43 protein-coding genes and 7 pseudogenes are annotated in these 57,671 nt (G+C 68.3%); 22 read left to right on the top strand and 28 right to left on the bottom strand.

Annotated elements, in window-relative coordinates; genetic code table 11:
• Positions 1 to 649: 649 nt before the first annotated feature.
• A complete protein-coding gene (locus tag AB0J10_RS22515; protein WP_363064249.1) occupies positions 650 to 1,537 on the top strand; it encodes a LysR family transcriptional regulator in 888 nt (295 codons plus the stop codon).
• A 90-nt stretch (positions 1,538 to 1,627) separates the two neighbouring features.
• Here the strand turns inward: AB0J10_RS22515 and AB0J10_RS22520 are convergent, their stop codons facing one another.
• From AB0J10_RS22520 to AB0J10_RS22530, 3 genes and pseudogenes are all read right to left on the bottom strand, one after another.
• Positions 1,628 to 2,056 carry a hypothetical protein gene (locus tag AB0J10_RS22520; RefSeq protein WP_363064251.1) on the bottom strand — a complete coding sequence of 143 codons (429 nt, stop codon included), beginning with the start codon at positions 2,054 to 2,056 and terminating at the stop codon, positions 1,628 to 1,630.
• Positions 2,057 to 2,441: 385 nt separating this feature from the next.
• Positions 2,442 to 4,793 (bottom strand): LuxR C-terminal-related transcriptional regulator, encoded by a 2,352-nt coding sequence (locus AB0J10_RS22525; protein ID WP_363064253.1) that lies wholly within the window; start codon positions 4,791 to 4,793, stop codon positions 2,442 to 2,444.
• 884 nt (positions 4,794 to 5,677) lie between these two features.
• Positions 5,678 to 5,934 (bottom strand): annotated as a pseudogene (locus AB0J10_RS22530) (IS5/IS1182 family transposase); the annotation flags it as partial.
• 575 nt (positions 5,935 to 6,509) lie between these two features.
• Between AB0J10_RS22530 and AB0J10_RS22535 the strand changes: the two are divergent.
• The 5 genes from AB0J10_RS22535 to AB0J10_RS22555 all read left to right on the top strand — a co-directional run bounded on the left by AB0J10_RS22535 (position 6,510) and on the right by AB0J10_RS22555 (position 17,345).
• On the top strand, positions 6,510 to 7,778 hold the full coding sequence (locus AB0J10_RS22535; RefSeq protein WP_363064255.1) for a ricin-type beta-trefoil lectin domain protein: 1,269 nt from the start codon (positions 6,510 to 6,512) through the stop codon (positions 7,776 to 7,778).
• Positions 7,779 to 8,362: 584 nt separating this feature from the next.
• A complete protein-coding gene (locus AB0J10_RS22540) occupies positions 8,363 to 10,672 on the top strand; it encodes a LuxR C-terminal-related transcriptional regulator (RefSeq protein WP_363064257.1) in 2,310 nt (769 codons plus the stop codon).
• Between the two features lie 1,077 nt (positions 10,673 to 11,749).
• On the top strand, positions 11,750 to 16,183 hold the full coding sequence (locus AB0J10_RS22545; RefSeq protein ID WP_363064259.1) for a hypothetical protein: 4,434 nt from the start codon (positions 11,750 to 11,752) through the stop codon (positions 16,181 to 16,183).
• Between the two features lie 497 nt (positions 16,184 to 16,680).
• Positions 16,681 to 16,959, top strand: a complete 279-nt coding sequence (locus AB0J10_RS22550; RefSeq protein WP_363064350.1) for a DUF1778 domain-containing protein — start codon at positions 16,681 to 16,683, stop codon at positions 16,957 to 16,959.
• Positions 16,956 to 17,345 (top strand): fic family toxin-antitoxin system, toxin component, encoded by a 390-nt coding sequence (locus AB0J10_RS22555; protein ID WP_363064261.1) that lies wholly within the window; start codon positions 16,956 to 16,958, stop codon positions 17,343 to 17,345. Before AB0J10_RS22550 ends, AB0J10_RS22555 begins: the two co-directional genes overlap by 4 nt.
• Before the next feature lie 191 nt (positions 17,346 to 17,536).
• On the opposite strand, the pseudogene AB0J10_RS22560 reads toward AB0J10_RS22555, so the two are convergent.
• A pseudogene (locus AB0J10_RS22560) lies at positions 17,537 to 17,808 on the bottom strand (transposase); the annotation flags it as partial.
• Between AB0J10_RS22560 and AB0J10_RS22565 the strand changes: the two are divergent.
• Positions 17,770 to 17,979, top strand: a pseudogene (locus AB0J10_RS22565) (hypothetical protein); the annotation flags it as partial. The pseudogenes AB0J10_RS22560 and AB0J10_RS22565 overlap by 39 nt on opposite strands.
• Here AB0J10_RS22565 and AB0J10_RS22570 read toward each other — a convergent pair.
• Positions 17,977 to 18,387, bottom strand: coding sequence for a DUF2267 domain-containing protein (locus tag AB0J10_RS22570; protein WP_363064263.1), 411 nt, complete (start codon positions 18,385 to 18,387; stop codon positions 17,977 to 17,979). The pseudogene AB0J10_RS22565 and the gene AB0J10_RS22570 sit on opposite strands and share 3 nt — an antisense overlap.
• 96 nt (positions 18,388 to 18,483) lie before the next feature.
• The gene (locus AB0J10_RS22575; RefSeq protein WP_363064265.1) at positions 18,484 to 18,915 is read right to left on the bottom strand and encodes an Hsp20/alpha crystallin family protein; all 432 of its coding nucleotides are present in this window, start codon (positions 18,913 to 18,915) and stop codon (positions 18,484 to 18,486) included.
• Between the two features lie 128 nt (positions 18,916 to 19,043).
• Between AB0J10_RS22575 and AB0J10_RS22580 the strand changes: the two genes are divergently transcribed.
• Positions 19,044 to 19,694: a type III effector protein gene (locus AB0J10_RS22580; RefSeq protein ID WP_363064267.1), complete on the top strand. Its 651-nt coding sequence runs from the start codon at positions 19,044 to 19,046 to the stop codon at positions 19,692 to 19,694.
• 128 nt (positions 19,695 to 19,822) lie between these two features.
• Positions 19,823 to 21,742, top strand: coding sequence for a molecular chaperone HtpG (gene htpG / locus AB0J10_RS22585; RefSeq protein WP_363064269.1), 1,920 nt, complete (start codon positions 19,823 to 19,825; stop codon positions 21,740 to 21,742).
• Between the two features lie 627 nt (positions 21,743 to 22,369).
• On the opposite strand, the gene AB0J10_RS22590 is transcribed toward htpG, so the two are convergent.
• Complete coding sequence (locus AB0J10_RS22590) at positions 22,370 to 22,903, bottom strand: ABATE domain-containing protein (RefSeq protein ID WP_363064271.1); 534 nt, start codon at positions 22,901 to 22,903, stop codon at positions 22,370 to 22,372.
• Positions 22,904 to 23,008: 105 nt separating this feature from the next.
• On the opposite strand from AB0J10_RS22590, the gene AB0J10_RS22595 reads away from it, so the two are divergent.
• Both AB0J10_RS22595 and AB0J10_RS22600 read left to right on the top strand, forming a co-directional pair.
• The gene (locus AB0J10_RS22595; protein WP_363064273.1) at positions 23,009 to 23,308 is read left to right on the top strand and encodes a hypothetical protein; all 300 of its coding nucleotides are present in this window, start codon (positions 23,009 to 23,011) and stop codon (positions 23,306 to 23,308) included.
• A 76-nt stretch (positions 23,309 to 23,384) separates the two neighbouring features.
• A complete protein-coding gene (locus AB0J10_RS22600; RefSeq protein ID WP_363064275.1) occupies positions 23,385 to 24,509 on the top strand; it encodes a DNA alkylation repair protein in 1,125 nt (374 codons plus the stop codon).
• Positions 24,510 to 25,084: 575 nt separating this feature from the next.
• Here the strand turns inward: AB0J10_RS22600 and AB0J10_RS22605 are convergent.
• The 3 genes from AB0J10_RS22605 to AB0J10_RS22615 all read right to left on the bottom strand — a co-directional run bounded on the left by AB0J10_RS22605 (position 25,085) and on the right by AB0J10_RS22615 (position 29,319).
• Positions 25,085 to 27,367, bottom strand: coding sequence for a hypothetical protein (locus AB0J10_RS22605; RefSeq protein WP_363064277.1), 2,283 nt, complete (start codon positions 27,365 to 27,367; stop codon positions 25,085 to 25,087).
• 2 nt (positions 27,368 to 27,369) lie between these two features.
• Complete coding sequence (locus AB0J10_RS22610; protein WP_363064279.1) at positions 27,370 to 28,494, bottom strand: hypothetical protein; 1,125 nt, start codon at positions 28,492 to 28,494, stop codon at positions 27,370 to 27,372.
• A 168-nt stretch (positions 28,495 to 28,662) separates the two neighbouring features.
• A complete protein-coding gene (locus tag AB0J10_RS22615) occupies positions 28,663 to 29,319 on the bottom strand; it encodes a Crp/Fnr family transcriptional regulator (RefSeq protein WP_363064281.1) in 657 nt (218 codons plus the stop codon).
• A 642-nt stretch (positions 29,320 to 29,961) separates the two neighbouring features.
• On the opposite strand from AB0J10_RS22615, the gene AB0J10_RS22620 reads away from it, so the two are divergent.
• The gene (locus AB0J10_RS22620) at positions 29,962 to 30,147 is read left to right on the top strand and encodes a hypothetical protein (protein WP_363064283.1); all 186 of its coding nucleotides are present in this window, start codon (positions 29,962 to 29,964) and stop codon (positions 30,145 to 30,147) included.
• Here the strand turns inward: AB0J10_RS22620 and AB0J10_RS22625 are convergent, their stop codons facing one another.
• A complete protein-coding gene (locus AB0J10_RS22625) occupies positions 30,148 to 31,128 on the bottom strand; it encodes a pyridoxal-phosphate dependent enzyme (RefSeq protein WP_363064285.1) in 981 nt (326 codons plus the stop codon).
• Between the two features lie 83 nt (positions 31,129 to 31,211).
• Here AB0J10_RS22625 and AB0J10_RS22630 point away from each other — a divergent pair, with 83 nt between their 5' ends.
• Positions 31,212 to 32,099: a LysR family transcriptional regulator gene (locus tag AB0J10_RS22630; RefSeq protein ID WP_363064351.1), complete on the top strand. Its 888-nt coding sequence runs from the start codon at positions 31,212 to 31,214 to the stop codon at positions 32,097 to 32,099.
• 120 nt (positions 32,100 to 32,219) lie between these two features.
• Here the strand turns inward: AB0J10_RS22630 and AB0J10_RS22635 are convergent, their stop codons facing one another.
• Complete coding sequence (locus AB0J10_RS22635; protein WP_363064287.1) at positions 32,220 to 33,224, bottom strand: NADP-dependent oxidoreductase; 1,005 nt, start codon at positions 33,222 to 33,224, stop codon at positions 32,220 to 32,222.
• Between the two features lie 100 nt (positions 33,225 to 33,324).
• Between AB0J10_RS22635 and AB0J10_RS22640 the strand changes: the two genes are divergently transcribed.
• On the top strand, positions 33,325 to 34,242 hold the full coding sequence (locus tag AB0J10_RS22640) for a LysR family transcriptional regulator (protein ID WP_363064289.1): 918 nt from the start codon (positions 33,325 to 33,327) through the stop codon (positions 34,240 to 34,242).
• A gap of 399 nt (positions 34,243 to 34,641) precedes the next feature.
• On the opposite strand, the gene AB0J10_RS22645 is transcribed toward AB0J10_RS22640, so the two are convergent.
• From AB0J10_RS22645 to AB0J10_RS22665, 5 genes are all read right to left on the bottom strand, one after another.
• The gene (locus AB0J10_RS22645) at positions 34,642 to 35,097 is read right to left on the bottom strand and encodes a TerB family tellurite resistance protein (protein WP_363064291.1); all 456 of its coding nucleotides are present in this window, start codon (positions 35,095 to 35,097) and stop codon (positions 34,642 to 34,644) included.
• A gap of 378 nt (positions 35,098 to 35,475) precedes the next feature.
• Positions 35,476 to 35,706: a hypothetical protein gene (locus AB0J10_RS22650; RefSeq protein WP_363064293.1), complete on the bottom strand. Its 231-nt coding sequence runs from the start codon at positions 35,704 to 35,706 to the stop codon at positions 35,476 to 35,478.
• A 183-nt stretch (positions 35,707 to 35,889) separates the two neighbouring features.
• On the bottom strand, positions 35,890 to 36,108 hold the full coding sequence (locus AB0J10_RS22655; protein ID WP_363064295.1) for a hypothetical protein: 219 nt from the start codon (positions 36,106 to 36,108) through the stop codon (positions 35,890 to 35,892).
• Positions 36,109 to 36,459: 351 nt separating this feature from the next.
• Positions 36,460 to 37,479 (bottom strand): NAD(P)-dependent alcohol dehydrogenase, encoded by a 1,020-nt coding sequence (locus AB0J10_RS22660; RefSeq protein ID WP_363064297.1) that lies wholly within the window; start codon positions 37,477 to 37,479, stop codon positions 36,460 to 36,462.
• Positions 37,480 to 37,515: 36 nt separating this feature from the next.
• Positions 37,516 to 39,756 (bottom strand): MMPL family transporter, encoded by a 2,241-nt coding sequence (locus AB0J10_RS22665; RefSeq protein WP_363064299.1) that lies wholly within the window; start codon positions 39,754 to 39,756, stop codon positions 37,516 to 37,518.
• Positions 39,757 to 39,991: 235 nt separating this feature from the next.
• Here AB0J10_RS22665 and AB0J10_RS22670 point away from each other — a divergent pair, with 235 nt between their 5' ends.
• The 3 genes from AB0J10_RS22670 (at position 39,992) to AB0J10_RS22680 (ending at position 42,458) form a co-directional block, all read left to right on the top strand.
• On the top strand, positions 39,992 to 41,182 hold the full coding sequence (locus AB0J10_RS22670) for a sensor histidine kinase (RefSeq protein WP_363064301.1): 1,191 nt from the start codon (positions 39,992 to 39,994) through the stop codon (positions 41,180 to 41,182).
• Positions 41,179 to 41,838 carry a response regulator transcription factor gene (locus AB0J10_RS22675; protein ID WP_363064303.1) on the top strand — a complete coding sequence of 220 codons (660 nt, stop codon included), beginning with the start codon at positions 41,179 to 41,181 and terminating at the stop codon, positions 41,836 to 41,838. The genes AB0J10_RS22670 and AB0J10_RS22675 overlap by 4 nt, the downstream gene beginning before the upstream one ends.
• 260 nt (positions 41,839 to 42,098) lie before the next feature.
• Positions 42,099 to 42,458, top strand: coding sequence for a VOC family protein (locus AB0J10_RS22680; RefSeq protein ID WP_363064305.1), 360 nt, complete (start codon positions 42,099 to 42,101; stop codon positions 42,456 to 42,458).
• A 1,265-nt stretch (positions 42,459 to 43,723) separates the two neighbouring features.
• Here the strand turns inward: AB0J10_RS22680 and AB0J10_RS22685 are convergent.
• Positions 43,724 to 44,541: pseudogene (locus tag AB0J10_RS22685) on the bottom strand (IS5 family transposase).
• Positions 44,542 to 44,606: 65 nt separating this feature from the next.
• Complete coding sequence (locus AB0J10_RS22690) at positions 44,607 to 45,218, bottom strand: SMI1/KNR4 family protein (protein ID WP_363064307.1); 612 nt, start codon at positions 45,216 to 45,218, stop codon at positions 44,607 to 44,609.
• Positions 45,219 to 45,315: 97 nt separating this feature from the next.
• Between AB0J10_RS22690 and AB0J10_RS22695 the strand changes: the two genes are divergently transcribed.
• From AB0J10_RS22695 to AB0J10_RS22705, 3 genes and pseudogenes are all read left to right on the top strand, one after another.
• Positions 45,316 to 46,109, top strand: a protein-coding gene (locus AB0J10_RS22695) for an IS5 family transposase (RefSeq protein WP_363064352.1) whose coding sequence is annotated in 2 segments (ribosomal slippage) — positions 45,316 to 45,646 and positions 45,646 to 46,109 — 795 coding nt in all. Because the reading frame shifts where the segments join, the coding sequence is not laid out codon by codon here.
• 49 nt (positions 46,110 to 46,158) lie between these two features.
• A pseudogene (locus tag AB0J10_RS22700) lies at positions 46,159 to 47,222 on the top strand (transposase).
• 280 nt (positions 47,223 to 47,502) lie between these two features.
• The gene (locus tag AB0J10_RS22705; RefSeq protein WP_363064308.1) at positions 47,503 to 47,631 is read left to right on the top strand and encodes a hypothetical protein; all 129 of its coding nucleotides are present in this window, start codon (positions 47,503 to 47,505) and stop codon (positions 47,629 to 47,631) included.
• 76 nt (positions 47,632 to 47,707) lie between these two features.
• Here the strand turns inward: AB0J10_RS22705 and AB0J10_RS22710 are convergent, their stop codons facing one another.
• Positions 47,708 to 48,136 carry a peptidase inhibitor family I36 protein gene (locus AB0J10_RS22710; RefSeq protein ID WP_363064310.1) on the bottom strand — a complete coding sequence of 143 codons (429 nt, stop codon included), beginning with the start codon at positions 48,134 to 48,136 and terminating at the stop codon, positions 47,708 to 47,710.
• A 32-nt stretch (positions 48,137 to 48,168) separates the two neighbouring features.
• Positions 48,169 to 48,366: pseudogene (locus AB0J10_RS22715) on the bottom strand (transposase); the annotation flags it as partial.
• Here AB0J10_RS22715 and AB0J10_RS22720 point away from each other — a divergent pair.
• Positions 48,347 to 49,033: a replication initiator gene (locus AB0J10_RS22720; RefSeq protein WP_363064311.1), complete on the top strand. Its 687-nt coding sequence runs from the start codon at positions 48,347 to 48,349 to the stop codon at positions 49,031 to 49,033. The pseudogene AB0J10_RS22715 and the gene AB0J10_RS22720 overlap by 20 nt on opposite strands.
• A 56-nt stretch (positions 49,034 to 49,089) precedes the next feature.
• Here the strand turns inward: AB0J10_RS22720 and AB0J10_RS22725 are convergent, their stop codons facing one another.
• The 3 genes from AB0J10_RS22725 to AB0J10_RS22735 form a co-directional block, all read right to left on the bottom strand.
• Positions 49,090 to 50,100, bottom strand: a complete 1,011-nt coding sequence (locus AB0J10_RS22725; protein ID WP_363064312.1) for a BtrH N-terminal domain-containing protein — start codon at positions 50,098 to 50,100, stop codon at positions 49,090 to 49,092.
• Positions 50,097 to 50,903: a MerR family transcriptional regulator gene (locus AB0J10_RS22730; RefSeq protein ID WP_363064313.1), complete on the bottom strand. Its 807-nt coding sequence runs from the start codon at positions 50,901 to 50,903 to the stop codon at positions 50,097 to 50,099. The genes AB0J10_RS22725 and AB0J10_RS22730 overlap by 4 nt, the downstream gene beginning before the upstream one ends.
• Before the next feature lie 1,117 nt (positions 50,904 to 52,020).
• Entirely contained in the window at positions 52,021 to 52,149 is a 129-nt protein-coding gene (locus AB0J10_RS22735; RefSeq protein WP_363064314.1) for a hypothetical protein, read from the bottom strand.
• Between the two features lie 1,131 nt (positions 52,150 to 53,280).
• Between AB0J10_RS22735 and cpt the strand changes: the two genes are divergently transcribed.
• Complete coding sequence (gene cpt / locus AB0J10_RS22740; protein ID WP_363064315.1) at positions 53,281 to 53,811, top strand: chloramphenicol phosphotransferase CPT; 531 nt, start codon at positions 53,281 to 53,283, stop codon at positions 53,809 to 53,811.
• Positions 53,812 to 53,852: 41 nt separating this feature from the next.
• Here cpt and AB0J10_RS22745 read toward each other — a convergent pair.
• The 4 genes and pseudogenes from AB0J10_RS22745 to AB0J10_RS22760 form a co-directional block, all read right to left on the bottom strand.
• A pseudogene (locus tag AB0J10_RS22745) lies at positions 53,853 to 54,057 on the bottom strand (IS630 family transposase); the annotation flags it as partial.
• Positions 54,058 to 54,402: 345 nt separating this feature from the next.
• Positions 54,403 to 55,086, bottom strand: coding sequence for a hypothetical protein (locus tag AB0J10_RS22750; protein ID WP_363064316.1), 684 nt, complete (start codon positions 55,084 to 55,086; stop codon positions 54,403 to 54,405).
• Entirely contained in the window at positions 55,083 to 55,529 is a 447-nt protein-coding gene (locus tag AB0J10_RS22755) for a MerR family transcriptional regulator (RefSeq protein WP_363064317.1), read from the bottom strand. The genes AB0J10_RS22750 and AB0J10_RS22755 overlap by 4 nt, the downstream gene beginning before the upstream one ends.
• A gap of 758 nt (positions 55,530 to 56,287) precedes the next feature.
• The gene (locus tag AB0J10_RS22760; RefSeq protein WP_363064318.1) at positions 56,288 to 57,487 is read right to left on the bottom strand and encodes an amidase; all 1,200 of its coding nucleotides are present in this window, start codon (positions 57,485 to 57,487) and stop codon (positions 56,288 to 56,290) included.
• Between the last annotated feature and the right edge of the window lie 184 nt (positions 57,488 to 57,671).

Raw genomic sequence — 57,671 nt, forward strand, 5'->3', positions numbered from 1 at the left:
CAGAGTCCTGAAATGGACGCGACGGTGTCAAGTATCGGTGTCATTGCTTTCGTCGCCGCCGGGAGGAAGCGCTTCGCCGGCGCCAGGTCACCGTTTACCCTCCGGCTTGGAAAATCCCCCGCCAAGCCGGCAACAGCCATGACGATTTGGCATGTCCCGCAGGATTCCTGCTCCCGCGGGCGTGGGCGGGATAATCTTGACCGCAGTCCGTCGGTACGCCCGTCTGGCCAACTCCCCAAGGGGCGTCGGACGGCTGAGCCGCCCGGCGCTCCTCCGGGCGGCTCTCCCTCCGTCGGTGCATGCCGTTCCGGGGATCGGATTTCCTTTTGCGCTTCGTGGGGGGATGCAGGTGTGAATGACGCCAGGTGCCTCCTGCACCGAATGGTGTTCATCCCGTTCCTGGAAGACCGAGAATCCGCAGCCACTGCCGCGCCTCCCTCAGTCGACACGGATGACGCGGATCGGCCCAATCACGGACGCCGACATGTAGGTAGTGCTTGTAGGTAACGGAACAGGTGGATTCGCCGTGTCGACGCGCCCGCGCCTCGTCCATCCTGAGGCGCACGGGCCGGGCCCCGACACGCCGGTCCCGCCCCGTCTCCCCCTTGAATGTTCGTCGCCCTGCCCAGGGCTGTTGCGGAGTGCCTGGATGACGCTGAACCTCAATCAGTTGGTGATCTTCACCCAGGTCATCGACTGCGGTGGCTTCTCGGCAGCCGCTCAACGGCTCTTCATGAGCCAATCGACGGTTTCCAAGCAGATTAAGAAGCTGGAGACCTCACTCCACACGACGCTCGTGGATCGGTCGGGCCCCACGGCCCGGGCGACGCCGGCGGGTGAGGTCCTGCTCGGGCAGGCGCGCGAGATCCTGGCGATGGCCGAACGGGCGGTTGGTGCCGTGCGGCAGGTATCCGGCTTGCAGCAGTCCCGGCTCGTCGTCGGGGGGACCCCCTCGTTCGGCACGTACATGCTGCCGCCTCTGGTGCAACAGTTTCAGCGACGCTTTCCCACACTGGGCTGCACACTCGTCGTGAGCAACTCCGGCGACCTGGCGGGAAGACTCATGGCGGGAGAGGTGGGCATCGGAGTGTCCAGCGGGTCCCTGCCAGACGGCGAATTCGTCACGGAGGACCTGGCGCCGGACCCGCTGGTGGTGGTGGGGTGGGCGGATCATCCACTGAGCGGACGTAGGCTCAATGCTGCGGATCTGGCATCAGAGACCTTCTTGCTGCGCGAACCGGGCTCCGGTACCCATGCGCACACACAGGAGTCGCTGCGGCAGTGGGGCCTCGGATCGGTTCGGCGCATCGAGATATGGGGCGCTGAAACGATCAAGCAGGCGGTCCGAATTGGGCTCGGCGTATCCCTGATGTCACGCTATGCGGTGGCTCAGGAACTGCGAGAAGGACGACTGTCGGTCCTGGATGTGCGCCCCGTGCCCCAGGCACGGCGTGTGGTCCTCACCTACTGCCACGACCGGTCGCTCACCGCAGCTGAACTCCTCATGCTCATGCTCTTGCGCGCATCGCGCTGGTGAGGGTCGGCAATCGATCCGGCCGGGGCTCGGTCAGGGCCCCTGCCGGTCCGACGCGGGTGGCGCGCGCTCCGTCCGCGCATGCTGAGGGCTTCAGCCGTTGAGCGGGGGCCGTCGGTCGGCGGAGGACGACCGACGCCCCGACGCGGACGCGCGGGGTGACGGGACTTCCATGATCCGGCCTCCGGCCTGGGTGATGCGCTGGGCGATCGACTGCGCCTCGGCGGAATCGAGGGCGAACACCCACGGGCCCGGCACCAGCACCAGGCGGTGCTGGCCCTGGGTGATGTTCTCGATCATGTGCTCCAGCTCCGGTCGGGTCTCGCGCGCGCGGCGCCCGTTGTCGAAGTAGACCGTGGGCGAGAGCGCGCCCAGCCGGTCGGCGTGGCGCAGGAGCGCGTGTCGCAGGGTCATCATCTGCCATCGGTCATGGGGGTAGCAGCGCAGGTATATGGCAGGTCGCAGCTGCTGGGCGTCCTGCTCGGCCGTGATGCGGCGGGGGGAAAGGTGATCGGAGTGCATCCACTGGAACATGGCGGTCGAATGTCGCTTCCGTGACGAGGTCGGCGTCATGCCAGCGTCGCGCTCGACCACACCGCCCCGGAACGCGCAAACCGCGCATATAGCTACCTACACCTGCGCACGTTGCGAGGGACGAGACGCGGATCACTCGCGGAGGGTGTCCCGTCGTGAACGCCACGTCACCGACAGCCGCGCACACGAGGCCGGCGCGACTGCCGCAGACATCGGCCGCTCGGGACCGCAGCGGAGCCGAAACGGTGCGCAACACCGCGCCGACCGATGCGGTTGATCCGGGCACGAAGTCGGTGGATCCGAGTGGGATCCGTAGCGTCACAGACGATCTACCTGAATGTCGTTGCACATCCGCGCGGCCGAGGAGGCGCGGTCAGGCGTCCTTTCGCTCCGCCGCCCAAGCCGCGATCTGCGCGCGGGAGGTGAACCCCAGCTTGCTCAGGATGTGCACGACGTGACCGTCGGCAGTCCTCGGGGAGATCACCAGCCGGGCCGCGATCTGCTTGTTCGACAGCCCCTGAGCCACCAGTTGCGCGACCTGGTGCTCACGGACGGTCAGCGGACCGCTGCCCCTGCCCTTCCGCGGAGCGTTGCCCCCATTGACCGCTGCCTCGGGCTCCCGAGCGGCGTCGGCCCCTCCGAGGGCATAGGCGAAGCCGGCCCCCGTGGCGAACTGACCGCCCCGTGCCACGGCCGACCGGAAGGCGGCCTCGCCCAGCTCCTGACGGGTTCGGGTCTCGAGTTGCTCGTACCCGAAGACGGCGAAGCTCGCCTCCAACCCCACCAAGCGCCAGAACCGTCGACAGATGCCCAGGATGACCGCACCCCGCTGCGGTGAACCTGAGTCGAGTGCCGCCTCAGCGATCAACATCAACGCCAGGCTCATGGCCAGGGCATCGTCAAGGGCCCGTGCGAGTACCAGTGCCTCGCAGCACAGCCGTTGCTTCTCGGCCGCGTCGACGGGGCCCGGTCGGGTCAGCACCTTCCCGAGCAGTGCCCGGGAACGGATCCAGTCGGCTCGGTACTCCTCCGCGCAACGGCTCAGCTCCACCGCGAGAGGCGCGGCCTGCTCACGCTCGCCCAGCAGCGCACGGGCGCAGACGGCAACGGACAGGGCGTGGCTGCGCTCGGGATGGCGCGCGTACGCCGGGCAGGCCAGAGCTCGGTCCGCCCGCGCGGCGGCCTCGCGAAGCAGCCCCTGGCCCATTGCGGCCACAGCATCGGCGCAGTCCGCAGCCGCGCCGAGGAACGGATCGCAGTGGTGCCGTTCGAGCGCCCGGCACTCGGACACGGCGACCGTGGCCACCTCGCTGTCGGCCTGCACCGCCGCGAGGACCGCAAACACCCGAAGGGCTCTGGCACGGACGAGAGGTGGAGCCGTCTCGTCGGCCAGGAAGCGCCCCAGCCACAGCCGACCCTCCGTCAGATGTCCGCAGCAGAACCAGTAGAAGTGCAGTGACGTGGCCAGCACGAGCCCGGCCTGCTGCTCACCAGGTGTGTCAAGGCAAAATCGCAGTGCAGCGCGTACATCGTCGTGCACGCCACGCATCCGCTCCGACCATTGGAGTTGTCCCGGACCCCACCAGGAGTTCACCATCTCCTCCGCCAGGCTCAGGAACCAGTCCCGGTGCCGCTGGGCCAGTTCCTGCGACTCCCCGCTCTCCGCAAGCCGCTCCGTGCCGTACTGGGCGAGCGTCGCCAGCATCCGGTAACGCGCCTGCCCGCGGTGTTCCTCCCGGACCAGGACCGACTTGTCCACAAGCCCGGTCACCGCGTCGAGGACCGCGTCGACCGGCAACCCGTCTCCGCCGCACACGTGCTGGGCCGCCTCCAGCTCGAAGCTGCTCGCGAACACGGAGGCCCTGGCCCACAGCACGCGTTCGGAGGGGGAGCACAGCTCGTAGCTCCAGTCCATGGCCGCGTTCAGTGTCCGGTGACGTTCAGGTGCCTGTCTGTCCACCGTGTCCAGTAGCCCGATGCGGCTTTCCAGTTGCTTCAGAATCTGACCGGGTGCCAGGACGCGGGTCCGTACCGCCGCGAGCTCGATGGCCAGCGGCAGCCCATCGAGGCGGTGGCACAGCCGTGCAACTTCAGCACAGTTGTCGTCCGTCAGCTCGAATCCCGCCACGGCACCGGCTCGTTCTGCGAAAAGCGCCACCGCCGGGAATTCCGCCCTGATGGCCGCCGCGGACATGCGATCCGGCGTGCATGGGCCGGGAACCGGCAGCGCCCCGACCACACTCACGTATTCCCCGGCCACCCCGAGCAGCTGACGGCTGGTCGCCAGGAAGTGCACCTGTGCACCCGCGCGAAGTACGGCGTCGACGAGGGTCGCGCACGCCTCGACCACGTGCTCACAGTTGTCCAGGATCACCAGGGTTTGACAGTCCGCCAACAGAGCTGTCACGACCGCAAGGGGATCGCCGCGATAGTGGGCAGCGTCGAAGCCCAGGGCTTCGGCCACCGAGTAGGCCACCAGCGTGCCTTCCGAGACGGGGGCCAGTTCCACGAAGGCCACTCCGTCCGTGAACGCTCTGCGTACCCGCCGTGCAACCCTCAGTGCCAGCCGCGTCTTACCCACTCCGCCGGGCCCCGTGAGGGTGACGAGACGAGCCGTGGACAGCAGTGCCTTGACTTCCTCGGTCTCGCGACGACGGCCGACGAAGCTCGTCAGTTCTGGGGGCAGACCGCTCACTTGCGGTCCGGCCCCGTGGACACCGTCCACGTTCTCAACCGTAGGCACCCGTCGGCCGGACAGCAACGCCACCACCATCGAGGCGCCACGTCGGCGTCGGCCGCCCGGATCGGCGCAGCCCCGGCCTCCCCGACCAAGCGTCCCCGAGAGGGCAGGACGCGCTCGCGTCCGGCCGGTGCGGCTGGACGGGCAGGTCAAGGCCGCACTCGATCTCGGCAGTGGGCGACCCCTCGCCGGCCCACCACTCAACGAAGTTCCAACGCTTGACGGGGACTGGTCGTCGGCGCAGCATCCTGGCACCGGTGCTCGGCATGTCTGCCCGCGCGTACCGGGCAGGCGTGCTTGGTCAGGCGTGCGGTGCCGATCATGTCGGAGAACCGGCCACCCAGCAGGCCCGGGCCCGATGACGCCGGCCAATGCATCGGTGCGCTGTGCGACAGCGCGCTCTCGCAGACCAGGTGGCACATGACTCGGCGCAGCATGACGCGGGGATGCCCTGTATCGTCTGCGAGGTCAGCGCTGGCGTGCTCAGGGCAGCGCCGACGGGTGTCCGGGGGCGCCGACGCCGATCGCATACCAGGGCTCGCTGCGCTGAAGCCGGTCAGGATGTGCGCCCGGCCCACCAGGCGATGCCCGTACATCGGTGGCGAGGGCCCGGCTTGCCTCTGTCGGGACGGCTCGGGAGTTCCCCGGTGCGGGGACCGTGGCCTTCCGGGCCGAGCCGGACGCGGCGGTCTCCGTAGGCGCCGTCGGTCACGACCAGGACATCGACGCCCCGGGACCGGAGCTCGTGGATCATGCCCAGGACAGGTTTCCCACCTCCTCAGGAAGCCCGCGTCATCGTTGACCAGCGCGGTCGGTCCGGTCACCGGAGCCACCTTCCATTCGAGGCGGGCCCGCACATGCCCCGGATCCCACGGGCCGGCGCCCTGGTGGGCGAGACAAGGCCACGATGGGAACACCTTGGCGCTCGCAGATGCGGATGAAGCGGCGGGTGCGAGCCGCGGTCAGGGCGTGGGTGCGGCCCGGCAAGGCGGAGGGGCAGCCACGGCAGCCGGCCGCCGGTATCGGTGACGACCTGCACGTTCACGCCGTGGCGCCGGTGTTCGTGGGAACAGTCGACCCGGCCGTCGCCGACCCGGTCGCACTCGGCGCGGGTGCCGTCGAGCAGGCTCAGTGAGAGGACCGCCTCGTCGACGTCCGGCCGCCCGGACCGGCTCCGCGACGTCTCCGGATCCCCCCAGGCCGGCGGCGGACGATCTGCCCCTTGCCTCCTGCCGCGAATCCCAGAACGAGACCGCATCCGCCCTGAACTCCGGCGGACGCTTCATGACCACAAGACATCCATTCTCCCGGCCTCAAGATCCGAGTGACTCGGGTGCCCACGATCCTGGACCAAGCCCCAGATACCTATCTCGGGCCCCGGGCCCCGGAACACGTAATCCTACGCTCCCCTCCATGGCCTCCCCGCGGCATGCTCTCCCCTCAGCTCCACGGCTGCACGGGCCGCTCAGGCACCACATGACGTGATCTGGAATTCGTGTCCGCCCTCGCCATGCGGCCCGTGATCCGACGGTCATCGGGAACTGATGGAGCAACGTCCGAGGGCCCAGTCTCCGAGCCCTCAAAGCGAGACGCCAGAGGCGTCACGGAAAGGAAGGAGGGCTGATGCGGACGGATACCGCCTGGCCGCGCACGCCCCGCTCACGACACCACGGGGCGCGGAGGGGCCTGGAGATACTACTGATGGTGATTGTCCTGATCGCCACCGGCTTCACAGTCGGGACGCAACCGGTCTCGGCATTGGCTTACTGGGCTCAGGGCCCTGTGGCCAACAGCTGCAACCTCCTCGGCAAGGACCTTCTCCAGAACTGCGTATTCACCACAGCAAAGTCCCGGGGTGACGGTCCCCGCGTCATCGACATCCCGAAAGGCAGGACCGACGCCGGCCGGTGGGTAGGGGCCTACAAGTACCACGGTGCAAGCAATCAGATGTTCTCATTGGACGCGCACGGTGACGGCAGCTTCCAGTTCAAGACGAGCGCCAACCTCTGCTTGGAGCCGGGCAAGTGGGACACCACATGGAGAATCGACGTCGTGCAGCAGCAGCGCTGCAGTGGCTCCCAGAAGAAGCAGTACTGGTATCTACAGCCACGCGGTGAGGCAGACGGGGAGAAAGTGTTCCTCATCCGAAACGTGGAGAGCGACAAGTGCCTGGATGTCGCGAAGAGCTGGCTCGTGGGTCACTTCGACTACCTGAACATGTATGACTGCCACGGCCATGACAACCAACTCTGGGCAGTGAGCAAGAGCTACTTTCAGGATCCTGACGCCACACCAGGAACCCGCATCCACACCAACCGAGTCCTCGAGAGGTGGGCGGCCAAGTACGCGTTGACCAAGTGCGATGCCAGCATTGCCGATCGCTCAGCCTACCCGTACTGCCGCTACGAGCAGTCGCAGGTCGCGGTGACCGGAAATGCCGAGGGGGTCGCAGAGTGCGTGTACGCCCAGCACACCGAAGCGGCGATCCCGGCGAAGGAGTACGACTACACGGTGAGCACCAGCAAATCGACACTCACGAATGACTCCATCGCCTTCGGTTCAAAGCTCACCACGACGGTCAAGATCGGCGGCCAGCAGAGCTTTTACCACGCGGAAGTAGCACTCGAAGTGTCCACTCTGCTCACTCGCTCTGTACAACACGGCACCGTCGAGAGCAAGGGAATCACGTACCACCCGGTGGTACCCGCCGCACCTGCGCATTCCACGACCTGGGTGAAGGTCTTCCCCGTCAGTAAGACCTACACAGGTCGGTTCACCTTCGCCAAAGGCAGTTGGGATGAATGGACCTACGACGCCCCCGCCGAGATTACCGTCGTCTACCCCGCCGGGGCAGGACACACCTATATGGTCGACTCCGGCGTCACTCCGGACAGGTTCGAGCACGGACGATGGGTTCCACAACCCGCCTGCGTCAGCAGTGGGCCGACCGAGACCATGAGTAGCACGTAGTACTCCATCAGGTGTGTATGACCTGGCACCAAGCCGGGGCAGCTGGGTGGAAGGTGGTCAGGGGCGGTCTCTTCGGGGCCGCCCCTCGATCGTTGACAGCGCCGCCGGCGGCAAGCGCCAGCGACCGCCGCCGCTCCATGCGCCGCGAACTCCTCGCCGAGTCCCGCCCCCACCCGACCGGGCCGGAAGCCGGCAACACCGCCCTGCCCACCCAACTCACCGCACAGAGCCAGACGAGAACACCGGAGTGGCCGTCGATACACCACTCCAGCAGACGCGACCCGGGCAGAGCCCGAGTCCCTCGTCGCGCCAGGCCGCGTTCACATGTCTCTCATGTCGCACCATGTTGATCGGTGCCGTCCTCCACCAGGGACCGGACTTCCTGCGTCGTCGACGACCGCACGCGCCTGCAGACCATCCTGGCCGCCCCGCCTGGCTGCCGAGCACCGGCAGTGGTGGTCAACTGCCGCCAACTCCTGCTCCGTTCGAGCCACAAGCAGTACTACGCTGCCATACGGGTACCCCGACGTCGGGGCTGCCCTGCAGACGAGCCGCAGGTGCGGCGGATCCAGGAAGTTGCACGTATGGAACGAGGACTCGGCGGCAATCTCCCCGCGGAGGCGACGAGCTTCGTCGGCAGACGCCGCGAGATCGAGCTGGCCCGCACCCTGCTGTCCAAAACCCGCCTTCTGACCCTCACCGGACCGGGAGGCATTGGAAAGACACGCCTCGCCCTGCGCGTTGCCGACCAGGTCCGGCGCTGCTTCCCGGACGGCGTGTGGTTTGCCGATCTGGCGACCACGGAGGACCAGGAGGCTCTTGCCCACACCGTGCTCGCGGCGTTCGACTGGGAGAACGTGCTGGGACGCCCGCCGTTTGCCGCACTGACGGACCGGTTGCGCGGCCAGCGGACCCTGATCGTGCTCGACAACTGCGAGCACCTGCTGCTCCCCTGCGCGTCGATGACCCGGAAGTTGCTGGAAGCCGCGCCCGGTCTGCAGATCATCGCAACCAGCCGGCAGGCGCTGGGACTCAGCGCGGAACGCGTACTGACCGTACCGTCTCTCGCCGCTCCCGAGCCAGGGCACACCGGACCGGGATCGAGGCCCAACGAAGCGCTGCAGCTGTTCGCAGAAAGGGCCGCGGCCGTGCTGGGGGAGTTCACACCCTCGCCCGCCGAGTCTACAGCGGCCTTGATGATTTGCCACAGGCTCGACGGCATCCCCCTGGCCCTCGAGATGGCTGCCGCACGCCTGCGAGTGCTCAGTTGCGAACAGATCCTGCAACGCCTGGACGACCGGTTCGGATTGCTGAAGGGGGGGTGCCGGGGTGGACTGCCCCGCCAGCAGACGTTGCGGGCCGCACTGGACTGGAGCTTTGATCTGTGCACCGACAAGGAACAGATGCTCTGGGCGCGCCTGTCCGTCTTCACCGGAAGTTTCGATCTCGATGCCGTTGAAGCGGTGTGCGCGTTCGGCGGCCTGGGCAGGGACGAGATCCTTGACTTGGTGGCCGGGCTCACCGAGAAGTCCGTGCTGGGCCGGTACGAGAACCCGCACCGGGCGCGCTACCGCATGCTCGACACCCTCCGGCACTACGGTCGCCTGCGGATGAGGGCGACGCAGGAGGAGCACGCCCTCCGTCGCCGGCACCGCGACCACTACCGGGCCATGGCTCTCCGCGCCAATGACGAGTGGTTCACTCCCAACCAGTCCGCATGGGCCTCGCGCCTGTTCTCGGAGCGGCCGAACCTCCGCACCGCCATGAAGTTCTGCCTCGAGGAACAGGGTGAGGCGTCGGCCGGACTGGAGATGGCCGCGGCCCTGTGGAGCCATCGCCTCGGCACCGGACACCTGACGGAGGAGCGCCGCTGGCTTTCGCGGACGCTCGCCTCGGCGACCGAGTTCACCACAGCCAGGGCCAAAGCAGTGTGGGCGGACGCCTGGCTCGCCCTCCTGTGTGGGGACAGCTCCGCCACCAGCATCCGGGTGGACGAGTGCCACGCCCTCGCCGCCTTCCTGAACGACCCTCTGGTATCCGCCCATGCCGACCAGCTCGCAGGTCTGGCCGCGCTTTTCCAGGACGACTTCGCACACGCCCGGAATCGCCTGGAAAGCGCCCTCGACCAGTACCGCGCCTGCGGGAACCTGGGAGACGTCTGGATCACTCTCTTCCTGCTCAGCCTCGTATGCTGCCTGCTCAAGGCCCCCCGCGCCGCCACCATGGCACGAGAGTGCCTGGCTCTGTGCGAGGACCACGACGCCCAGTGGTGCCGCCCCTACGCTCTGTGGACCCTTGGGCTCCATCACTGGTTGCACGGCGAGACCCACGAAACGGTCCGGCTGCTACGGGAGGGCCTGCGTGCCAGCAGCCCCGCCCACAATCGTCTTGCCATGGCCCAATGCCTGGAAGTCCTCGCCTGGGCCAGAGCCCACGACGGTCATCATGCCGAAGCAGCCGAACTCCTCGGCGCCGTCCAGAACATCTGGGAAACCGTGGGAGCCGTCCTTCCCGGAGTCGGGCATCTGCTGCATCATCGCACCGCCACCGAGGCACTACTCACCAAGAACCTGGGAGCCACCCGGTTCTCCGCCATCCTGCGCGCAGGCGCCGAGTTGAGCCTCGAAGAATCCCTGGCCAAAGCCCTGGGCAGTACCCCGGAACGAGGAGGCGGCCCGACCCGGGAGGCGGGTGCCGACCTGCTGCTCACCCCCCGTGAACAGCAGGTCGCGGCGCTGCTTGCCCAGGGCCTGACCGACAAGCAGATCGCCGCCCAGCTGGTCGTGTCTCTGCGTACCGCTCAGGGGCACGTCCAGCGCATACTCCGCAAGTTGGGCTTCACTTCCCGCGCTCAGGTGGCTGCATGGGCGTGGAACAGCGGGACGAAATCCTGAAAAGGGAAGATCTGCATGTCAATCCCCCTCGGGCCCGCACTCGCTGTGTAGCAGCCTGGCGTTGTCGGTCGGTGATCCAGGCAGCGAACGTGAGGCGGGCCTCGGTTCGGATGCGGTAGGCCGGCCGGTGGACGCATTCGACCTTCGGCACACTGTTGACACTCGCTCGCGGCGTTGTCCAATGAGCCGCCCCGGACCACGGAATGGGTCACGCCGAGTTTGCGGCACGCTCACCGAAAGCGCTGTTCCGGGCCTCGGCCCCCAGCCGCTCCGGCCGGCCCGCTCAACTCCGCAAAACGGCCGCCTGAGCCTGCCCCCGCCGACGCGTGGACGGGCGTGCTCGACGACGGCGAGCCGTCGCGCTTGGCTCGCGGCACCCCGCTGTGCACCCACCCCCCGTCCCGGGACTCCGCGTTGCAGATGCGCGTCCTGGACCCACGCCCCTCCACCATCACTCCGGCCACGGACTCCAGGCCACGGGGGGACCCTCATTCGTCAGATCCCACCACAGGGCGTGATCACGAACCATCGAGACCAGCTTTCGCAACAGGCCAGAGCGGGCAGGCCGGATCACAGCCCGCGAGTTGGTCCCGCCCGGCAGACATCCGCCGGCCGTCACGAACCGCCTACCCCCGCCGCCTTGGTGCACCGAGCCCAGGCCGGCGGCTTCGGGACGAACGCGAGAACGACGGAGCCCTGGACAGGCCCCGAGCAGAGGTAATGGGACAGGCAATTCTACGCTTCTCAAGTTGGACATGTCGGGGTTGAGTGACGCTCACCGGGGCGTGCCGATTTGTGCACGACCGCACCTCCGTACCAGGGATGCCATCGGCAGGTGCTTTAGCCGGATGGCGCAGGGGCGAGCGTGGCCGTGTCGGGTGAGGCAGGCGCGTGCAGAGCGCGGAGCCTCCGGGCAGTGAGACGGGCAGATCACGTACGGCTGCCCCCTGCCCGTCGCGGGGCTGCGGTTCTCAACATGCGAGGGAGTGAGCTTTGAAACGCAGGAGAGGCAGTAGAAGACGGACCTGGATACGTTTCCCATGGAGTTCGGCGGCCTCAGCGACCGTGGCGGGTCTTGTGGCTCTGGCGCTCGCCGCGACGAGCGCGTCCGGCGTCGATCCGGCTCCCGACGACGCCGTACCGGTGGACGACGGCCTGATCCACCTGAGCGTCGGTGAAAACGCCACCGTGGACTTCGGCGGGGGGCGGTCCATGAAGATCGAGTACATCGGGCATGGCTTCGCCGTACAGGGCGGCACACGGCCGCTGCGTGACGGGAAGCTGATTGACGCGGCGCACTGGGTGGAAGCACCGGAAATCGACAAGGCATTCGTCAGCGAGGTCAAGGCGGACCTCGCAACGATCAATTCATGGGGAAACGGCGAAGAAGCGTCCAGGGCGCTGCCGTTGGGCAAGAAGCTGCTGGATTTCATTGAGAAGGGGCGTCCGCTCGGCGGTGACGTGGGTGACAGTCCGCGGGACTACATGTTCACCAACTCCGAGGGGAAGCCCTACGCCGTCAACGTCATTGTCGGAAAGGCCGGCGCCGGCGGCAACGTGCACTACCCCCTGGATGACGCCCGCTCCCAGTATGTCGCCAAAGGCGGCAGGAAGGCCGGACTGGGGTCGGTGGCCTTCATCGACTACTCGCAGACGTACAGCAACTTCCTGGACACGAACGGGACGGAGATCTACTACTCACCGGCCCAGACTCTGGCTCATGAATCCGGGCACGCGGCACACTCCATCGCCGGCTCCCGAAACAGCAAGCCTCACGTCTACCAGGTGAAGGATCCCAGGACCGGCAAGCCGTATCGGGTGTCGGACAGAGCGCAGCCCGGGGCGCGGGAGTCCGTCGAAGAGAGCCGGACGGTCGGTGACGCTCTGGCCCTCATGCAGTTCGCCGGATACAAGCTCAGTGACGCCAAAAAGATGTCCCTCCCCCCGTTCGAGGGAGACACCGCTTCGGTACGAAGGGCGGTGGAAGAGGTGAACCGGCTTCCCCATGGCACACCCGAATGGAAGGCAGCCGCAGACGCCGTGGGCCTGCGGGCCGGTATCGCGGGCATCAATGACAAGTCGCTGTTCGAGCAGGCAGGGCTCGACGCACGGCCCCACTACGCGATCAACCCCGAGGTGAAGTACTACGCGAGCAACGGTCGCGTCACATGGACCAAAGAACTGCAGCGCAGCCTGCCGACCGCCATGAAGGACGATGGCACTCCGCTCTTCCGGCCGGTGACGGAGCGGGAGATCGTCCCCTCGTGCGCCGAAGACGGACTCAAGTGCGGTATTCCGGCGTCCGAGACGGTGACTGCGCAGCAGATCAAGGAGGGCGAGAAGGCGGTCGCCGACTACGAGGAGGCCGTCAGAGCCGGAAGTCGGCCCGCCGTCGAGCCGGTGGACAACAAGCTCATACCCGAATTGTCCCCGACCGAGCTGCGGTCGTACGCCGAAGCACGGGTCACGCACGCGATGGCCGCCTACGAGGCTGCGCCTTCTGGGTACCGTCCCGGGCAGTTCGGGTTCACCTCGGATCTGAAAGTGGCGATGAAGAATCCGGGGGTGATATTCCAGCCGTTCGGCGCAGCCACGTCGGCGAAGGGAGTGCCGCCTGCGCGGGTGTCGGGGGCCCTGACGGAGAGCTGGAGGACGTTCAACACGGCCCTGACGCCGGCCATGGCCACGCTATGGATCAATTCGATCGTCGAGGCGTTCAGCCAGGATGCCTCCGATCTGACCAAAGCAGCCGCTGTCCTGGCGCCGGTTCCGGTCGTGGGGCAGTTGGTGGGAATTGCCGATTCGGCGGACAGGCGCGACGGCGTCGGCCTCGCGGTGAATGTGCTGTACCTGCTGGCGACAGCATCGGAGTACGCAGGGCAGCCTGAACTGGCCCTGCTCTTCGGGGTCGCCGCGCTCGTCACACAGGTGATTGCCGGGACCGTGGACTGGGTGACAGGGAAGACCGAGGACGCCAGACTGATTGAAGGCCGTAACCAGGCATGGCATGACACGATGAAGAAGGAAGTGATCGAGAAGAGCGTCCCGGAGCTTCTGTCGGCCGCGCAGAAGGCGTTCGACCTGGCGCAGAAGCGGGTGATGTTCGGTGCCTACACGACCATGGAAGTAGTCAACGCCAACGCGGCCAAGACAGGAAGCTCCTCGGCGATCGCAGCGGCCCGGTCTGGGAATGTTCAGGTGATGGCGGACGCGAAGGCGTCTGTGCAGTCGCTGCGCAGCGGCTTCATCAACGGGGTTCACCAGGCGTTCACCGCCTTGTTCGCGTCGCTGAACGAGGGCAGCGGTGCGGATGAATTCACCACGGCCTACATGGACAAGGCGGTCTGGCCGGGTTGGTCGAATGACCACATCTTCAGCTACTGCATGGAGCACGACCCCAGGGCAACTGAAAACTCGTGCCCCAATCCCGGCAAGTACATTCCCGAGATGCGGGCGAAATTCGACACGCTCTACACAAAGCCGGTATTGGCCGACAAGCCGAAGAACCTGTTCACTGCAGGCGACCTGAGGGACGTCCATGATGCAGTCGACAGCCAGGTGAGCACGTCCAAGATGTTCACCCCTCTGTCCATATCGGACACCAGTCCGGTGCCGCCGATGGGATTCATCCCCTGTGCGGACGAAGGCGGTAGGTGTGCCGGGACTGAGGGCCACACCGGACAGGTAGCCTTCGGCGCGGCCGGCAAGTACGTCACCACGGCTCTGCCGCCCGGCGGGATCGTGTGCAAGCCCTCCTCGTTCTCCACGGACCCGAACCCGTCAGCTCATGAGTCGTGCTTCGTTCCCGCACAGGACAACGCGAGCGGAGGCGGCGGCGGCTCATGGCTGCAGCCCGTGCGCGTGTGCGCTGACGAAGGAGGACGCTGTTCGGTTTCCGGCACGCAAGAGGTGGCCTTCGGCACCGGAGCGAACTGGATCGTCAAGCCAGTCACCTTTCTGACCGTCTGTGACAGCAGCAGCAACGGCTTCGGTGCAGACCCGGCCCCTGGCAAGGCCAAGGAATGCCGTGTCCTGACAGGAGCCCCTCCGAGTCAAGCCGTCAATGCAGGCGGCCCTTATCAGGCATGCGCGGTTCAGAGCCAGCACTGCCACGTCAGCGGCAAGGTCAGGCTGGCCTTCGGCGCCCACGTCGACGACGAGACCCGCGACTGGGTCTACAAGAGCATCAACGGCGACGACTACCCCAACGGGGTGCCCTGCACCACCTCCACCTTCGGTGAAGACCCCCTGCCCGGAGAGCGCAAGAGCTGCTACATCGCCAACCCTCCCGCTCAGTTCACGTTCTGCGCCGGCCCCGATCGCACCTGTTCGGTTCCCGACTCCGGTTCCTACCAGATGGCCTACGGCGGCGACGGTTCATGGGTGGTCAAGACCGTCACCAGCGGCAATGTCACCTGCAACGACACAGCCTTCGCCGATATCGCCTCCCTGACCAGCAATGACGCGAGAGCCGACGCACACAACTACTGCTACCTCTCCGCCAAGAACCACGACCTGGTCCTCGGCGCGGACATCCAGCACGAAGTGCAGAGCGTCGAATCCGACTGGCAGGCACACGCCTGCGCCCGTGATCGTGACCTCTGCAAAACCAACGGGCCTACGGCGCTCGCCTACGGCACCTACGAACCCCAGCGCAAAGGCACGTACCTTGTCCGCCCCTTCACACCGAGATCCGGAGAGTCCGCCACGCTCTGCAGCTTCACCGGCTTCACACCCCGTGACCCGCAGCTCAACGATGCGCACTGCTTCCTCCTCAACCCCCCGACTCCGGCGTTCGACCCGGCCCAGACCGACTTCGTCTACAGGGAGACCAAGCGCACCCACCCCGACGCCGTGAAACAGCCCTCGACCTCCTCACCCCGCCCGGCCCCCTCCGACCCACACCCAGCGCACGGCAGATCCTTCAGCACGGGCTTCGAAACGGATGACACCAAGCCCACCTGGACCGACACCGTTGACGAAGACGGCGGTGGCCTGTCCAACGTCACCGGCGGGAACGCCAAGCCCGGACCCGTGGCAAGCCCGCACTCGGGAGAACCAGCCCGCACCGGAACCGGATCTCTGCAGTACGCCGGATCGACGAGAGGCGGCATCGGCAACGCACACGCCTATCTGAAGGTCTTCGACCTCAGCGACAAGCCGCTGACGATCGGCAGGGCAAGCACGCTGAGCTACTGGATCTACCCGAAGAACGCAGACAGGTGGGACGGCATGGACTGGCCCGTCAACAACAGCAACTGCGTCGCACTGGATCTGGTCTTCACCGACGGCACGACCCTGCGAGACTCCGGTGCCGCGGACCAGAACGGCAACAAGGCCCACCCTGCCGCGCAATGTGACCGCCTCAAGCCGAACGAATGGAACCACATCACCGTCCAGCTCACCGACCACAGCGGCAAGGAGATCAACCGCATCACCCTCGGCTACGACCAGAACTACCCCGGTGCCGCCGACTACAGCGGCTACATCGACGACATCAAGATCAGCTGAACTCCTCGACTCGCTTCAGACGCAGAGCCACACTCGTCGAGTGTGGCTCTGCAACGCCCTCGAGGTCTCCCGGTGTTTGGCTCCGGCGCCACACCGTCCCCGGTCAGAGACTGCACCTGCATTCGGAGTGGGTGGAATGGTGCGGGCCCCCGACAGCGGGCGCCAGGACGTCGCGGGACCTGCTGCCGGCCTTCCATCTGCCGCGGCCCTCGCGGGATCTCGCTGCGCCGCTGCGGACGCCCGCGAGTACGGGAAACGGCTCATGGGCTTCTCCGGCTGTCTCCCGGCAACGGGGCGACGTGAGCGACCGCGCGCCTTGGGCCTACCCGTCCACATCCGGCCGGGCGGACACGGCACCCAGCCGAGCACCGTCACAGCGCAAGCAGAAGGGGGCACCACCCGGACAGCGACCCCACCCACCTCCCTGTCATTCGGGCAGACCCTGGGCCCTGGATGGTATCGCTGGTACCGTTGGTGTCATGAAGGAGCAGAAAGCCATGAGTCTACGCTTCCCCGACCCCGAGCAGCGGGCCGCGATCGCCGCCGCCGCCCGGCAGGAAGGGGTGAGCATGCAGGAGTACATCCTCTCCGCCGCCTACGCCCGCGCCACCGCCGTGGAGAACACGTTCCTCGACGCGTTCCGGGAGTCGATGGCGCGCAGCGCTGGCGTGCTCGGCGCTGAGCCCAGCACTGTGGATCCGTCGGCGGAACAGCGGGCAGCCGAGCAGCAGGCCCTCGCCGAGCTGGAGCAAGCGGAAGGGGGCCGGGCCGCGTGACCGAGCCCGGATCCGAAGCCCATCCGCTCGACGTCGCCTACCTCCTCCACGCTGCCGAGCTCCTGCCCGGGGACCCGCAGGTCGACGACCTCGGCCCGCTGTACGCGGCGGTGGCCCGGGTCAACGCCCGCGCCATGGAGCGCGACGTCTACGGCACGCTGAACCTCAAGGCCGCCGCCCTGCTGCAGACCCTCGCGAAACTCCCCTGCCTCGAGCACTCCAACGAGGCCTTCGCATGGCACTCCACCGAGGCCTACCTCGTCCTCAACGGCCGCCACCTCGCCTATGAGCCGAAGGACGCCCTCGCCCTCGTCCGCGACACCGCCACCGGCGCCCTCGGCGTTCCCCGCATCGCCCGCCAGCTCCGGGACTGGACCACCCCCTGACCGAGTTTCCCAGGCCATACCGGAGCAGAGCAGGCCGGTGCGCTCTCCCTCCACCGCTTCACCGGGCGGATTCCTCGACGGCGAGGGCTTCGGCAGCACGACGGCCACGCGGTCGACCGCTCCCTGCTGGACAGTGAAGCGGCCGTTCACTCCGATGTGGCGGTGCAGATGGCCGAGGCGCTGTTCGCAGCCCGGTCGCCTCGCGATTGAGTCGGCCGATGGGTCCACCGGATGATGCTGGGACCGGAGCGACACTCGCCAAGTGTGCGAACGCCGCTTCGGAGCACATCCGTTCGGGGTTGTCGCCGGCCGAGGCCAACGGCTGCCCGGCAGTCTCCGGTCCGACACCGAACAGCTCAAGCAGTCGCGGTGCGGCCTGCTTGACCGGCGGACCGATCTCGGCGTGCAGCTCGGCGACCTCCTCATCCAGCGCTGGAGGCGGCGGGCGAGGCGCCGCAGCGATGCCCGGGTCGAGGCCAGCGGGCGAGACAGGTCATCACCGGGCCGCAGGCGCGCAATGAGAGCTGCGAACGGTCAGCCGCGCCGGCGGGTGGTGGACGAGGTCGCGCCGTTGATCGATGGGATGCTGCGGGCGGAGATCCTGCTCAAGGGGGCGGTGATTCATGAGCGTCTAGGACGTGTTTTGGGTCGGGTTGTCTGGGCGTCCGAAGAGGAGGTCGTAGCCGGAGGGGAGCTGGAGCAGGATCTGCCCCATCAGGTCCTCGCCCGCAGTGTCGGCGACGGTGGACAGCACGGCACTTACGTCCCAGGTCGCGGTCTGCTCGGTGGCACCCTCGATCCAGGCGGCGGTCGCGCGGACGAACCGCTCTGGGGGCAGCGGCTCGGCGCTCTGCAGCGGGTTGAGCAGGATCAGCGCGAAGCTCTCCGGCAGGCGTGCCGCGAGCTGGGCGCGGACATCACCGACCAGGTGGGCGCCGAGCAGGGCGATCACCACGCGGGCCGCACGATCGGCTTCCTCCGGAGTGTCGTACTCTCCGCGCTGGGTCACCCGGTCGAGGAACGCCTGATGTCGCAGGGTCATCGGCCGCCCCTTTCCTCTTCGGACTTTCCACGGGGTGCGGAGGGCGGGGCAGGGGCGGATCAGGTGCCCGTCCTTTGCACCGTCTCCGCGCCGGTGTCAGCCGGAGATCTCCTTGCGGCCGGTGCCGACTCCGATGGAGACCTTGCGGGGCTTGGCCCGCTCGGCGATCGGGATGTGCAGGGTGAGCACGCCCGCGTCGTAGTCGGCCTGGATGTGCTCGGTGTCGAGGGTGTCGGCGAGAACGATCTGGCGGGAGAAGACGCCCCACGGCCGCTCGGACAGTTCCATCTGTACGTCGTCGGTCTTGGCCGCCGGCCGGCGCTCGGCCTTGACGGTGAGCATGTTCCGCTCGACGTCGATGTCGATCGCGTCCGCGGTGACGCCGGGGAGGTCGAAGGCCACCACGTACTCGTCGCCCTCGCGGTAGGCGTCCATCGGCATCGCCGACGGTTTCGACCAGGTGCCCGGGCCCATCATCTGCTGTGCCAGCCGGTCCAGCTCACGGAAGGGGTCGGTGCGCATCAACATGGTGAGGACACCTCCAGCAGGTCCAGGCGGTTGCTGCCAATGCGCTGCACTGACACCGTTGTAACATGTCATCCGATGGATGACAAACATGATGTCGTCGATGCGATGACCAGCCGAGGGAGGTGCCCATGACCGCAGCCGACCAGCCGCCCACGACCAGCACTGACGCCCACAGCCCGGCGTCCTTCCTCGCCGCCGCGGCGGCCCTTGCCGCCATGGACGAAGCCCTGCGCGATGCCCAGCGCGAGACCCCCGACACCGCCGACCCGGGTGCCGAGCAGGCTCTGGCCTCCCTGATGCTGCTGCGGCAGGTACGCGAGCAACTCGCCGGCTGGGAGACCGGCCTGATCGAAACCGCCCGCGCCGCGGGCGCCAGCTGGGCCGACCTCGCTCGCCCCCTCGGCGTCGCCAGCCGCCAGGCCGCCGAGCGTCGATATCTGCGCGGCCGCCCCGGCGCCGTCGGCACCACCGGCGAGCAGCGCGTGACCGCCACCCGCCAGGCCAGGGCCGCCGAACGCGCCACAGCCACCTGGGCCCGTGCCAACGCCGCCGACCTGCGCCGCCTCGCCGGACAGCTCACCTCGCTCACCCACCTCGCGCCCGACGCACGCTCGGCCCAGGCCGCCCTGCATGCCGCCCTCGGCGCCACCGACGCCGCGGAACTCATTGCGCCTCTGACCGGCATGCGCCCACACCTCGATGCCCACCACACCGACCTCGTCGAGTCCCTGGACGCCCTCGCCGACCGACTCACGGCGACAGAAGCTGACGATGCCTGACTCCCACCATGAAGAGTCACCAGGCAAGGGGTGCAGTCCGGCCTGCCCGGACCACGCCGACGGCGGGCAACGACTCGTCTCGGCCCCAGTCCAATCCGTTCATGACGTTCCCGCAGAGAGGGCCCCACATGGGTAGCAGTGTCGAGACGCTCGAATTCCAGGCCGAAACACGCCAGTTGCTCCGACTGGTGATTCACTCGATCTACTCGAACAAGGACATCTTCCTGCGGGAGCTGATCTCGAACGCCTCCGACGCACTGGACAAGCTACGGCTGGAATCGCTGACTGACCCCGGCCTCTCCGAGCTCGACACCACCGACCTGCACATCGCGTTGGAGGTCGACAAGGACGCCCGCACATTGACCGTCCGTGACAACGGGATCGGCATGAGCCGGCACGATCTCGTGGAGCTGATCGGCACGATCGCCAAATCCGGCACCGCCGGCCTGCTGGAGAAGATCAAGGAGTCCAAGGACGCCGCCACTGCAGAAAGCCTGATCGGGCAGTTCGGCGTCGGCTTCTACTCGGCGTTCATGGTTGCCGACAAGGTCACCCTGCGCACCCGGCGAGCCGGCACCGACTCCGGCACCCAGTGGGAGTCCGACGGGGAGGGCACCTACGACCTCCAGGCCGTCGACGGCCTGCCCGTGGGCACCTCGGTCACCCTGCACCTCAAGCCCGCCGACAGCGAGGACGGACTCGCCGACTACCTGTCCGAGTCGAAGATCCGTCAGATCGTCAAACGCTACTCGGACTTCATCCGCTGGCCCATCCGGATGACCACCGAGCGCACCGACACCGAGGGCGAGACCACCCTCGACGTCGACACGCTCAACTCGATGAAGGCGCTGTGGGCCCGGCCACGCACCGAGGTGACACAGGACGAGTACAACGAGTTCTACCAGCAGATCAGCCACGACTGGCTGCCCCCGGCCGAGACGATCCATATGCGCGCCGAAGGCACCTTCGAGTACGAGGCACTGCTGTTCATCCCCTCACAGGCACCCTTCGACCTGTTCTCCCGCGAGACCAAGCGCGGCGTGCAGCTGTACGTCAAGCGGGTGTTCATCATGGACGACTGCGAAGCGCTCATGCCCAACTACCTGCGCTTCGTCAAGGGTGTCGTGGACGCCCACGACCTGTCGTTGAACGTTTCCCGCGAGATCCTCCAGCACGACCGCCAGATCCGCGGCGTGCGTCGGCGCCTGGTCAAGAAGGTCCTCGGCGCCATCAAGGACATGCAGTCCAAGGACGCCGAGCGCTACGCGCAGCTCTGGACGCAGTTCGGCCGGGCGCTGAAGGAAGGTCTGGTCGAGGACACGGACAACACCGAGGCACTGCTTGAGCTGGTGTCGGCCGCCTCCACACACGACCCGGAGAAGACCACCACCCTGCGCGAGTACGTCGAGCGCATGAAGGACGGCCAGGACGCCATCTACTACCTGACCGGCGAGACTCGCGCGACGGTGGAGAACTCCCCGCACATGGAGGCCTTCGCCGCCAAGGGGTACGAGGTCCTGATCCTCACCGACCCCATCGACGAGGTGTGGGTGGACCGGGTCCCGGCCTTCGCAGGCCACCGGCTGCAGTCCATCGCCAAGGGCCAGGTCGACCTCGACGAGTCCGCCGACAGCGACCAGCAGACCGAGGCGGAGAAGGCCCAGCGCGAGCAGGACTACGCCGCTCTCCTGCCGTGGCTGACGACCATCCTGTCCAAGCAGGTCAAGCAGGTCCGTCTGTCGTCGCGCCTGACGACCTCGGCAGCATGCATCGTCGGCGACGCCCACGACATGACCCCGACCCTGGAGAAGATGTACCGGGCGATGGGACAGCAACTTCCCCCCGTCAAGCGGATCCTGGAACTCAACCCCGCACACCCGCTGATCGCCGCCCTGCGCACAGCTCACAACACCAATCCCGACGACCCCGCACTGGCGGAGATCGCCGAGCTGGCATACGGCAGCGCGCTGCTCGCCGAAGGCGGCGACCTGCCAGACCCTGCCCGCTTCACCCGGCTGCTCACCGACCACCTGACCCGCACTCTGTAATCATCGGCGCTGCCCGGCACGGCCCAAGCCCGCCCGGTCGCGCCCCCCTGATCTCGTCCTCCTCACACTCCCCATGAACCCCGCCCGGTCCGGCACCCTTACGGGTGCCGGACCGGGCGGGGTGTGTTCGGGCTGCCCTGCCGCGCCCGCCAGAGAGCCGAGCAGCAGCCGCCCCGACGGCTCAGACCTCACACGCCGTGAATCACGCCTTTGACAAGCAAATCCGTGATTCAGGACCAGGAGGACGAGGTTCCCGCACGCCTTGTCTGGGCGAGGCCGTCACCATGGTGCCCCAAGGCGTGCGGACGCGCTGCGGACCAGGGAGCTCACGAGCCAGGTGCTCTGCTTGGTGTGCTGCGGCTGGAGCCAATGACGGCGCCCCACCGCAACGGCGCACGCGCCTCGACCCGACCGACCGCACGGCGGTGGACGAGGAGAGGTTGCACCGTCCTTGCGAGGGTGGCCTTCACCGCCTCCACGACACTGGCCGCCTGGGACGGATCCAGACCCTCTCAACTCCCCGGACCGCATGAAGCGGCTCATCGGCGAATCGTCGACGGCTGACGGAGCCGGATGCGGCGCGCCGAGGAAGCGGCGGGGTCTGCATCAGGGCGGGCTCAGTCGGCGCTACCCACCGCGGCGAGCGGCACGCGCCCTGTTGCCGCAGCCGATCGAACACCACGCCTGATCCCGCCTGCGTGCGAGGAAGAACATCCCGCAGCTCGGCGCCGGGCAGCATCGCAACCGCGCCTGCTCCGGCCCCGCGGCCAGCACGAGCGTCTGCCGGGCGACCGCCGCCGCGACCGGCCCGCCGGCCTCCCGCTCCGTGAGGTGGCCGTCGTCGTCGACCTGGAACGTCACCGGGGCCCGCGCGGACAGCGCGTTGAGCCGCGCCCGCGCCGGCCCCGGCAGCGGCGCCTGGCGCGCCGCCGCGTCCAGGGCGGCCCTGACCGGGCCGCGCAGCTCCGTCAGATCCTGCAGGGGCAGATCGGCGAGTTCCCGGTCGAGTGCCTTCCCACGCCAGAGTTCCAGCAGCTCCGGGTCGGCCAGCAGGTCGACGTCGCCACCCGCGTGACCGGCTCCGACGACGACGGTGTTGGCCAGGTCGAGTACCGGCCGCTCGCCGATCCACGGCATCTCGCGCAGGTTCTTGAGGGACATGTCATCAACCTACCGGACCCACGGATTCCCTGCCTCGAATCCGTGATAGCTTTCACTCACGGATTGAGTAAACCAATTCCGTGAGAAGACGAGGGAAGGGTTCCCATGAGCACCACCATCGAGTACGTCCGCTTCGCCTGCGCCGACCCCGAGCAGCTGACCCACCACCGCGCCAAGCTGATCGGCCTCCTGCGCGAGCGGTACGGGCCCGACTTCCTCGGCGCGCACCTCGCCCGCTACGAAGACGGCTCCCTGCTCGACCTCATCCTCTGGGCCTCCCCGGAAGCAGCCGCCCGCGCGGCGAAGGAGATGCCCGGGGATCCGGCCGCCTCCGAGTTCTTCAGCCTGATCGGCGAGGTCCACGAGATGCGGCACGCCCGGATACTGCACAGCGCCCGGCCGTAACCGAGCAGGCACGGTCGCGCGCCCCGACCTCACCGGGCGCGCGACCGCTGTCGGCAGCCCGACGAGGAGGATCGCCGTGCCCACGGCCGACGAACTGATCAACCCACACACCACCGACAGGCTCGCCTCCGTCATGGCGGCGGCGGGCGCCCCGCCGGCGACCGCGATCCACGACTGTGGACCACTCCTGGACGGCCTCACCTTCAGCGAACGGGTCGACGCGGTGAAGGAGGCCGTCCTCGCCGATCTGCCCGACACATACCCGGACTTTGCGGAGATCGTCCGCACGGCTCTCCGCGATCCCGCCTTCACCGGTTGGATGACCTTTCCCGTGAACGCCGCGGTCAGCGAACGCGCCCTGGCACACGGTGTGTTCGAGCCCGCCCTGGACCTGCTCGCCGAGCTCACCCCGCTGTTGACCGCGGAGATGGCCGTACGCCCCTTCCTCCGCCACGACCTCCCCCGGGCGCTGGGGCCGGTCCTGGCGTGGACCCGCCATCCCGACGAGCACGTGCGCCGACTGGCGAGCGAAGGCACGCGGCCCCGGCTGCCATGGGCGGCGCGGCTGACCCACCTCGTCGCCGACCCGACCCCGGCCCTGCCCGTCCTGGACGCGTTGTACCGCGACACAAGCCAGTACGTCAGACGCTCGGTGGCCAACCATCTCAACGACATCAGCCGGGACCACCCGAGCACGGCCCTCGCCGCCGCCGCGCGCTGGCTCGCCTATCCGGCGCCCACCACTCCCGCCCTGGTCCGCCATGGCCTGCGGACGCTCCTCAAGAACGGCCACGCCGATGCCCTGGCACTCCTCGGCCACGATCCCGACGTCGCCGTTCAGGTCGTCGGTCCCGATGTCCGCACACCCGAGGTGCACATCGGAGAGCATCTCGTCTTCGGCTACGAGGTCACCAACACGAGCCCCCGCACCGTTCCCCTCGTCATCGACTACATCGTCCACCACCGCAAGGCGAACGGCACTCTCACCCCGAAGGTCTTCAAGCTGACTGCCCGCCGCCTCGCCGCCGGCGAAAGTTGGTCGGCCGTCCGGCGGCATTCCTTCCGAGAGCTCAGCACTCGCCGCTACCACCTGGGTGTTCACCGCGTGCAACTCCAGATCAACGGGCAGCCTCACGGGTCCGCCGAATTCACCCTCGGCGCCCGACGTGACGCGGCCCCTGCCGGGCCGTCCGTCTCCTGACCGCCATCACGAGAGGGCGGCCCGACGACCGGCCCGGCGGGCCGAACCCCGGCCCGGGCGGCCCCGGCGCAGTGATCCTCATGGAGGTGATCGCGACAGCCCGGTTCTGCTCCTTCGCCTTCTTGCAGGTGGCTCTGTTCCTCACCCCCGAGGCCTGGCGGGAAAGCCCAACGGCGCTCCGGGCCTGGGGAATCCTCGACGGGCTCGGGCTCGTCGCGATCGCCGCGTTCGCAGTCCTCCTCTTCGACGGCGTCATGGCCGCCTGCCGGTCCGACGAGGCGACCTGTCCCAGACCCGGACACCCGATGAGTTCCCCAACCCACGGCTCACGAGGCAGGTGCGGTCCCCCGGGGCGGACTCAGGCCTCCGTCGGTGTCCGCGAGGACGAGCCTTGCTCACAGCAGGGTGGTCGCGTGCCATGGATCCGAAACCGCCCTCGCCGATTCAGTGCGAGCGTGCCAAGGCCGCCGAACCGTCGGCGGCCGGGCACAGGCCCGCGGCCGGCGGCATCCTGCAGCGGCGCCGGCCGGGGCCCGGGCCGGCACTCCCCACGCGCCGCCGGCCGGGGAAGGCGGTCAGGCGTCGGCGGCCGGATCGCGGCCCTCCAGAGCCCTCGGCCCGGTCGCGGACCCGCTCAGAGGAGTCCCCAGGTGCTGTACCCGGGCCGCGCTCGCGGACCGTTCCCTGGTCTCCGCGAAACGCCGGCTGTTGCGCCTGCGCTGCTCGTCGAACCACTCCCTGCCCTCTGCGGCCACCGCGACCAGGATGCGGCTGGCGGTCGAGATACCCGACACCTCCTGGGACAGGCTCAGCAGGTGCGACAGGTCCTCGGCGGAGGACTGCTCGGTCGTGGTGAAGTTCTCCACCCGCAACCGCGTCTCATGGCTGCTGTCCCGCTCGATGACCAGTTCCTCGCTCAGCGTCAGCTCACCCGACTCCGCGTTTCCGCGGACCGACCCGTCCGGCAGAACGGTGACGGCCTGCCGGAAGCCCGAACGGCGATCGGTCAGCTGCACGCTCTTCCGGTCCACCTTGACCGACGAGATCGACTCGTAGCGCTGTGAAGTGTCCGAGCGGCCGTGGTGCGTCCCCTCGGCGAAGTCCACGGTCCAGGTGGCAAGCCGAATACCGCGCTCGGTCATCACATAGAGCCGGATCCGGTAGACCGAGTAGCGCACCGGGCCGTTGCTCACCTTGGCCCGGCGGGCACCCTCACCGGCCTCCAGAACGAAGAAGTCGTAGACGATCTGGTGCGGCCGCAGGTCGTAGTGGTGCAGCGCCTCGCGGCGCAGGTGACGCATGTCGTAGTTGAGCCAGCGCCCCATCTCCCAGTCGTGCGGCTGGTGGGCGTCCAGGAACGCGCGCCACTCGCCGAACGTTCGCTGCTCGCCCTCCCAGCGTGTCCGGAACTCCTCACGGTCCACGGCGCGCCGCAGCTGTTCGCCGCGGAACGGCGCGGCGCCCTTGGCAACCAGGTACCCACCGAGCGCCCACACCGCGAGGGCCTGCAGGAACGCACCGGGGTCGGCGGCGGCCGAACCGGCCGTCAGAACACCTCCGGCCAGGGCCAGCAGCCCTCCGAGGAACCCGGCGTGCACGGCGAGAGGGACGTCGCGCCGCCGGCGGCCGCCGGTGAGCAGCCCGGCCCTCCATCGTCCGGCGGTGTCCTGCGCGTGCTTGCGGATCAGCCAGTCCAGCCCGTACGGGTCGTTGTCCGGCCCGTACATGTCGCTCAGTTCCTCCAGCAGGTCGGCCCGCGGGACCGCGGTGACCGCCCACCAGGCGTCGAAGTCCTCGCCGGACCGGACCTGCCGGGCGAAGTGGCCGTCGACGATCCGGTCGACGGTCCCGGCGAACGCGAGCTGAGCCGGGGAGGGGCCACCGGGACCCGACCCCGGATAGGCCTGCCCGTACCGGCGGGTCGCCGGGCCGCCGTTCGCTCGCCAGACGCCCTCCTGCCGGGCCCGGCCGCGCCGCCACGCCCGGTCGACGCCGAACCACGTCGCGGCGGCCCCGCCGCCCACGAGCAGCAGCAGAGCCACCAGCGCGGAGCCCGCCGAGCCGTGGAACATCGTCGGGACGCCGGTGAAGAGGCCCGCCAGCACCAGCAGGACGCCTCCTCCCAGCATGGCCTTGAACCTGAACGTGACCGGTATGACGACGGCCGGCACCTGCAGCGGCGGGAGCGGGTCGGGCTCGAAGAACAGCGGTACCCGCTCCGCCCGACGCGTGTCCGTCCTGTGGGCGCGGATGTCGTCTGCCTCCTCCGCGTCCAACCGCTCGCGCACGATCTCGGAGAGGAAGTGCCGCAGGTGGTCGAGGACCTCGACCCGCCTGGCCTCCGGCAGCGAGTCGATCGCCGTGGCGGTTGCGTCACCTCTACGGGCTGCCAGTTCGTCCGGGCCGACATCGACCGGCGCCTGGCCGAAAGCCTCGCTCAGCAGCAGCAGGACGACTCGCGCGGCCCGCCCGTACGCGTCCGCCGGGCGTTCGCCCAGCAGGTGCTCCAGGGTGTGAAGTTTCTCCATGTCGTCGGTGGTGAGGTCTTCCACTGCCCGGCGGCTGACAATGGCCAGCGCCCATCGGTAGAGCACCTCGGTGCCGCTCAGCCGCTGGGCCACCGCCTCACCGATGAGTTCCTCGGCGCGTGCCCTCAGACCCGCGTCGAGCAGCAGCCGCCCCTTGCCGAACCGCTCCTGAGGAGTGGCGTCGGGGTGGACGACGTACTGGGTGACCGTGCCGTGGTTGACGCCGACGGCCTGCTGCCCGCCGACGGACGCGCCGGGCGCCGCCGACTGGTGGACGGCGCCGTCCTCCGGCCATGGGGAGAAGTCCTGCCGGTGCGGTGTGCCGTTCATGGTCACGCCCCTCTCACCGCTGTGATGACGGCGGCCGCTGCCGCAGCGAGAGCGGCGACCGGCTCCACCAGGCCCCGGAAACTGCGCAGGGCGAGTACGAAGCGGTTCCGCCCGGACGGACCCGAGGCGGCCTCCCGGGTGGCCTCGTCGAGCGCGTGCGAGGCGCCCTCGAAGGTTTCCTCGTCGACCTCGTGCCGCTCGTGCGCCTCCCGCAGCGCCCGGCGCAGCGCGGTGACGTGGGCGAGTAGTTCGGGGTCGGCGGCCGGGCCGTCCCCGCCGTTCACGCTCTGGGTGACGACACCGTCGTTCCTGCCGACGTACTGCTGGGCGAGACCACCGCTCTGGTAGACGATGGGGCGCTCGTAGTCGTCGGATTGCTCCGCGGTCATGCTTGTGCTCCTAACGGTGCGGTCCGGCGCCGTGCAAGCCGCCGGGGTGGACGAGGGGTGCTGCAGGGCGGGACGGGCGCTCTCGCCGTCGGCACGGCCCACAGCGACGAGAGGGGGGCCCGCCGCGGGCGGGGCGCCGTCGAGTCCGGGCGGGACGGGGTATCCGGGCACCCGGACCCAGACCGTCTCGTCGTGGATCTCCTTGCTGTCGAACCGGACCGGCCGGAACGAGTCGGTGTCCAGTTCCGGGTAGTCGTGCCGCAGGACGGCGCGATGCCAGGCGTCGGAGATCCCCAGCACCAGGTGGGCTTCCTCGGCGGCGGACAGCGCGTCCCGCAGCGGCTGGTGGTCCACCATGCGGCAGGCCGTGTTGAGGTCCTCGCCGACCCAGCCGCGGCCGTCCCAGCCGACTTCCCCGGAATGCAACACCACCCGCAGCCGCAGTGCTGCCGTGGCGTTGCTGGTCTGCGCGTGGGCCCGCAGACCGATTCGCAGCCGCGCGACGAAGGGGCCGACCAGATCGGTCTTGGCCACCGACCCCGGCAGCAGAAGGAACATCCCGTCCCCGCGGTCAACCGGCCGCGAGGCGCCGAGGCGATCGATCCCCGCCTCGTCCAGCACCCGCTCCATCAGTCCGTAGAGGCTGTCGCGCAGGAAGGACTGGACGGGGTTGGGCCGGGCGCCGAACTTCTCCATGTCGACGACCAGAATGTTGAAGTATTGCGGTTTGACTGCCACGTGCCGTCAGCCTCTTCTCCCGGTACCCGGCGCCCGTGGGGCCGTGACGTGCGCGTGACACACACCCCTCCCGGCCCCGCCGCCCGCCGTTGATGTGATCTGGATATCGAGTGCCCGGTGCTGCCGCAGCGTCATATGACGCAACTCCGGGGTGTCACCGAACCCGTGTCAGCCGGAGCTCCATCGCGCCAGCCCTTCGGGATCGGTCACGACCAGCCGGCCGCGGACCGTGCTGACCAGGCCCTCCTCGTGCAGCTCCCGCAGAATGCGCACCACCGACTCGCGCGAGGTGCCGGCTGCCCCCGCAAGATCTTTCTGGGTGACGACGACGGCGAGCGCGCCAGCCGGAGCAGGCACGGGGACTCCGTGGGACACAGCGAGTTCCACCAGTACCCGCGCCACCCGGACGCCGGCAGCGTAGGCGCCCTGGTCGGCCCGCCTCCGGTCGGCGTCGCGCAGCCGCCCGGCCACGGTCCGCAGGACCGCGAGCGCCAGTCCGCCGTGCTCCTCCAGCAGCCGCAGGAACCGGCCGGCGAGCACGGACACCCCGGTCACCGGCTGCATGGCGACGGCGCTCGCCGACCGCGGCCGGCCGTCGAGACAGGACAGCTCCCCGAGCAGCTCACCGGCCCCCCGGACAGCCAGCACACTGGTGTAGCCGTTCGGCGACTGCCGTACGACCTTTACCAGCCCGGCGCTGATCAGAATGACGTCGTCCGGGCTCGACCCCTCGGACAGCAATGTCTCGCCCTTGCGCCAGAATCGTTCCCGGCCCGCTTCGTGCATGAGTGTCAGTTCGCCCTGCGTGAAGGGAAGCTGCCGCACTCCGTCCCCACCCCCTGTGCCACGGCCGTCGCGCAGGCACCTACGACTGATATCGAGCGGGGCGACCATGCTTGAACCGAATACCGGAACACCACTCTTTCCGATGAATCGGCATCGTTACGCCTTCACGGGAATGGCGGGTGTGATGGACCCCAGGTCCACCCACGCACGACCGCCGCCCCGCCGTGGACGCACCGCACACCCTGAACGCCGTCATCGCCGGGTCGTCCAGCAGAGCGGCCCGCGTCCGGGCACCGCTGGCCAAAAAGCACCGCCAGGTCGCCCCCGATCTGCTGGGTGACGCACACCGGCACATCAGCCGAGCCCGAACCGATTGCCCTGATACTGCTCGGACAAGTGAGCAACGGGCTACCCTGCCGGGGAGTTGCTTTCAACCTCGGAAGGCCGGAGTCGGCCTTGGCGCGCGACCCGTCCAGAAGCCAGTGCCCATGCGTGACCGAAGCCCAGCTCCTTGGGGAGAGGAGTCCACTGAAACCGGTGTGCGGCACGAACAGGATCCGCGTCGAGTCCGTTTCTGACAGCGGCCGAGTCCGGGTTGGGTGAGGTGTCCCTGGCGGACGAGTCGTCCCAGGCGGGAGTGACGTTGATCGAGGGCTCGTCGGTGGGCAGGCCGAGGTGCTCGTGTCGGCGGCCAGTTCGGCGACGGTGCGTGCCGCGCCCGCCTCGATCTCGGCGGCCCGCGCGCCCATGCTCGCGTACAGCGTCTCCACACCGGTGCCGGCCCAGGTCAGCAGCCGGCACAGACTGTCGGCGGCCCGTGCGACACGGGTGAGCACATGGCCGCGGATCCATCGCGATCTCGCCTGATCAGGTGCCGAGTTCTCGTTCGGCACCGCTGCCCAGTGCGGCGATCTCGGCAGCCGAGGCGTTGCCTCCGGTGCACACCACTGCGATGCGTTGCTCGGCAAATCCCTCCGAGTCGGCCAGTACGGCTGCCAGCGCGGCTGCGCCGGCGCCTTCGGCAAGGGTGTGCGCGTGACTGGCCAGCAGCCGCTGCGCCTCGAAGACCTGCGCGTCGGAGACCAGGCGAAAGTCGGCGAGACCTGCGCGCATGAGCTGCTGCGGCAGCGTGAACCCTCGCCCCGTGGCCAGGCCCTCGACGGTGGTGTGATCGGGACGTCGTACGCAGGCACCGGCCCGCCACGAGTCATGTGCTGCGGGCGCGGCGGACGACTGCACCGCGACGACTCGGCAGTCCGGCGCGAGCTTCGCGGCGACAAGGCAGGCCGCGGCGGCCCCGGTGCCGCTGCCGACGGGTACCAACACTGCGTCGAGGTCGGGCCGAGCCTCGAAGATCTCCAGATAGGTGGTGCCGACGCCGGCCAGCAGGGCCGGGGTGTCGCCAGGGCTGACCAGGTGCAGCCCGCCGTCCGCCGCCAGCTGCTCGGCACGCTCCTGAGCCGCGGCCATGTCCGCGCCATGCAGAACCGCCGTGGCACCGAGCGCGCGTACGGCACGCACCTTCTCCGTGCTCGCCGTTGCCGGCATCACTACCGTGCAGGGGGCGCCGAACTCGGCGCAGGCATAGGCCAGCGACTGCGCATGGTTGCCTGTGGAGTAGGTGACCAGTCCCCGGGCCCGCTGCCCGGGAGCCATGGTGGCGAGCAGCGTGAGCCCGCCGCGCACCTTGAAGGCCCCGACCGGTTGCACGTTCTCATGCTTGACATAGACGGTTGCGCCCGTTGCTGCATCGAGCGCCGGATAAGACCACATCGGCGTTACAGGTAGGCGACCGGCCAAAAGGTCTCGTGCGGCCAGGACGTCGGCGTAGGCGAGTTCGTGTTCCATGCGGCCATTGTGGGCCCGCCCACCTCATAGATCTAATGCCACTATTCATGTAGAGTCATCAATGAGATTGATGGGTGGATGCCATGCTCGACGTGACCCGGCTGCGAGTGCTTGCCGCAGTCGCCAAACACGGTTCAGTCACTGCCGCGGCCCGGGCATTGAACTATGCACAACCGTCGATCAGCCACCATCTGGCCCGGCTGGAGACTGAGACCGGCAGCAAACTCGTGCAGCGGGTGGGCCGCGGAATTCGCCTGACCGATGCGGGCCGGATGCTCGCCGAGCGCGCCGAGGAGATCCTGGGCCGCCTCGACGCCGCAGAGGCCGAACTTGCCGCGCACACAGGGCTGCGTGCAGGCCGGGTCCGCCTGGCCGCGTTCCCTTCCGCCCTCGGTACGTTCGTCCCGCGGGCCGCGGCCGCGTTCACCGCAGCGCACCCTGATGTCGAGTTGCGCTTCACCGAGGCCGAACCGCCCGACGCGGTACGGCTGCTGCGGTCGGGCGAGGTCGATGTGGCGCTGCTGTTCACCTACCCGGACACATCACCGGCCGATGACGGGCTACGCCGAACGCCGCTGCTCACCGAGTCGATCTACCTCGTGACCCCGACCAGCCTGCCGGGCGATACTCTCGCCGACCACGCCATGCGTCGGTGGATCACTGGGTGCGAGCGATGCCGGAAGCACCTCGTGCGATCCTGCGCCGCCGCCGGTTTCACGCCTGACATCGCCTTCACCACCGACGACTATGTCGCCGTACAGGCACTCGTCGCCGCCGGGCTGGGCGTCACCACACTGCCGGCCCTGGCCCTGGCTGCCCAACGCAACCCCTCAGTACGGCTGGTACGCCTACCCGATCAGGAACGGTTGATCAGCGCTGCGGTGCACGGAGAAGCGCCTGACCCACCAGCGACCGTGGCGCTGCTGGAACATCTCACGCAGGCCGCCGCGACGACGTTGTCTCCGCATTGAGTCCTCCCCGCGCCGGTCCGGGGACCGACGGCCGTCCGGGAATCCGCTCCGACCGTGGCGTGCCTGGCTTCGGTGCGCGGCCGACGACGTGATGCGGCAGGCGTGTGAGGGCCGGACCGCCTACGCATGGCTCCGCACGATGATCTTTCCGGTGTTCTCGCCGTGCAGCATGCCCAGGAACGCGTCCACGATGTTCTCGAATCCGTCCACCACCGTCTGATCCAGCGCGAGCCGGCCGCTCTGCAGATGCGGGACCGCGAACTCGTACAGCTCGTCCTGCAGGGCGCGGTAGTTGCTGACCAGGAAGCCTTCCATGCGGAGGCTCTTCTCCACGATGTCCGAGTAGTTGACGTGCGGCGGGGACGCGTCCGGGTTGTTGTAGCGGCTGATGGTGCCGATCCGGACGATGCGGCCGAACTCGCGCAGCGCGCCCACCGCGGCGGCCAGCTGCTCGCCGCCGACGTTGTCGACGAAGACGTCGATACCGTCCGGTGCAGTGCTGGCGAGCAGTTCGGCCGCAGGGCCATCGTGGTAGTCGAACGCCGCGTCGTAGCCCACCTCCTGGGTCAGGTGGTGGACCTTGGCCATCGAGCCCGCGCTGCCTACGAGCCGACCGGCGCCCAACAGTCGGGCGAACCGGCCGGTGGCAGTGCCGACGCCGCCGGCCGCGGCGGAGACGAAGAGGTCGTCGCCCTCGCGGAGCCGGGCGATGCGGGTGAGGCCCACGTAGGCCGTCAGTCCAGTGCCGCCGAGGACGCTCAGGTAGGCCGTCAGAGGGACCCCGTCGAAGCGGGGGAGCTTGCGGACCTCCTCGGGCCGGACCACGGAGTGCGTGCGCCAGCCCTCGCGGTGGAACACGATCTCGCCGTCGGTCAGCTCCGGCGTCCGCGAGCCAACGACGCGCCCGAGAGTCCGCCCCTCGAGCGGTGCGTGGAGCGCGAAGCCGCCGGGCGCATCGTCCATCATCCCGCGGTGGTACGGATCGACGGACCAGTAGAGGTTCTGAACGACCGCGGTACCGACCGCAGGATCGGGAATCGCGGACTCGACGAAGGTGAAATCCCCGGTGGTGGGGAAGCCGTACGGGCGGGCGGTCTGCTGGACGGTGATCGCGTTCTCGGTCATGCCAGGACCGTAGGACGGGAATGCAACACTCGGGCAGGCGGTTGGGCTCATGTGACGCCCCGTCCCATGAGCAGTTCTCATACCCTGAGGTGAGCTTCCCGTGGCCCGCACGACCGACACCGATCTCGCTCCGCACGAACTGCGTATCCTGGTGGCCGTTGCGGAAGCCGGGGGCTTCTCGGCCGGGGCCGAGGCACTCGGGCTGACACAGTCCGCGGTCTCCCACTCGGTGCGCGGCAGCGAGCGCAAGATCGGCGCCGTCCTGTTCGCACGCGGCCGCAGCGGTGCCAGACCCACCCCGGCGGGAGAGATGGCCGTGGCGCATGCGCGCCGCATCCTGCGCCTGCTGGACATGCTCGTCGACAAAGCGCGGGGAGCCGCCCGGTCCCAGGCGACACAGCAGCCAAAGGGACCGCTGCGGATCGCCGCCTTCCGCAGCACCGCGCTGCACCTCCTGCCGCCGGTCCTGCAGCGGCTGCGCGCGCGGCATCCCGGGATCGAGCCGCAGGTAAGGATCGTCCGCGAGCTCGGGCGCGGCACGGCAGGCGAGGTGGCCGACGGACGGTCGGATCTGGCCATCGCCACCTTGGACGGAGCGCAGCTCCCGGCGGGGCTGGTGGCGAGCGAGCTCTTCGAAGAGAGCTACTCCCTGGTACATCCGGTCGGACACCCGACTCCGCGCTCGCTGCCGCTGGTCGACTGGGCCGAGAACTGCGGCTCGTACACCCGCGCCTGGTGGGGCGCGCAGGACTGGATCCCGAAGGCCACGATCGAAGCCGAAGACGACGGAGCAGTGCTCTCGCTCGTGAGCAGGGGACACGGAATGGCGATCATGCCCGCGCTCTCCCTGGTCGAGGCACCGGACTCGATCGAAATCACCGACCTCGGTCCAAAGCGCCCGACGCGCCGTGTCGGCTACGTGACCACCCCGGAACTCGCCGGCTCCGCCGCCGTGCGCGCTCTGGTGCGGGAACTTCGGGCCACCGGCTCCACCCTCAGTTCAGGCAGTAGTCACTGAGGCTTCGCACGGGACGGCAGCAGTCTTGAGGTCCCGCATGCCGGGTGACCCAACTGTCGGCTCCGCCACAGCTGCCAGCGCAGCCAACTGTTTCGACAGGTCAGTCACCATGAAGGCCGGTTGCGCCCGGCCAGCTCAAAGTCCGCGTCTGCGGCCTGCAAAGCGGCAACTACTGTGAGAGCGGCTGCAAGTGGACCGATGGCGGTGGCTGGAGACCCTCGCCACAACGTCAAGGGCCGTCTCCAGCACGCGTCCTACTTCCGTGACGCCGCCGATGCCGGCCTTCGCCTCCTCTGGTGGTCAGGGCGTGTGCTGAACGCACTCCGGCTCTCGCCCTGGGGCGATGCGCCGGGCCGCGCTTCTGTCGACTCGGCCCGGCACACACGCACCGCACGGAGGTCAGAGATCGAACTCGTGGGGCGGCAGTTCAAGAGTGAAGCAGGCTTCCCGGACGATGGCCTGTTCGGTCTTGTCGAAGTCCCCGTCGGCACCGCCGATGACGATGCCGATCTGGATGACGGCACGCGCCTCGGCGGGCTTCTTCTTCGCCTTGGCGATCTCCTGCAGCACGCTCACCTTGCCGAAGTCGAAGTCGGCCGTGAGCCTGTTGAGATTGTCCTCGAAGCGCCGCTGAAGGTCGATGGCATCGAAGTTCTGCAGCACCTCGTTGGTGGCAATGAGCTGGGCCACCCGGCGGCGCTCGGCAGGGTCGATGGTGCCGTCCGCAGCGGCGACGAGCGCGCACATGGCCATGCTCGCGTCGCGGAAGGCACCGCTCTTGAGGTCGTTCCTCTTCGCCACGAGCTGGGTCTGCATCGTCGATGCGGACTCCTTGATGCGGTCCCACAGGGCCATGAGAACTCCATACGGTCGAAGGTCGGACCGTTCCGACAGCGGTCCGGTGCTCCAGCAATATCTACAGCAACGTAGAAACTAGCGGCTCGGCGGAGAAGTTCCCGTGATTCTTGGCGGAAGGTTCGGATGAAGTGGTCGACCGTAGCCATAGGGGACCGAGCTCCGCAGGACGTCCGGTGCTCGATGAGCTGACGGGTCCATCCGGCGACGATCGTGTTGCAGTCCTGGTGCCCGACCCCGCCGGGGGGTCCGTGAACCGGGTGATCGCGTCGCGCCTCTCGGAGAAGTACCCGTTGCGCTTGTCCGCCTCCAGCACCACTCCCATGCCGCCGGTTCCTGCGAGGAAGGTCACCTCGACTCGTCGGCCCGCTGCGCACACTACGGCGCCGGGGCGAGCCCGACCTCCTGGGAGAAGGGAAGCCGCTGGCCGGTGCCGGCGATACGGCCGAACTCCAGACCGGCGGACTTGAGCCGAAGCCGAGCCGTCCGAGCGCTTCGACGAACGCCTCCTTGGCCGGCAGCGGGCCCACCGCCACCCAGGTCGAGTTCGCCCTTGCCCTTCGCGCCGGCCACCACCAGTCCCGTGCACAAAGAGAGAACGATTCCCATGAGGACGGTCGCGCCGGGGGGCGAGGACCGGGTCGACCGCGGGGCCTCCCACGCCGAGCGATCAGAGCAGTCGTTTGAACGCCACACCGTGGCGTCCGCTCCCTCAAATCCTCTTGTGCTTCGTGAGAGCGGTGCCGTGCCCCCGTACAGGCGTCACGGCACCACGCACATGCGACCGGCGGGCTACTCGGCAGCAGCGAGGGCGGCAAGCGCCTGTGCCCAGCGGACGTACTTCAATTCGGCCAGATCCGCGACGGTCTTGACCCCGAACGCTTCCAGTAACAGCTCTCCGTCGCGGTCGGAGACCCCTTTCAGCACGCTCACCGGAGCTGCCAGGATCTCGGACAAGCTCTTGTCGGCCCACGCCTTGTCGAGCACCTTGTTCAGTTCTACCGAAGCCATGCGTCCTCTTTCGTGAGAGCAGGTGAGAGGCGGGCACCGCGGGGGACAACCCCTGGCAGCAACACGTTCCCTCTACAGACCCGTAGAAGCATATGGCTGCCGAGGTCGCTCCAAGTCATGTGCCGGGGGTTCCGGCTGGAAAGTCCGAAAAGCATCCTCGAGCGAGGCTGACCAGGGGCTGGACAGCCATTCCCGAGCGGCGCCCGGACTCAGGCGACCGGCCGGCTCGTGCTGTGACCGGGAGCATTCACCCCGGGATGTGGGGGGAACGACGGCGTCTGTTCTGCGTGACGACCGTATTGGGGCCGGTTCGGGGCCGGTTCGGGGCCGGGAAGGAGCGGCCCGATCCGCTCAGACGGTGATGACGATCTTGCCTCGCGTGTGCCCGCCTTCCAACTGGCCGATGACCTCGGGGACATCCTCCAGTCCACGGGTGGCACCGATCACCGGCGTCATCCTGCCCGTCTCGAGGAGCTCCGTCAGAAACTCCAGGTCGGCCCTCTTCGGCCGTACCGTGAAGACCACCACCCGCTGGCTCACGAACGGTGACATCGCCAGCGCCATGGCGATCCGGCCGACGGCTCCCAACCAGCGGCCCTTGGCGTCCCCACTGATGACGACGAGAGTGCCCTCCGGGGTGAGAGCCCGGCGGCAGGCCAGCGGCGTCTGCGTCCCCGCCAGGTACAGCACCAGATCGTAGCGCCGGCCGTGCCTGGTGAAGTCGTCGACGGTGTAGTCGACGACGTGGTCGGCGCCGATCGACCGGACAAGATCGGTGTTCCCGGTGCTGCACACGCCGGTGACGTCGGCGCCCAGAGCCTTGGCGATCTGTACGGCGAAGGTACCGACGCCTCCCGACGCACCGACGATCAGCACCCGGTGCCCCGGCCCGATCCGTCCCCGGTCGCGCAGCGCCTGCAGGGCGGTCTGCGCGGCAAGCGGGACAGCCGCCGCCTGTTCGAAGGTGAGGTTCCGGGGCTTGCGCGCCAGTTGCTCCTCCGGAACGGACGCGTACTCGGCGAATGCGCCCAGACCGCTGCCGAACGGGGATCCGTAGACCTCGTCGCCCGGCCGCAAAGTGGTCACCCGGCCGCCCACGGCCACGACCCGTCCGGCGAGATCGCAGCCCGGGACCGGGTGCGTGGGCCGGCGCAGGCCCAACTGGATGCGCGCGACATAGGGCTCGCCCCTCACCAGGTGCCAGTCGGCGGGATTGGCGGACGCAGCGTGCACCCGCACCAGCACCCCGTCATCATCGACGACCGGCCGCTCGACCTGCTCGAGTCGGAGGACGTCGCCGGGTGCTCCGTACGCGCGTTGAACGTACGCTCGCATCGGGCTTTCGATTTCTCCGGCGCTCACGGGCTTCATGGAACTTCCCTTCCTGCGGCGTGGGCACTGACGGGTTCAGCCGGTGGGCAGGGTGGCCTTCCGGTCCTCCCGCGCTTCGTTGCGGACGTCGCCGACTGCGCCGCCGTCGATGTCGAGGGGCGGCAGGAGGCGATCGAGCCACGCCGGGAGCCACCAGCAGGCTTCACCCAGGAGCTTCATCGTGGCGGGGACGAGCACCATGCGTACGACCGTCGCGTCGACGGCGATGGCGGTCGCCAGACCGAGTCCCAGCATCTTGGTGGTCGGATCATCACCGAGGACGAACCCCAGGAACACCGACACCATGATGAGCGCAGCCGAGGTGATCACCCGGGCGGTTCCGGCAAGACCGCGTACCACGGAGCCGTCGTTGTCGCCGGTCGCGAGATAGTGCTCGCGTACCCGGGAGAGCAGGAACACCTCGTAGTCCATCGACAGTCCGAACACGATGGCGAACATGAACATCGGGATGAACGACACGATCGGTACGGAGGATTCGAGGCCGATCAGTGAGGCCCCCCACCCCCACTGGAACACCATCACCAGCACGCCGTACGCGGCTCCGATGCTCAGCAGGTTCAGCGCGGCGGCCTTGAGGGGGACAAGAACCGAGCGGAACACCACTGTCAGCAGCAGCAACGACAGCACGACCACCGCGGTGACGAACAGGAGCAAGCGGTCCTTCACCCGGTCACCGAGATCGGCGAACGCGGCCGTCTGCCCTCCGACATGGGCGCGGGCTTGGGTGCCGTCGAGCACCGCGGGAAAGACCTCGGAGCGCAGCCGCTCGACCGTCGCCCGGGTCGCGTCGTCCTGGGGGGCGGTGGTCGCCGTGGCCAGGATTACGGCCACGCCCGCGTCGGTGTCGATCCCGGGCGGTGCCACCGAGGCGATCCCCGGGTCTTCGGTGACGGCGTCGTACAGCGGTTCGACCACCGAGGCGTCGCCTGCGAGGCCGACCGCGATGACCAGAGGACCGTTGGCACCCGGCCCGAAGCCCTCGGCAACCAGGTCGTACGCCTGCCGCTCGGTCCGGGAGCCCGGAAGCGTGCCCTCGTCGGGGAAGCCCAGGCGCAGCGCAAGCACGGGCGCGGCAAGCGCGAGCAGCAGCAGTGCGGTACCGACGGCGTAGGCGGCGGCATGGCGGGTGACGTGTGCTCCCCAGCGCTGCCAGCGGCGGCGGGCACGGGGTGCGTGGCCGTCCCGGGGGGTGCGGCGCCGGGGCAGGCCGAACCGGTCGATGGAGTGCCCGGCGAGTCCGAGGAACGCGGGCAGCAGGGTGATCGAGGCAGCCACCATGACGAGCACCACCGCGGCGATGGCGACACCGGCCGCGGCGATGAAGGGAATGCCGGCGACGGCCAGCCCCAGGATCGAGACGACCACCGTGCCGCCCGCGAAGACGACGGCCTGGCCGGCGGTCGCGACAGCGCGTCCGGCCGACTCCTCGACACCCATCCCGGCGGCCAGCTGCTCGCGATGGCGGGTGACGAGGATGAGCGCGTAGTCGATACCAGCCCCGAGGCCGACCATGGAGGCGACCACCGGCGCCCAACTCGGTATCTCCACCAGATAGGTGACGAGCGGCATGGCGCTCACCCCCAGGGCGAGGCCGAAGAGCGCCATGCCGATCGGCAGGCCCATGGCGATCAGTGACCCGAAGGCGACCAGCAGGATGACGACGGCAGCCAGCAGCCCGATCATCTCCCCCGTGCCGGTCTCCGGTTCCTCGAAGGACATGAACAGATCGCCGCCCGCCTCGACCCGCAGCACCGAGTCGTTCGCGTGGGCGGCTACGACCTTCTTCAGTCCCTCCAGATCACTCGTGTCGAGTTTCTCGACCACCGGATACCGCAGGGTCACCAGCGCCACGCGCCCGTCGGGCGAGACGGTGCCGTCGGCCACGGCCGCTCTCCCCCCGTCGCGCAGACCGCCGGCCGGGTCGGAGGCCGCCAGCACTGCCGGCAGTTCGGCGAGCTCGGTCTGGACCCTGGCAAGTGCCCGGCGGGCGGCTGGGCTGTCGAAGAACGTCTCGCCGTCGTCCCGCGGCGTCGCCGCGACGCGAGCGGTCAGACCGGCATCGCCCGAACCCGCGCTGGACAGCAGCTCGACCGCGCGCTGTGAGTCGAGCCCGGGGGCCTCGAAAGTGTCCTCGAGATCGCGGCCGACCGCGGCCGAGGCGGTGATGACGACGACGGCGGCCAGGACCCAGGCGCCGATCGCGCGCCAGGGGTGCCGCGCGGCGAACCGGCCGAGCCGGAACAGTAGGGACGACACGTCAGTTCTCCTCCGTGAATCCGTGAGTCCGTGAATCCGTGAGTCGGTGAGTGAGTCGGTGAGTCGGTGAGTCGGTGTAACGAATCCAGGCGTGCACGCCTGGATTCGCCATGGTGTCGGTCGGCCATGTGCGCGCACCTCGGCAGATGGGCCGGGAACCGCCGCCGAAAGCACGAAGCCGGCACCGTACTTTCGGCCGGTCCGGCGGTGCGCGGGTGCCCCTACGATGGGTCGCGTGCGACATCTCATCCTCGTTCTGTGGGGCGAGACCCGCGCCCTGTGGGACAAGGGCCGCGCTCTTTGGGGCGAGACCAGTGCGCCGGACTCGCCCCGCCCCGGTTGGCGCGACTGGGCGCTGGTCGGGGTGCTGGTGCCCGCGGCCGTGCTGGAGGGGGTTCTCCGACCGGATGTCCCGTGGCGGGCCCTGTCGTTGGTCGTCGGGGTCGGCCTCATCCCGACGTTGCTGTGGCGGCGGACGAAACCGCTGCTCATGGTCGGGATCGCGTTCGGCACGGTGCTGTTCACCCAGGTGTGGACCCTGCTGTTGGGCGGCGAGCAGCCGGGGCTCAACACCATGGTCTATGTGCTGCTGCTGCCCTACGCGCTGTTCCGCTGGGGATCGAAGCGCGAGGCGATGCTCGGGTTGCCGGTGGTACTGGTGCCTGCCGCGATCTCGGTCCCGCTCACCAACACCGGCCCGGGCGACGCGATCGCCGGGTTGGCCATTCTCTTCGCCTCGATGGCGTTGGGCGAGGCACTGCGGTACCGGGCGTACGCCCGCGCCCGGCAGCTCGAACAGGTCAAACTGGTCGAGCGCGAGCAGCTGGCTCGCGATCTGCACGACACGGTCGCCCATCACGTGTCGGCCATCGCGATCCGGGCCCAGGCGGGACTGGCCGTGTCGGCGACCGACCCCGCGGCCGCCGGCGAGGCACTACGGGTGATCGAGACGGAGGCGTCACGCACCCTGGCCGAGATGCGCTCGATGGTCCGCGTCCTGCGCCGCGTCGACGAGCGCGCCGGCCTGAGCCCACTGCCGCTGGTCGCCGATCTGCACGACCTCCGGCATGTCGGCGCCGGCCCCACGGTCGACGTCGAGATCACCGGTGATGTCGTCGGTCTCGCTCCCGCGCTCTCGACAGCGGTCTACCGCCTTGTTCAGGAGTCGGTCACCAACGCCCGTCGGCACGCACGCCATGCCTCGCGCATCGCGGTGTCCGTCTCGACCGACGAACGGTCGGTGCACCTGCGGGTGAGCGACGACGGCGACACCGTTCACCCGCGGACGGGCGGCTCGCCCGGCTATGGTCTCCTCGGGATGGCGGAACGGGCGGGTCTGCTCGGCGGTTCGCTCAGCGCCGGCCCGAACCCCGGCCGCGGATGGACCGTGACGGCCGTACTTCCGAGGAACGGATCGGCATCGTGAGCGTGCGTGTGGTGGTCGCCGACGATCAGGAGATCGTGCGGACCGGGCTCACCATGATCCTGAACGCGCAGCCCGGCATCACGGTCGTCGGCCAGGCGGACGACGGCCACGACGCCGTCGAACTCGCCCGCTCCCTGCGCCCCGACGTCTGTCTCTTCGACATCCGCATGCCCGGCATCGACGGCATCGAGGCGACCCGGCGGCTCACGGGTGCGGGCACCGCCAACCCTCCGGCGGTGGTGGTGATCACCACCTTCGATCTCGACGAGTACGTCCACGCAGCCCTCAAGGCGGGCGCCCGCGGCTTCCTCCTCAAGGACGCCGGCCCCGACATGCTCGCGCAGGCCGTTCACGCGGCGGCGCGCGGCGACGCGCTGATCGCTCCGAGCGTCACGGCGCGTCTGCTCGCTGCATTCGCACACACCGGGGCGGCCTCGGCGGCACCGCCGCAGCCGGTCGAGGCGCTGACCCACCGTGAGGAGGCGGTCCTCGCCGCAGTGGCCCGGGGGCGGACCAATGCCGAGATCGCCGCCGAGCTGCACATCAGCCTCAGCACGGTCAAGAGCCATGTCGCTCGGCTGATGGACAAGCTCGGCGCGCGCAACCGCGTCGAGATCGCGATGTGGGCCTACGAGACGGACCGCGCCGGGAGTTGATCCCTTCGCTGTACGAACGGTGGGCTGCGGGCGGTGACGGTCAGCGGTGCGTACAGCGGAGGCGCAGCCGGGCGGGGCCCCGTTGATCGGCTCGTACGCGGAAAACCGGTGCCCCGTGGCCAGCGGGATGGGTAGTGTGTCGGCCTGTTGGGGCGGTGTCCGCGAACCGGTCGTGCCCGGCACTCCGGCCCCGTGTCCGGGGCTGACGCAGGGTCGGAGGGTCGGCTTGCCACCGCGCACGGACCAAGAGGAGGCGGACGATGCCCAATGCCACGCTGCGAGGCGTAACACTGGACTGCTCCGACCCGGGGGTGCTGGCCCGCTTTTACCACGAGCTGACCGGTATGCCGATCGCCTTCAGCACGGCTGAGTTCGTCGCCATCACCGGCGACGGCTGCGACCTGGGCTTTCAGCGGGTGGAGAAGTACCGGGCCCCGACGTGGCCCGGTCAGGACGTGCCCCAGCAGTCCCACCTGGACTTCCGCGTCGAAAACCTCGATGCGGCCGAGGCGCTGGCGCTGAGGCTCGGCGCGGTGAGGGCGGAACATCAGCCCGGCGGCGAGCGGTGGCGGGTGCTCCTCGACCCTGCAGGTCACCCGTTCTGCCTGAGCTCCGGCTGACCGTCCGCCCGCCCGCTCCGCAGCCGCCGCGGTGACCGTGGGACACCACCGCGGTGGCCGCCATGCCGGATCCCGCTCCCCCACACTCTCCGTCCCGGGACCAGTCGACGATCACGTCCAGGACCACGACGATCACCTCGCCGGGTCGGGTACGCGGCGGTGATGCGGAGCGGGAACCGGGGGACGACAGCCGGGACGGTCCAGACCCACACCGCCAAGCCCCACGGCTTCTCACAGTCGGCCCGCGCAGCGGGACGACGGTGCATCCGGTGCAGGCTCTCACCGCACTGGCGACACACTGCTCGGCGACGCACTCCAGCGGGTGGCCGATGGTGAGTGCGGTGCGCAGTGCGGCGGAGGAGCGGATACGGCCCCTTCGCCGCACTGAATGATCAGGTGTGACTTGAGTCCAAGGTTCCTGGCCAAGTTCGGTGACACAGCAGAGCGATATGACCGGAAGAGGCCAGGCGTCAGCCCGCGCAACGAGCTCGTGATTCCAGTGGATCGCTTGGCTGAGTTCAACTCGTACACCGTGCATCGTGAATGGCTCCGCATGAGTGAGTGATGAGGTAGTGGATCTGCTTCTGCGTCATCAGGTCGATGTGACTGTGGCTGGTCACCACCGGACGGCGCCGCATCCTCCGCCTCACGAAGCACCGGCCCTGGACCGGCGAGATCACCGACGCCCTGCAACGGCTCGCGGCCCTGCCGAACCCGACTGATCAGCAACTTCCCGCTCCTACGAGCAGCACCACCCGACCGAAGCAGCGGAACCCGGCGCCTACCCGACGAGACAGCCGGGCCCCCGACCTGCCCGTGATCAGTCCGGACGACCGAAACGGCCCGACAGAGGGTCCGACGCACCGTCACAAAAGATCGAGGTTGATCAACTCTCAGCCATGCATGAGCATTTCATGGCCGATTTGTTTCTTTTCGGACCGAGTTGGACATTCATAAGATCAACGAGTTCACTCTAACCTCGGGCTTTCACGAAGGGGGCGGTCCGAGGGTTGATCGAATAAGCGAGGAGTGCCGCTAAGCTGGAACGACAGGGCTTGTCGAAGGCCCTGTTCGTCGCCAGGAGAGAAGCACTCCCCGGGTGAGGAGGCGTAGGGGGTCGTACCCGCCTGTCCGAGCCGAGGGCAACGGCCGTGCGCTGGTCTCGCGGTCCGGGGCCGTGCTGCTGATGGAGACGGTCCGCAAAACCGGCACTGGAGCTGCAACGCCGAAGAAGCTCAGTGATCTGCAACTCCCAAGACCGTGTCCTATGTGGTGAGGCGGATGAGTCGTTTGTAGCAGCAGAGGACGGCGGTGAGGCCGAGGAAGGCCAGGTAGTTGCGGGGATGGCGCTCGTAGCGGTGGTTGAGTCTGCGGTAGCCGGTGAGACGGGACATGGTGCGTTCGATGACCCAGCGACGGCGGCCGAGTCGTTCGCTGGACTCGATGCCCTTGCGGGCGATACGGACTGCGATCCGGTTGCCGCGTAACCATTTCCGCAGTTCAGGTACGTCGCAGGCCTTGTGGGCCTGCAGTTTGCGGGGCTTGTAGTGCCAGCCGCGGTCGGGGTCGTGTCTCGATAGGAGACCGGCCACCATCGGCTTCAGTCCGAGACGGTCGTGCGTGTTGGCTGCAGAGACGCCGACGACCAGAGGCAGTCCGTTCGCGTCTGACAGGACGTGCATCTTGGAACCGCTTTGCCCCGGTCCACGGGGCTCGGGCCCGTGAGTTCGCCCCCCTCTTGGCCCGCACCTGCGCAGAGCCGAGAACAGTCCGGGTCAAGTCCAGCAGGCCTCACTCGTCGATCCTGTCGAGGACCGCCTCGTGCAACCGCCCCCAGACGCCGGACCTGGACCAGATCATGAACCGGCGATGGGCGGTGGACTTGGAGATGCCGAAGCACGGCGGCAGAGCCCGCCAGGCACAACCGCTGACCAGCACGTAGACGATCGCGGCGAACAGCGTCTCGTCCCGGCGTGTCCTGCGTCCCGCCGCCCTGCGACCGCACCTTCGACGGCGGGATCAGCGGCTTCTCGATCTCCCACAACCCGTCCGGAACAATCCAACTCCACGTACCCCGCCCCATGAACCATCCAACGAGCCGTCACCACATAGGACACGGTCTTAGAAGCCGTCTCGTTTGGTGCGGACTCACATGCCGCGCTCTGGGCCGTATACCTCGCGGGTGCGTTCTCCCGGCCCCGTGGGCAAGTACTCCAGCCGGACGGGGCCGGGGTAAAAGGCCGCGCTGTCCCAGCCGGCCATCTCCTCGCCAACCAGATACCGGTACAGCCACTCGGCGAAGCTCATGGGGTGGCCGGCCCAATCCCCCTCTGCCCCCTGAACCACCACACCGTCGGGAAAGCCGTGGACCTCTGGGGCTAGGAAGATGGCGGCCCCCTGGTCCGTGCTGGCGAGTGGGATGAGACCGTCGGGCGTACCGAAGGTGATCTGCGGACGGTTGCAGATCACGCGGGGATCCTCGTCGGGCTCCAGGTCGTAGGACTCCCAAAGGCTCTCAGCCCAGATTCCCGACGTCGACCGGATCTCCTCGCCCAGCTCCCGCCATGCGCAACCCGGATGAGATGAGAGGCCAAGGTGCCCGTTGAGCTGGACGGGTGCGTAGGCGTCCACGATCGCCTTGTAGTCCGTGGGGAGCTCTCTGCCGAGCTCCTGCTCTAGGCGAAGCCACGCAGCAGGATCGGCATATCGGCTCTCTGCCGGACCGAGCATGTCGAAGACGGCCTGCAAGTAGTCGGTCATGGCTCCTCGAAGATGCTGTCGGGCAACGTCTCCGACAGCATCGACCACATTTCATGGCCGCGGTCGGCCGGGCCCTCGTTGTGATGGCATGGAGATGATGCAGCGGCTGGTGCCTGACAAGTTTTGGGAGCTCTTCCTGCGCGTGGTGCCTGAGGCACCGGTCCGTCCGCAAGGGGGCGGACGGCGCAGAGCTGACGACCGTGGGGTCCTGGCCGCGATCCTGTTCGTCGCTACCTCCGGTTGCACATGGCGGCAGCTTCCACCAGTCTTCGGGGCGTCTTGGCAGACCGTCCACCGCCGATTTTCGTACTGGACCGAAGCCCGCGTTTGGGCCAAGCTCCACCGCGTGATCCTCGACGAGCTCGGTTCCGACGGCATTCTCGACTGGCCCCGATGCGCCATCGACTCGGTCAGTCTCCGGGCTCTCAAAGGGGGGCTCTGACGGGACCGAACCCGACCGATCGAGGCAAGAAGGGATTCAAGATCCACCTGCTCACTGACCGCAACGGACTGCCCCTCTCGGTCGGCGTCTCCGGAGCGAACACCCATGACAGCCAAGGACTTGAGCCCCTCGTCCGGGGTATCCCACCGATTCGCTCGCGTCGCGGACCACGCCGACGCCGTCCTGCGAAACTCCACGGAGACAAGGGATACGACTACCTTCACCTGCGGGGATGGCTACGAGACCGAAACATCACCCCTCGTATCGCACGCAAAGGCATCGAGTCCTCGGAGCGACTCGGTCGGCACCGCTGGGTGGTCGAACGGACCGTGGCCTGGATGAACGGATTCCGTCGCCTACATCGCCGTTACGAACGTCTGGCAGACCACTTCCTCGGGTTCGTCGGCATCGCAGCAGCGCTCATCTGCTACCGCCGAATCACCAACTGAGACGATCTCTAAGGTCCTTGTTCCCGCTGAATCCAGAGGCACTTTCCCGGTGAAGAAGCCTACCGGTTCCTATCCCCATGTCCGCGTCCAGGGAGACGGCCGGGCCGTGGTCTCGCAGGCCGGTTCGGTCCTGCTGGTCGAAACTGTCTGCAAGAGTAGCCGTGACCAGGCCATACCCGGGGCTCTGGCCTCATGGCGGAAGCCCCGGGCCGTTCACGAGCCGGGCAAGGTACTCGTGGACCTCGCAGTGGCGGTCGCGCTCGGCGCGGACTGCCTCGCCGACATCGCCCTGCTGCGGTCCGAGCCGGCCATGCTCGGGCCGGTCGCCTCCGTTCCGACGGTTCTCCCGTTTGATCGACAACCTCGCTTCCTCGGGCGAGAAGGCGCTCACGGCGATCCGCGCCGCACGCTCCGAAGTCCGCCGCCGTGTCTGGGGATTGGCCGGTGACCGGGCGGTCACCATCCGCTGATGGGGTTCGTCGACCACGGGCCGGGCGGCACCGGAGAACCGGTGGCAGCCCTGCTCAGGCCCAGGAACACGGACTCGAACACGGCTGCCGACCGCATCACCGCCGCTCAGCTGGCCCCGGCCGTGACGGGGCCTGGGTCGCCGAACTCACCGGGGGCCTACTGGACGGCTGGCCCACGGGCATGCGGCTGATCGTCCGCGACGAGAGGCCGCACCCCGGGGCCCAGTTGAGGATCACGGACGCGGATGGAGGCGGCTGACCTGCTTCGCCACCGCCACCTCGGACCAGCCGATCGCCGAACTCGAGCTCCGTCACCGGCTGCGAGCGAGGGCCGAGGACCGGATCCGGGCCGCCCGGGCCACCAGCCTGCGCAACCTGCCCTGCACGACACCACGTAGAACAAGGTCTTGCTGGAGATCGTGCAGATCGCTCTCGACCTGCTGGCCTGGATGCCGATGCTCGCGCTCACCGGCGAGGCGAGGCTCTGGGAGCCCCGCGCCTGCGGTTCCGCCTGTTCTCCGCGGCCGGACACCTCGTCACCACCGGCCGCCAGCGGATCCTCCGCCTGGTCCGGCACTGGCCCTGGATGTTCGAAGCCACCACCGCTCTCGACCGGCACGCACTCCTGCCGAACCCGGGCTGACCAGTGGATTCACCCGTCTCTACGACAGCCCCTCATCACCCGGAGCAGTGGAACCCGGCGGCCACCCGAGACGACACTCGGGCCCTCGGCCCGCCCAGCATCAGCCTTCGACAACGAAACGGACCACCGACTCCGTCGGCGGCCCGTCAAGAAGGATCGAGGCCGGAAGTCGTTGCAGCACCCCAGCTCAAGGGGTGCGATGGACTTCGAGCTCCGTGGGGACCGGGCACCGCAGAGTCCCAGGAAGCTGTCACGGGAACGGGAGGCATGCTCCCGGCTCGTGCAGCAGGTATACAGCAATACCGAGGTAGGCCGGATCGTCGACGTCGACCAGCTCAACCGCCGCCCACGCAAAACGCTCGGCTGGGAAATCTCAGCCGAGCGCCTGCATGAACTGCTCGCGGCCTGATCAACACGACCACGTGTTGCAACGACCCCCTAGAAACCGCCGAGAGCCCGGGCCCTTTGGAACTGCTGTGAGTGAGTTACGGGGTAGCCCCACCCGTGCACACCATGCCGAACTCACCGAACCAGTCACCGTTGGTGCTATTGGAGCTGAACTTACCGGGTGAGATCGTTCCGTCATATACGTAGCCGAGACCGACACCACCCCAGTGATAGACGGCGGCCTTCACTGGGAGGTTGTTCACGTACGACCCGATGCCGTACTCGAATCCATGCTCCCCGAAGTTGCCCAGGTCGATGCACGCCTTCGTACTGGTGCTCGTGATGTCGAGATCAACGTAGTTGATGTTCTCGTAGAGACACAGCTTCCCCGTCGGGCAGCCTCCGACTGCCGCCGCAGACGGAGCCGTCGCAACCATTCCGGCGACGGCCAACCCACCGGCGAACACCCCAGATATCAACTTGCGCTTCAGGTTCATGCCAAGCCCCTCCCGATAGGCGATGATCAACGAGGAGAGTACACGATCACTTGGACCGCGTCCTATGTGGTGAGGCGGATGAGTCGTTTGTAGCAGCAGAGGGCGGCGGTGAGGCCGAGGAAGGCCAGGTAGTTGCGGGGGTGGCATTCTTAGCGGTAGTTGAGTCTGCGGTAGCCGGTGAGCCAGGACATGGTGCGTTCGATGACCCAGCGACGTCGGCCGAGTCGTTCGCTGGACTCGATGCCACTGCGGGCAATCCGGATCGCAGCCACCCGCGCCCACATCGACGGGCCCACGCTCAAAAGCCGTACCCACTCCTTCGCCTTCGACGAGCAGATCGGCACCAGGATCATCCGGTCCACCGCCTTCCAAGGCGGGACCACGACTACCGAGGGCAAGGTCGCCGGGTACGTCGCCAAGTACGCCACCAAGGGCACCGAAGCCGCCACCGGCACCCTCGACCACCGGCTGAAGAAGATCACCGACCTCTGGTTCGAGTCCGTACCCGAACATGCCGCCCGCACGATCGACACAGCATGGACCCTCGGCGCTCGCGACAACCTCAAGCACCTGAACCTGCGCAAGTGGGCCCACATGCTCGGCTTCCGCGGCCACTCCTCCACCAAGACCCGCGCCTACTCCACCACTCTCGGTGCCCTCCGGGCCGCCCGCGCCGCCTGGCACCGCCGCCACACCGCTCCGCCCTCGCCGACCACCCTCGTTATCGCTCACTGGGCCTACGACGGCACCGGCCTCACCCCCGACCTCGAACGCCTCGCGGGCTTCATCAACGGTGGCCCGGGACGGCAACCCGGCCGCAGAAACAACCAACCCACTGCACGCTGCGACGTGCACACCGCCGCCAAACCCCCGGCGGGACAACGCACACAGAAAGCAACGACCCAACATCCCCGCCGCACAGGTTAAAGATCGAGGCTAGCTCCAACCACACCAGCCTGTCGACGATCGGCCAGCCAGTCTGTTCACCCTCGAGAACTTGGGGCCTCATTCCCCAGGCGGCGCAGTGATTGCATGGCTTCGCGCTCCATTCGTGACAGATCACCGAGGACCGAGCCGGCCTGGACGAGGCACTGTGTATCGCCCGATTCCCCAGCCTTCTTGATCAGTGCTGCTACTTCCGTCCACAGAATGGCCGCCTCGGTGTACAGCGTGTGGCCGGTGCGCAGGTGGCTGCTGTCGAGCAGATCGGTGCATTCGGCGAGGAAGTCACGGTAGAAGTTGCGGAACATGGCGCCACCGGTGCCGGCCTTCTCCATCAGCATGGCAGCCTGAGTCAGGTCTCGCTGTGGGTTGTCGGCGCGCTCGAGCCATGTGCGCACCAGCTTGCCGGCCTTCTCGATGCCGCGGTGGCCGAGGTTGGCGATGGGCGGGTTGAGGAAAGCGTCGGCACATGCGGTGATGGCGGGGACGATCTGCTCGTGCGGGGTGGGCAGGCTTCCTGGAGCGGTGAGAGTGAAGGACCGGTGCTTGGCGGTCATCGGGCCGCGCGCGGCCCTGGCCCGAGCGAGGTTGGTCAGGTGGGTGGAGACGGCTCCGCCCTGCTGGTCGGTGTCCACCAGGTAGGCGTAGTGGTCGTCGTAGCCGTACATGGCGACGACGTGGCCGCCGAAGTGGACCTTTGAGTCGAAGTAGTCCAGGTAGTAGCTGTCGAGCTGGAGTCCGACGGGGTGGCCGGCGTCGATGGAACACGCCACGTTGTCCCATGCCTTGCGCGGAGAGGCGGTTTCCAGGACCAGGAGGTCCAGCCCGAGCCTGGTGGTCAGGTTCCTGGTGAGGTCGAGAGGCCTGACCCGTCCTCCGAGGAAGGGAAATCCCATGTTCCTGCCGTCCCAGTAGATGAAGGACAGGCCGGAGCCGAGGCCGAACAGCATGGGCTCGGACAGATCAATTCCCTGGTGTCGCAGCAGCACCCCCATCACTGTCGTCTCGCAGTGCTGAGTGCCGCGCGCCTCGATGTCCATCACCGCGGTCATGGCGCGCTCTCCTGGACGGGGACGATCAGTCGGGTCATCAGTTCCTCTTGTGGTGCCTCTGCCGGCCCGACGAGATACGCCTCGCGCACGGGTGCTTGCGGGCGCAGTCCACGCTCGTGGATGGTGGCGAAGAGTGCGTTGTAGGCCAAGGGAAGTTGCACGTAGGCACCGATGTGCACGGTCTCGACAACAAGTCCGCCGGGCAGTACCTCGTATTCCAAGCCGGGTGTCCCCTCCCCCTGCGGAATCTGCGCTCCGACGGCGATCTCCATCCGCTCTGCCAGGTCCAGCGGGTACAGCCCCCACAGCGGCGGCTCCCATGCGATCCCCGTCTCGCCGAGCGTGGGCAGTAGTCGACCTACGCAGTCCCCGACTCTGGTCCCGATTTCCGCGGGGGTGCAGATCTCTCGCACCACTGCCAGCCGTCGCTCCGGCTCTCTGGCCAGGATCACCTCATAGCCGGGCAGACCACCCTCTACCAGCCGTTCCAGCAACTCCAACCGAATCTGGTCCCTGCTGATCCGAGCGGCCAGCCGATCCCGCTCGGCGCGCAGTATCCCGGCCCTGTGCCCAGGCCCGGCAGCCAGTGCCTGGGCGATCACGGCCAGGGGAAGATCCAGCTCACGCAGCAGGGCGATGGCCAGGGCATCGCGCGCCTGTTCGGGTGCGTAGTAGCGGTAGCCAGAACTGGTGTCCACCCTGATGGGGGCCAGCAGCCCCATGTCGTCGTAGTGCCGTAGCTGCTTCACGCTGAGGCGGCACAGGCGGGCGAAGCGCCCGATGGTGAGAAGTTCGTCTTGCACGCCATCATGGTGGACTCTCCCACCGTGGGAGAGTCCAGAGCCGAGTCGATCAATTCAAGAATGCCCTACTCGCTGCCGTCGTTTCGAGCATGCGGGTACAGCCTCCGGCAGGGACCGGAGGTCAAACTGGACTGGCAGCGCGAGCGGGGCAGTCTTCGGCAGCGAGTCGGTGTGCGGTCGGCTGGTCAGCCTGTTGACCGTAGCGTCATGCCACCGCTTCGTCGTCGCCGAGCATGCTGAAGCGGACGTCGCAGCGTCCAGGGCAAGGGCGAGCCCGTGGGCGGGATACTCGCCGAGGAGAGTTGGGCACCGCGCTGCCATCCGACTACAAGTACCGCGCAGAGTGGGCCCCGTGGGAACCCCGCCGCTGCGGCTGCGGCTGTTCTCCGGCGCCACCCCGAATCGTCACCACCGGACGCCGCCGCATCCTCCGCCTCGCGAAGCACCGACCCCGGACCGACGTGATCACCGAGGCGGGGCAACGGCTCGCAGCCCTGCCGAACCCCGGCTGACCGGCAACTTCCCCACCCCTACGAGCAGGACCACCCGACCGGAGCAGCGGAACCCGGCGCCCACTCGACGCGACAGCCGGGCTACCAACCTGCCCACGTGCGGAAAGGGCCACCTCGACCGAACCGAAAGGGCGTATCAGCAAGCTGATGGACCCTCATGCGAGATCGACACCAAGCGGCGGCCCTACCCCCGAAGTGGTAGAGCCGCCGTCCACTACTTCTTGGGAGCCTGGATGCTTACTATCCAGCGAGCTCCTCCAGCGGCTTCGATGGTGAAGCGGAGCTTGCGGCTCGCAGCCAGGTTGAGCCGATTTGCATTCTTCTCGACTCTGGACTTGGAGCAGCCAGGGTGTAGTCACCGACGGTGTCCAGAGTGAGTTTCAGCTCAACGGTTTCGTTATCCGAAACGCAGTTCGGCTTTACCCAGGATTCACCCTTCGGGAGCGGCAGGTCGACTGCGGCAGGTTGGATGACCAACGAGGCCCCCGAGCACCGTGATTGAGACGTCAGACGTCTCGATCAACAGCCCGGGGACCTCGCTGATTGCGCTCCACGGCCCATCACCCGATCGGTGGCGACCTCGAAGAAGCTCACCGGACAGACTCTCAGCTGGCGTTGGCGCAGATGGCCCGGACAGTAACGTTGAAGGAGGAGCCGGTGGTGTTGCGCATGGTGCTTCTCCACGTGGTGTTGCTGATCGGTCCGGACTCATAGAGGTACACACCGCTACTCACAAAAGTGTTGGTGTTGAGGCCGCCGCCCGTGACCACCGTGCCGGCCGGACAGGTTGCCGTAAATGTACAGAAGCTGTCGGCCCCGCACGACTGAGTGTTGGAGACCTGTTGATAGCCAGATACTCCGGGGGGGCCGGGAGGGCCGGGAGGTCCGGGAGGTCCGGCCGGGCCGGGAGGTCCGGGAGGTCCGGGCGGGCCGGCTTTGCCCCTGCACTTGTCTCGGTCGCCCACCGCAAGCGCGAGAGAGCCGTCGTAGGGGTGTCTGTCGCACCGGTCGTCTTCTGATACCGGCGACACGGGTGCCTGAGCCGTCATCCCGTGAGCCGGACCGGCGGCCAGCGCCGGAGTGACCATGGTCAACAGCGCCGTCGAGACCAAGAGGCCACCGGTCAGCACTGTTGTACCTCGGGAGAAGGACCGGAGTCGGGGTCCAGCACACATGGCGGAGCTGCTTTCGTAGTCGGCGCATCCCAGGGCGCCAAAGGGCACGTCCTCCGACGTCTTCCGAGCTCATGGTCAGGCCATGCCGGTCTCCGGCCGAGTGAGGCACGCTGAATCATCAGCTCAACGGCCCAACGAAGGGTCGCATCGTGGCAGGAGTGCATGCGAGCCGGAGAGGTGAGGTCCTTCCCTCTGAGCCGGACAGCTCGATACTCGGTCGGACAGAGCAGTCGTCGGTGGCGAGCAAGAGCAGCAACACGAGCTTGCGGCATACACCCGACGTCAAACTGGGTGGACCGGGGCAAGGCCGACCAGGGCGGGGACCGACTGGCTCGTCGACCACGAAGGAGCGCGAGGAGCTGCGGCGAAAGGGTCCGTTAGCTCCAGGCCGAGAAGCAGATCCTCGCGGCGTACGGCGCTCCGCGTATCACGACGGCACTGCGCCGGGAGGGCCGGAGGTTCAACCGGCAGAAGGCCGAGCGACTGATGCTCGAGTACGACATCCACTTCGCTCGAGGGTCCGGGCGCGATTCCTGCGTCGGCCGCATCGCCGGTCCGGCGCGGGGCGAAGACATGCACTTCCGGTACTGGTGCTCTGACCGGGATGGTCCACCGGTTGGCGGTAGGCGGTGCAGGGCTTGCGGAAATCGGTTTCGAGCGTTGTGCCGGTGCCTCTACTGTGGCGCGGTGATGACTCAGGTGATCGTTGTCAACGGTGGCTCGAGCTCGGGGAAGTCCGGGATCGTGCGGTGTCTGCAGGCGATTCTGCCGGATCCGTGGCTGGCCCTCGGGACAGACACTCTGGTTGATGCGATGCCGGCGTCCATGCAGGCTTCGGGTGACGGCATCGAGTTCGCCCCGGACGGAGAAGTGATCCCCGGTCCGGAGTTCCGGACGCTGGAAGCGGCATGGATCGAGGGGGTCGCCGCGATGGCCCGTGCTGGTGCCCGGGTCATCGTCGATGAGGTCTTCCTCGGCGGGGCGTACTCGCAGGAGCGATGGCAGAAGGCTTTGGGTGAACTTCGGGTGCTGTGGGTCGGCGTCAGGTGTGACGCTGCGGTGGCCGCGGCCCGAGAGGTGGCACGAGGCGATCGGACCATCGGGATGGCCGCGTATCAGGCGGAGGTGGTCCACCAGGGCGTGACCTATGAGATGGAGGTGGACACCACCCATGCAGAGGCGATGGAGTGCGCACGGACCATCGCGGCAAGGGTCAAGTGATCGATGACCTTCGTCTGCCGTAATCGCAGCCCAGGGACGAGTCAGGCTGCGGTGGTTGGGTGGCGCCCGCCCCAGCGGATGCCACCTTCTCCGCATGGGTGGTGTCGCGTTCCTTGCGCTGGGCGGCGGGGTGGCGGGCGTGGTGTTGCGCCGGCGCAGGTAGGCGTGCAGGGCCTGGGTCTGCGCGAGTTGGCTGCGACGGCGGGAGTCGGCGACGGTGAAGTGCCGCAGCGGACCGAACGAACTCCCCTGCCTCGATGCCACTCGCCACATCAGCCTCAACTGTCGCCTCCAGCTGGGACATTGCACCGCTCACCGTGCAGACCCCGTCGGGCTGCGGGCCTGCTGGCACCATCCGTGTACCCGGCCCCGCCGCGATCGCCGTGCCCGCAGTCCTCTGTTACACCCACGCCATTGCCACGGCGAAGTGCCCGGCCGACGGGGCAGTGTGTTCCAGACCCACCTCCCTCGGTGCACATCGCGGTTGTCAGGCCCTCGGACGCGGTGACACGCACCGTCCTGCTGCCGGAGGCCCAGAGGAATGTGAGCCGGGCCGCCCGGTCGCAGGGGCGGCCCGGCATTCCCGTACGGCTACGCCACCTCGGCCACGGCGGCAGAAGCCACGGCTGACGCCCTCAGCCGCCGGGCGAAGACACCCGCCAGCAACCCCATGAGCAGCAGGATCGGCAACGCCTCCAGTGCGGCCAGCTCCGGACGGGCCACACCGGCCACGGTGACCAGCACGAAAGCGCCCGCAGCCACGATCGCCGCGCGCAGCAACCGGGTGCGCCAGGGAAGCCCCAGGGCGAGGAAGGCGATGCCGGTGGCCGCCGCTGCCGTCTTGAGCTGAGCGATCACATACAAGCTCATCATCGGCGCCGCGGGGAGCGGATCCATCACGGACGCCTGAGCCGCATGGACGGCGAGCACGGCGTTCTCCACCATGTCCAGGGCTCCAGCCGCGATCATCGCGGCAAGACTGAGCGTGCCGAGCAGGCGGGTGACGGTCAGAGCCCTGGCTGCGGCGAAGGTGGTCAGGTAGGCGATGACGAAGAGGCTGTCGAAGGCCATCCACACCAGCACGGCGTCCGCGCTGTCGCTGAGGGGCCGCAGGAAGGCGCCGGGAGACAGCGGCACGTCCGTGGGCTGAAGGTGCACCTCCGCGTGAAGGGCTGAAAGGGTCTGGAAGGCGACCGCACACGCGAAGGTCACCAGAGCCCCGACCAGACCAGCGCGATAGAGCGCACGGGTCGAGGGCGTCAGAGATGCGGTCATCGGGCGTTCTCCGTCCCGGGGAGGGGAGGCATGATGCCGGCGGTGAAGTCGTCCCCGTCCCGATGGGACTCCATCCGCTCGACGACGTGCACAAGCCGATCTCGCAGCCCGGTGAGTTCCTCCATCTGTCGCTCGACGGCCGCGATGCGACCTCGCAACAGCTCGACGGCATGGGTCACCGGGCAGTCCGGAACCTGCTCGCAGGCATCCACCAGCTCCTTGATCTCTTCCAGTCTCAAGCCCAGGCGCTGGCCGACCCGGATGAAGTCGAGCCTGTCGAGCGCCTCGGGCGGGTATCGGCGGTGGTCGCCAACGGTCCTCTCCGCAGCCGGGAGCAATCCCTCCCGCTCGTAGAAGCGAATGGCGTCCACCGAGACACCACCGGCGCGCGCCAGTGCCCCGATGCTGAACCGGGATACTCCCGGCAGGATGGCTGTGGTCATGCACTCGACGCTAGATCCTGGACACGACTCCAGGTTCAACCCCTCTCCTCGTGACCTACACCACACGGCGCCGGGAACGCGTTTTCCTGAGCGACTCCCCGATGACGCGGGCGCCTTGCGGCCCGATCGCTGGGCGAGGATATGCGGAGCCGGCGGAACCGGCGCCGTAGCGCGTGGTCGGGCAGGCGATGCCCGCCGGCCGCAGCCGGAACGGGATGGTGGTGACCAGATCCCCACCGGGGAGGAAATGGACGCTGCGGTGGTTCGCCCAGACCGTCATCGTCCTGCCACCCACGACCCGGTGGATACCGATTCGCTGCCTGCCCGTTATTGGACCGTGTCCCAAGTGCCGTCGGATCGTCGAAGTGTTCAGGTGGCGGAGTACATGGAATTGGAGTGTTCCGGACGGGCCGTGAGAGAGCGAAGCCGCTTCCCATCGAGGAAGAAGTGATCCCGCCGTCGAAGCTGCGGTCGCAGGGACGGCGCGATACAGGACACGCCGGACAGGACACTGCTCGCGCCATCGTCCACTTGCTGGTCGGCAAACGAGCCTGGCGGGCCCGGCCACCGCGCTTCGGCCCCTCCAAGTCCGAGGCTCACCGTGGGACCACGATCCGGTCAAGGGCCGGAGTCCGGGGGCGTCCGCCACGGACCGAGATCACCTCACAGCCAAGTCCCACTTCCGCGACTCCGCCGGAGGCGAGCGAGGGGCGCATGTGTGTTCCTCGTCGAGCCGCGCCAAGCGGGGCATGCCTCCACTACCAATTCACCGCCGCAAACGCGCGTGAGAGTTCCAGCAGACGCCGGTCTGTTCCCTGGCCTCCGATGACCGCCAGGCCCACGGGCAGTCCACTCACCGACATCCCGGGAAGCACCAGGCAGGGCAAACCCGCTGCGCTGGCCAGACAGGTCAGTCGGAACGTCTCACTCCGAACAACGCTCATGCGTTCGAGTGGTTCGGTGGCCAACGGTGCCGGCCCGTGTGCTGCAGGCAGCAGCAGCAGCGTGTCCGGCGCAAGCAACTCGCGCAAGGCGCCTCTCGCCCGGCGGACCATTCGCTTCGCAGCTTTCCGGCTCTCCGGTGTGATACGTGATGCGCGAGTGAAGCGGGCTGCTACCCCTGGGCCGAGGACGCCCGGGTGAGCGCTGACCCAGGCACCGTCGCACTCCCATGCCTCGGCGCCTTGGGCGGTGGCAAAGGCCGTCGCGAGCGCGATCGGATCGACCCCGGGAGAGGGCAGTCGCTCGAGTCGCAGTCCCGTCTTCCCGGCCAGGTCGGTGACGGCGCGCGGGAACGCCTCCCGCACGCCGGGACCAGCGAGTGCCGTGAGGGAGTCAGCCACCAGCGCCCTGGACAACGCGCCTTCGGCACCGGTGCCATCGGATGGGGGAAGCAATACGTCGCCGATCCGTGCCAGCGTCCGGCCATCCCGCGCGACCCAGGCCACGGTATCGAAGGATGGCGCGAGTGGAAGCATGCCGCTTGTGGGGACGGCGCCGTGAGTGGGCCGCAGGCCGTACAGACCGCAGTACGACGACGGCACCCGGATCGACCCGGCGGTATCGCTGCCGAGCCCGGCATCGACCTCGCCCAGCGCCACGGCGGCGGCCGGACCACTGGACGAACCGCCCGGGATGCGGCCGGGTGCCGCGGGATTGGGCGGGGTGCCGTAGTGCGCATTCGTCCCGTTGAGGCTGTACGCGAATTCATCGGTCTGCGCGATCCCTGTCAGGTCCGCCCCCGCGTCGAGCAACGCGGCCACAGCCCACGAGTGAGTCCGCTGTGGCTCCGCCTCGGCGAGCCACACGGGGTTCCCCGCACCCAGCCGGTGTCCGGCGACGGCGTGCACGTCCTTGACCGCCAGCCGCAAACCGCACAGCGGGCCGCGACCGGATCCCGCGATCAGCGGTTCACCCCGCTCCCGCCATACCGCGAGATCTGCGTCTGCCGAACCCATGGCGCTCTCCTGCACTCCCGACAACAGCCCTCATCGCCGCGCCGGGGCGTCTCGACCGCAGCTCCGGATCCGTCATCGGTCCGAAGCCCGACGCAAGCCATTCGCTCCGGCATGGTATCCATCTGGTCGGAGGATGGGAGGCAAGACCGTCCTGCGCCCCCGGTTCGGCTTACCACCGGGAGTC

The organism is Streptomyces sp. NPDC049887 (assembly GCF_040656535.1).
In the GTDB taxonomy this organism is placed as follows: Bacteria; Actinomycetota; Actinomycetes; order Streptomycetales; family Streptomycetaceae; genus Streptomyces.

What these genes read in the sequence shown, in the direction of transcription:
- AB0J10_RS22515 (WP_363064249.1), top strand. Translation starts at nt 650, where the DNA reads ATGACGCTGAACCTCAATCAGTTGGTGATCTTCACCCAGGTCATCGAC.
- AB0J10_RS22520 (WP_363064251.1), bottom strand. Translation starts at nt 2,056, where the DNA reads ATGCACTCCGATCACCTTTCCCCCCGCCGCATCACGGCCGAGCAGGAC.
- AB0J10_RS22535 (WP_363064255.1), top strand. Translation starts at nt 6,510, where the DNA reads ATGGTGATTGTCCTGATCGCCACCGGCTTCACAGTCGGGACGCAACCG.
- AB0J10_RS22540 (WP_363064257.1), top strand. Translation starts at nt 8,363, where the DNA reads ATGGAACGAGGACTCGGCGGCAATCTCCCCGCGGAGGCGACGAGCTTC.
- AB0J10_RS22550 (WP_363064350.1), top strand. Translation starts at nt 16,681, where the DNA reads ATGAGTCTACGCTTCCCCGACCCCGAGCAGCGGGCCGCGATCGCCGCC.
- AB0J10_RS22570 (WP_363064263.1), bottom strand. Translation starts at nt 18,387, where the DNA reads ATGACCCTGCGACATCAGGCGTTCCTCGACCGGGTGACCCAGCGCGGA.
- AB0J10_RS22575 (WP_363064265.1), bottom strand. Translation starts at nt 18,915, where the DNA reads ATGTTGATGCGCACCGACCCCTTCCGTGAGCTGGACCGGCTGGCACAG.
- AB0J10_RS22580 (WP_363064267.1), top strand. Translation starts at nt 19,044, where the DNA reads ATGACCGCAGCCGACCAGCCGCCCACGACCAGCACTGACGCCCACAGC.
- htpG (WP_363064269.1), top strand. Translation starts at nt 19,823, where the DNA reads ATGGGTAGCAGTGTCGAGACGCTCGAATTCCAGGCCGAAACACGCCAG.
- AB0J10_RS22590 (WP_363064271.1), bottom strand. Translation starts at nt 22,903, where the DNA reads ATGTCCCTCAAGAACCTGCGCGAGATGCCGTGGATCGGCGAGCGGCCG.
- AB0J10_RS22595 (WP_363064273.1), top strand. Translation starts at nt 23,009, where the DNA reads ATGAGCACCACCATCGAGTACGTCCGCTTCGCCTGCGCCGACCCCGAG.
- AB0J10_RS22605 (WP_363064277.1), bottom strand. Translation starts at nt 27,367, where the DNA reads ATGAACGGCACACCGCACCGGCAGGACTTCTCCCCATGGCCGGAGGAC.
- AB0J10_RS22625 (WP_363064285.1), bottom strand. Translation starts at nt 31,128, where the DNA reads ATGGAACACGAACTCGCCTACGCCGACGTCCTGGCCGCACGAGACCTT.
- AB0J10_RS22630 (WP_363064351.1), top strand. Translation starts at nt 31,212, where the DNA reads ATGCTCGACGTGACCCGGCTGCGAGTGCTTGCCGCAGTCGCCAAACAC.
- AB0J10_RS22635 (WP_363064287.1), bottom strand. Translation starts at nt 33,224, where the DNA reads ATGACCGAGAACGCGATCACCGTCCAGCAGACCGCCCGCCCGTACGGC.
- AB0J10_RS22645 (WP_363064291.1), bottom strand. Translation starts at nt 35,097, where the DNA reads ATGGCCCTGTGGGACCGCATCAAGGAGTCCGCATCGACGATGCAGACC.
- AB0J10_RS22650 (WP_363064293.1), bottom strand. Translation starts at nt 35,706, where the DNA reads ATGGGAATCGTTCTCTCTTTGTGCACGGGACTGGTGGTGGCCGGCGCG.
- AB0J10_RS22655 (WP_363064295.1), bottom strand. Translation starts at nt 36,108, where the DNA reads ATGGCTTCGGTAGAACTGAACAAGGTGCTCGACAAGGCGTGGGCCGAC.
- AB0J10_RS22660 (WP_363064297.1), bottom strand. Translation starts at nt 37,479, where the DNA reads ATGAAGCCCGTGAGCGCCGGAGAAATCGAAAGCCCGATGCGAGCGTAC.
- AB0J10_RS22680 (WP_363064305.1), top strand. Translation starts at nt 42,099, where the DNA reads ATGCCCAATGCCACGCTGCGAGGCGTAACACTGGACTGCTCCGACCCG.
- AB0J10_RS22690 (WP_363064307.1), bottom strand. Translation starts at nt 45,218, where the DNA reads ATGACCGACTACTTGCAGGCCGTCTTCGACATGCTCGGTCCGGCAGAG.
- AB0J10_RS22720 (WP_363064311.1), top strand. Translation starts at nt 48,347, where the DNA reads ATGCCACTGCGGGCAATCCGGATCGCAGCCACCCGCGCCCACATCGAC.
- AB0J10_RS22725 (WP_363064312.1), bottom strand. Translation starts at nt 50,100, where the DNA reads ATGACCGCGGTGATGGACATCGAGGCGCGCGGCACTCAGCACTGCGAG.
- cpt (WP_363064315.1), top strand. Translation starts at nt 53,281, where the DNA reads ATGACTCAGGTGATCGTTGTCAACGGTGGCTCGAGCTCGGGGAAGTCC.
- AB0J10_RS22750 (WP_363064316.1), bottom strand. Translation starts at nt 55,086, where the DNA reads ATGACCGCATCTCTGACGCCCTCGACCCGTGCGCTCTATCGCGCTGGT.
- AB0J10_RS22755 (WP_363064317.1), bottom strand. Translation starts at nt 55,529, where the DNA reads ATGACCACAGCCATCCTGCCGGGAGTATCCCGGTTCAGCATCGGGGCA.
- AB0J10_RS22760 (WP_363064318.1), bottom strand. Translation starts at nt 57,487, where the DNA reads ATGGGTTCGGCAGACGCAGATCTCGCGGTATGGCGGGAGCGGGGTGAA.